General features: G+C 65.7%; 47 protein-coding genes (1 of these 47 running past the window's edge). 27 read left to right on the top strand and 20 right to left on the bottom strand.

The genetic code is table 11. The features are described 5' to 3' along the window. Positions 1-12, bottom strand: the 5' portion of a protein-coding gene (gene dgcA, locus HYH08_RS32830) for an N-acetyl-D-Glu racemase DgcA (protein ID WP_220013967.1). Its footprint begins 984 nt before the window's first position; only the first 12 of its 996 coding nucleotides appear in the window; its start codon is at positions 10-12; the stop codon falls past the left edge of the window. Positions 13-146: 134 nt separating this feature from the next. Between dgcA and HYH08_RS32825 the strand changes: the two genes are divergently transcribed. The 3 genes from HYH08_RS32825 to HYH08_RS32815 are packed head-to-tail and all read left to right on the top strand — an operon-like array spanning position 147 to position 2,949. Next, a complete protein-coding gene (locus HYH08_RS32825; protein WP_220013966.1) occupies positions 147-1,280 on the top strand; it encodes an MlaE family ABC transporter permease in 1,134 nt (377 codons plus the stop codon). Between the two features lie 2 nt (positions 1,281-1,282). After that, entirely contained in the window at positions 1,283-2,053 is a 771-nt protein-coding gene (locus tag HYH08_RS32820; protein ID WP_220013965.1) for an ABC transporter ATP-binding protein, read from the top strand. Between the two features lie 20 nt (positions 2,054-2,073). Further along, positions 2,074-2,949 carry an MlaD family protein gene (locus HYH08_RS32815; RefSeq protein ID WP_220013964.1) on the top strand — a complete coding sequence of 292 codons (876 nt, stop codon included), beginning with the start codon at positions 2,074-2,076 and terminating at the stop codon, positions 2,947-2,949. Between the two features lie 352 nt (positions 2,950-3,301). Here HYH08_RS32815 and HYH08_RS32810 read toward each other — a convergent pair whose 3' ends face one another. Next, on the bottom strand, positions 3,302-9,004 hold the full coding sequence (locus HYH08_RS32810) for an apolipoprotein A-IV repeat region-like domain-containing protein (RefSeq protein ID WP_220013963.1): 5,703 nt from the start codon (positions 9,002-9,004) through the stop codon (positions 3,302-3,304). A gap of 398 nt (positions 9,005-9,402) precedes the next feature. Between HYH08_RS32810 and HYH08_RS32805 the strand changes: the two genes are divergently transcribed. Together HYH08_RS32805 and HYH08_RS32800 are read left to right on the top strand one after the other, a co-directional pair. Further along, positions 9,403-9,777, top strand: a complete 375-nt coding sequence (locus tag HYH08_RS32805; RefSeq protein ID WP_220013962.1) for an Hpt domain-containing protein — start codon at positions 9,403-9,405, stop codon at positions 9,775-9,777. A 172-nt stretch (positions 9,778-9,949) separates the two neighbouring features. Then, complete coding sequence (locus HYH08_RS32800; protein ID WP_008143731.1) at positions 9,950-10,270, top strand: 2Fe-2S iron-sulfur cluster-binding protein; 321 nt, start codon at positions 9,950-9,952, stop codon at positions 10,268-10,270. A gap of 18 nt (positions 10,271-10,288) precedes the next feature. Here HYH08_RS32800 and HYH08_RS32795 read toward each other — a convergent pair whose 3' ends face one another. Beyond that, positions 10,289-10,756 (bottom strand): acyl-CoA thioesterase, encoded by a 468-nt coding sequence (locus HYH08_RS32795; protein WP_220013961.1) that lies wholly within the window; start codon positions 10,754-10,756, stop codon positions 10,289-10,291. Positions 10,757-10,938: 182 nt separating this feature from the next. Between HYH08_RS32795 and HYH08_RS32790 the strand changes: the two genes are divergently transcribed. Together HYH08_RS32790 and HYH08_RS32785 are read left to right on the top strand one after the other, a co-directional pair. Next, positions 10,939-11,967, top strand: coding sequence for an NAD(P)/FAD-dependent oxidoreductase (locus HYH08_RS32790; protein WP_220013960.1), 1,029 nt, complete (start codon positions 10,939-10,941; stop codon positions 11,965-11,967). A 125-nt stretch (positions 11,968-12,092) separates the two neighbouring features. Next, complete coding sequence (locus HYH08_RS32785; protein ID WP_220013959.1) at positions 12,093-12,683, top strand: DUF2147 domain-containing protein; 591 nt, start codon at positions 12,093-12,095, stop codon at positions 12,681-12,683. Between the two features lie 170 nt (positions 12,684-12,853). Here the strand turns inward: HYH08_RS32785 and HYH08_RS32780 are convergent, their stop codons facing one another. Further along, positions 12,854-14,005 carry a hypothetical protein gene (locus tag HYH08_RS32780; protein WP_220013958.1) on the bottom strand — a complete coding sequence of 384 codons (1,152 nt, stop codon included), beginning with the start codon at positions 14,003-14,005 and terminating at the stop codon, positions 12,854-12,856. Between the two features lie 358 nt (positions 14,006-14,363). On the opposite strand from HYH08_RS32780, the gene HYH08_RS32775 reads away from it, so the two are divergent. Then, entirely contained in the window at positions 14,364-14,720 is a 357-nt protein-coding gene (locus HYH08_RS32775; protein ID WP_220013957.1) for a restriction endonuclease subunit S domain-containing protein, read from the top strand. A gap of 90 nt (positions 14,721-14,810) precedes the next feature. On the opposite strand, the gene HYH08_RS32770 is transcribed toward HYH08_RS32775, so the two are convergent. The 3 genes from HYH08_RS32770 to HYH08_RS32760 form a co-directional block, all read right to left on the bottom strand. Then, entirely contained in the window at positions 14,811-15,080 is a 270-nt protein-coding gene (locus tag HYH08_RS32770) for a hypothetical protein (RefSeq protein ID WP_220013956.1), read from the bottom strand. 194 nt (positions 15,081-15,274) lie between these two features. Continuing rightward, entirely contained in the window at positions 15,275-16,639 is a 1,365-nt protein-coding gene (locus tag HYH08_RS32765; protein WP_220013955.1) for a sensor histidine kinase, read from the bottom strand. Continuing rightward, positions 16,636-17,316 carry a response regulator transcription factor gene (locus HYH08_RS32760; RefSeq protein ID WP_220013954.1) on the bottom strand — a complete coding sequence of 227 codons (681 nt, stop codon included), beginning with the start codon at positions 17,314-17,316 and terminating at the stop codon, positions 16,636-16,638. The genes HYH08_RS32765 and HYH08_RS32760 overlap by 4 nt, the downstream gene beginning before the upstream one ends. Before the next feature lie 339 nt (positions 17,317-17,655). Between HYH08_RS32760 and HYH08_RS32755 the strand changes: the two genes are divergently transcribed. Next, positions 17,656-18,543: a MipA/OmpV family protein gene (locus HYH08_RS32755; RefSeq protein ID WP_228748243.1), complete on the top strand. Its 888-nt coding sequence runs from the start codon at positions 17,656-17,658 to the stop codon at positions 18,541-18,543. A 3-nt stretch (positions 18,544-18,546) separates the two neighbouring features. Next, positions 18,547-19,287: a hypothetical protein gene (locus tag HYH08_RS32750; RefSeq protein ID WP_220013952.1), complete on the top strand. Its 741-nt coding sequence runs from the start codon at positions 18,547-18,549 to the stop codon at positions 19,285-19,287. Positions 19,288-19,290: 3 nt separating this feature from the next. Here the strand turns inward: HYH08_RS32750 and garD are convergent, their stop codons facing one another. The 8 genes from garD to HYH08_RS32710 all read right to left on the bottom strand — a co-directional run bounded on the left by garD (position 19,291) and on the right by HYH08_RS32710 (position 30,676). Further along, entirely contained in the window at positions 19,291-20,832 is a 1,542-nt protein-coding gene (gene garD / locus HYH08_RS32745) for a galactarate dehydratase (RefSeq protein ID WP_220013951.1), read from the bottom strand. 194 nt (positions 20,833-21,026) lie between these two features. Then, positions 21,027-22,475 carry an aldehyde dehydrogenase family protein gene (locus HYH08_RS32740; RefSeq protein ID WP_220013950.1) on the bottom strand — a complete coding sequence of 483 codons (1,449 nt, stop codon included), beginning with the start codon at positions 22,473-22,475 and terminating at the stop codon, positions 21,027-21,029. A 19-nt stretch (positions 22,476-22,494) separates the two neighbouring features. Next, a complete protein-coding gene (gene gudD, locus HYH08_RS32735) occupies positions 22,495-23,838 on the bottom strand; it encodes a glucarate dehydratase (RefSeq protein WP_220013949.1) in 1,344 nt (447 codons plus the stop codon). Positions 23,839-23,862: 24 nt separating this feature from the next. Continuing rightward, the gene (kdgD, locus tag HYH08_RS32730) at positions 23,863-24,807 is read right to left on the bottom strand and encodes a 5-dehydro-4-deoxyglucarate dehydratase (RefSeq protein WP_220013948.1); all 945 of its coding nucleotides are present in this window, start codon (positions 24,805-24,807) and stop codon (positions 23,863-23,865) included. 124 nt (positions 24,808-24,931) lie between these two features. Next, the gene (locus HYH08_RS32725) at positions 24,932-25,837 is read right to left on the bottom strand and encodes a LysR family transcriptional regulator (RefSeq protein WP_220013947.1); all 906 of its coding nucleotides are present in this window, start codon (positions 25,835-25,837) and stop codon (positions 24,932-24,934) included. Positions 25,838-25,959: 122 nt separating this feature from the next. Further along, a complete protein-coding gene (locus tag HYH08_RS32720; protein ID WP_220013946.1) occupies positions 25,960-27,312 on the bottom strand; it encodes an MFS transporter in 1,353 nt (450 codons plus the stop codon). A gap of 232 nt (positions 27,313-27,544) precedes the next feature. After that, a complete protein-coding gene (locus HYH08_RS32715; RefSeq protein ID WP_220013945.1) occupies positions 27,545-29,497 on the bottom strand; it encodes an SGNH/GDSL hydrolase family protein in 1,953 nt (650 codons plus the stop codon). 96 nt (positions 29,498-29,593) lie between these two features. Further along, positions 29,594-30,676, bottom strand: a complete 1,083-nt coding sequence (locus HYH08_RS32710; protein ID WP_220013944.1) for a lysylphosphatidylglycerol synthase transmembrane domain-containing protein — start codon at positions 30,674-30,676, stop codon at positions 29,594-29,596. Between the two features lie 425 nt (positions 30,677-31,101). Here HYH08_RS32710 and HYH08_RS32705 point away from each other — a divergent pair, with 425 nt between their 5' ends. The 4 genes from HYH08_RS32705 (at position 31,102) to HYH08_RS32690 (ending at position 36,968) form a co-directional block, all read left to right on the top strand. Then, positions 31,102-31,608 (top strand): YciE/YciF ferroxidase family protein, encoded by a 507-nt coding sequence (locus tag HYH08_RS32705; RefSeq protein WP_220013943.1) that lies wholly within the window; start codon positions 31,102-31,104, stop codon positions 31,606-31,608. Between the two features lie 140 nt (positions 31,609-31,748). After that, positions 31,749-33,164, top strand: a complete 1,416-nt coding sequence (locus HYH08_RS32700; RefSeq protein WP_220013942.1) for an MFS transporter — start codon at positions 31,749-31,751, stop codon at positions 33,162-33,164. Positions 33,165-33,268: 104 nt separating this feature from the next. Then, positions 33,269-35,668 carry a bifunctional diguanylate cyclase/phosphodiesterase gene (locus HYH08_RS32695; RefSeq protein WP_220013941.1) on the top strand — a complete coding sequence of 800 codons (2,400 nt, stop codon included), beginning with the start codon at positions 33,269-33,271 and terminating at the stop codon, positions 35,666-35,668. Between the two features lie 112 nt (positions 35,669-35,780). Next, positions 35,781-36,968 (top strand): IS481 family transposase, encoded by a 1,188-nt coding sequence (locus tag HYH08_RS32690; RefSeq protein ID WP_220013940.1) that lies wholly within the window; start codon positions 35,781-35,783, stop codon positions 36,966-36,968. 170 nt (positions 36,969-37,138) lie between these two features. Here the strand turns inward: HYH08_RS32690 and HYH08_RS32685 are convergent, their stop codons facing one another. Then, the gene (locus HYH08_RS32685) at positions 37,139-37,573 is read right to left on the bottom strand and encodes a hypothetical protein (protein WP_220013939.1); all 435 of its coding nucleotides are present in this window, start codon (positions 37,571-37,573) and stop codon (positions 37,139-37,141) included. A gap of 65 nt (positions 37,574-37,638) precedes the next feature. On the opposite strand from HYH08_RS32685, the gene HYH08_RS32680 reads away from it, so the two are divergent. After that, positions 37,639-38,226, top strand: coding sequence for a hypothetical protein (locus HYH08_RS32680; protein ID WP_220013938.1), 588 nt, complete (start codon positions 37,639-37,641; stop codon positions 38,224-38,226). An 81-nt stretch (positions 38,227-38,307) separates the two neighbouring features. Further along, positions 38,308-38,898 (top strand): YdcF family protein, encoded by a 591-nt coding sequence (locus HYH08_RS32675; RefSeq protein ID WP_220013937.1) that lies wholly within the window; start codon positions 38,308-38,310, stop codon positions 38,896-38,898. Positions 38,899-38,966: 68 nt separating this feature from the next. Here the strand turns inward: HYH08_RS32675 and HYH08_RS32670 are convergent, their stop codons facing one another. Then, a complete protein-coding gene (locus tag HYH08_RS32670; protein WP_220013936.1) occupies positions 38,967-40,310 on the bottom strand; it encodes an aminotransferase-like domain-containing protein in 1,344 nt (447 codons plus the stop codon). A gap of 183 nt (positions 40,311-40,493) precedes the next feature. On the opposite strand from HYH08_RS32670, the gene HYH08_RS32665 reads away from it, so the two are divergent. After that, the gene (locus HYH08_RS32665) at positions 40,494-40,727 is read left to right on the top strand and encodes a DUF1127 domain-containing protein (protein WP_220013935.1); all 234 of its coding nucleotides are present in this window, start codon (positions 40,494-40,496) and stop codon (positions 40,725-40,727) included. A gap of 1,048 nt (positions 40,728-41,775) precedes the next feature. Here the strand turns inward: HYH08_RS32665 and HYH08_RS32660 are convergent. Beyond that, a complete protein-coding gene (locus tag HYH08_RS32660; RefSeq protein WP_220013934.1) occupies positions 41,776-42,201 on the bottom strand; it encodes a universal stress protein in 426 nt (141 codons plus the stop codon). A gap of 49 nt (positions 42,202-42,250) precedes the next feature. Next, the gene (locus HYH08_RS32655) at positions 42,251-42,787 is read right to left on the bottom strand and encodes a SixA phosphatase family protein (RefSeq protein ID WP_220013933.1); all 537 of its coding nucleotides are present in this window, start codon (positions 42,785-42,787) and stop codon (positions 42,251-42,253) included. 93 nt (positions 42,788-42,880) lie between these two features. Here HYH08_RS32655 and HYH08_RS32650 point away from each other — a divergent pair, with 93 nt between their 5' ends. The 9 genes from HYH08_RS32650 to HYH08_RS32610 all read left to right on the top strand — a co-directional run bounded on the left by HYH08_RS32650 (position 42,881) and on the right by HYH08_RS32610 (position 56,513). Further along, positions 42,881-44,362 carry an NAD(P)/FAD-dependent oxidoreductase gene (locus HYH08_RS32650; RefSeq protein ID WP_220013932.1) on the top strand — a complete coding sequence of 494 codons (1,482 nt, stop codon included), beginning with the start codon at positions 42,881-42,883 and terminating at the stop codon, positions 44,360-44,362. An 86-nt stretch (positions 44,363-44,448) separates the two neighbouring features. Beyond that, positions 44,449-44,961 carry a peptide-methionine (R)-S-oxide reductase MsrB gene (msrB, locus tag HYH08_RS32645; RefSeq protein ID WP_220013931.1) on the top strand — a complete coding sequence of 171 codons (513 nt, stop codon included), beginning with the start codon at positions 44,449-44,451 and terminating at the stop codon, positions 44,959-44,961. Between the two features lie 238 nt (positions 44,962-45,199). Further along, positions 45,200-47,452, top strand: a complete 2,253-nt coding sequence (locus tag HYH08_RS32640; RefSeq protein ID WP_220013930.1) for a flagellar hook-basal body complex protein — start codon at positions 45,200-45,202, stop codon at positions 47,450-47,452. Positions 47,453-47,488: 36 nt separating this feature from the next. Beyond that, a complete protein-coding gene (flgK, locus tag HYH08_RS32635) occupies positions 47,489-49,372 on the top strand; it encodes a flagellar hook-associated protein FlgK (protein ID WP_220013929.1) in 1,884 nt (627 codons plus the stop codon). Between the two features lie 21 nt (positions 49,373-49,393). After that, on the top strand, positions 49,394-51,277 hold the full coding sequence (locus HYH08_RS32630) for a flagellar protein (RefSeq protein ID WP_220013928.1): 1,884 nt from the start codon (positions 49,394-49,396) through the stop codon (positions 51,275-51,277). Positions 51,278-51,348: 71 nt separating this feature from the next. Beyond that, positions 51,349-52,137, top strand: a complete 789-nt coding sequence (locus HYH08_RS32625) for a methylenetetrahydrofolate reductase (RefSeq protein WP_220013927.1) — start codon at positions 51,349-51,351, stop codon at positions 52,135-52,137. A gap of 10 nt (positions 52,138-52,147) precedes the next feature. Continuing rightward, on the top strand, positions 52,148-53,770 hold the full coding sequence (locus tag HYH08_RS32620; protein WP_220013926.1) for a hypothetical protein: 1,623 nt from the start codon (positions 52,148-52,150) through the stop codon (positions 53,768-53,770). A gap of 2 nt (positions 53,771-53,772) precedes the next feature. After that, positions 53,773-55,020, top strand: a complete 1,248-nt coding sequence (locus tag HYH08_RS32615; RefSeq protein WP_220013925.1) for an ATP-grasp domain-containing protein — start codon at positions 53,773-53,775, stop codon at positions 55,018-55,020. Further along, complete coding sequence (locus HYH08_RS32610; protein WP_220013924.1) at positions 55,017-56,513, top strand: pyridoxal phosphate-dependent decarboxylase family protein; 1,497 nt, start codon at positions 55,017-55,019, stop codon at positions 56,511-56,513. Before HYH08_RS32615 ends, HYH08_RS32610 begins: the two co-directional genes overlap by 4 nt. A gap of 124 nt (positions 56,514-56,637) precedes the next feature. Here the strand turns inward: HYH08_RS32610 and flbT are convergent, their stop codons facing one another. Further along, positions 56,638-57,075 carry a flagellar biosynthesis repressor FlbT gene (flbT, locus tag HYH08_RS32605; protein ID WP_220013923.1) on the bottom strand — a complete coding sequence of 146 codons (438 nt, stop codon included), beginning with the start codon at positions 57,073-57,075 and terminating at the stop codon, positions 56,638-56,640. Positions 57,076-57,394: 319 nt separating this feature from the next. On the opposite strand from flbT, the gene HYH08_RS32600 reads away from it, so the two are divergent. Then, the coding region (locus tag HYH08_RS32600) for a flagellin N-terminal helical domain-containing protein (RefSeq protein ID WP_502789277.1) at positions 57,395-57,671 on the top strand (277 nt) is incomplete at its 3' end.

The following is a 57,671-nucleotide window of genomic DNA, read 5'->3' as shown; positions in this document are numbered from 1 at the left end:
CGTGGAAGTCATTTTGAACTCTGGCGAAATCTGAACCTGCTAGTTACCTCTAGCAACTAACGTTAACCAGTTGGGGATACCTTCTCCGGGTAAGGGCGTGTGCGCAACCATCTGATTTTCTCCGCCCCGTCATGGGAGCGGACCTCTTGAGCGGCGATCCCAAGCTGGAACGGATTGCCAAAGGCAACGCGCTGGCCCTCTGTGCCACCGGAACCTGGACGGCGAGCTTCGCGCCGGTCCTGGAGCGGATGGTGGCGGACGCCGAGAAGCTGGCCGGCGGTCCCCAAAGCATCTTCATCGACGTCTCCGAGGTCGCCAAGCTCGACACCTTCGGCGCCTGGCTGATCGAGCGGCTGCGCCGCAGCCTGACCCAAGGGCAGGTCGAAGCGCAGATCGCTGGGCTCTCGGCGAACTATTCGAGCCTCGTCGACGAGGTGCGCCGGGTCCGGGCGACCCCCGTGGTGGACCGCGGGACGATCACCATCACCGGCATGCTGGAGCAGATCGGTCGCACCGTCGCCGGATTGGCCGGCACCGTGGCAGGCCTGATCGACATGCTCGGCGCCGTGCTCGCGGCGTGGTTTCGCGTCCTGATCCATCCGCGCTCGTTCCGCCTGACCTCGACCGTGCACCATATGGAGCAGGTGTGCTGGCGCGCGGTGCCGATCATCGTGCTGATCACCTTCCTGATCGGCTGCATCATCGCCCAGCAAGGCATTTTCCATTTCCGCCGCTTCGGCGCCGACATCTTCGTGGTCGACATGCTCGGCGTGCTGGTGCTGCGCGAGATCGGCGTGCTGCTGGTCGCGATCATGGTCGCGGGGCGCTCGGGCAGCGCCTACACCGCCGAGCTCGGCTCGATGAAGATGCGGGAAGAGATCGACGCGCTGCGCACCATGGGCTTTGACCCGATCGAGGTGCTGGTGCTGCCGCGCATGCTGGCGCTGGTGCTGGCGCTGCCGATCCTCGCCTTCCTCGGCGCGATGGCCGCGCTCTATGGCGGCGGGCTCGTCGCCTGGCTCTATGGTGGCGTCGATCCCGAGGCGTTCCTGCTCCGCCTGCGCGATGCCATCTCGATCGATCATTTCATCGTCGGCATAGTCAAGGCACCCGTGATGGCGGCCGTGATCGGCATCGTCGCCTGCGTCGAAGGGCTCGCGGTACAGGGCAGCGCGGAATCGCTCGGACAGCACACCACGGCTTCGGTGGTGAAAGGCATTTTCTTCGTCATCGTGATGGACGGCGTGTTCGCCATCTTCTTTGCCTCGATCGGGATGTGACGATGACGGGCGAGATTCAAAACCCGATCATCCGCGTCCGCGACATCACGGTGCAGTTCGGATCGACGCGCGTGCTCGACGGCCTCAACCTCGACGTCAAGCGCGGCGAGATCCTCGGATTCGTCGGTCCCTCGGGCGCCGGCAAGTCGGTGCTGACGCGCACCATCATCGGTCTCGTGCCGAAGATTGCCGGCTCCATCGAAGTGTTCGGCGTCGATCTCGATTCCTCCAACACCTCCCAGCGCCGCAACGTGGAGCGCCGTTGGGGCGTGCTGTTCCAGCAGGGCGCGCTGTTCTCCTCGTTGACCGTGCGGCAGAACATCCAGTTTCCGATGCGCGAATATCTTCGCGTCTCGCAGCGGTTGATGGACGAGATCACCATGGCCAAGCTCACCATGGTCGGCCTCAAGCCCGAAGTGGCCGAGCGCTTTCCGTCGGAATTGTCGGGCGGCATGATCAAGCGCGTCGCGCTGGCGCGCGCGCTCTCGCTCGACCCGGATCTGGTGTTCCTCGACGAGCCGACCTCGGGCCTCGATCCGATCGGCGCCGGCGATTTCGACGAGCTGGTGCGTACGCTCCAGCGGACTTTGGGGCTGACCGTTTTCATGGTAACCCACGATCTCGACAGCCTTTACACAGCATGTGACCGCATCGCCGTTTTAGGGAACGGTAAGATCATTGCGGCAGGGTCGATCGCCGACATGCAGGCCTCGCAGCATCCCTGGCTGAGGCAATATTTCCATGGCAAGCGCGCCCGCGCGGTCATGGGCTGAGGTAGCCGGAGTAGCAGCTGATGGAAACGCGGGCGAATTACGTACTGATCGGATCGTTCACGCTGGCGGTGATCGCAGCGGCCATCGGCTTCGTGCTCTGGTTCCAGTCGTTGCACACCACCAAGCAGCGCAGCCCCTTGCGCGTCGTGTTCGAGGGCCCGGCGGCGGGCCTGCGCAACGGCGGTAGCGTCAATTTCAACGGTATCCGGGTGGGCGAGGTGGTTTCGGTGAAGCTCGACAATCCGCGGCGGGTTGTCGCGCTCGCCATGGTCGAGAACAACGCCCCAATCCGCAAGGACACCCTGGTCGGCCTCGAATTCCAGGGCCTCACCGGCGTTGCCGCGATCTCGCTCAAGGGCGGCGAAGAAGCTGCGCCGCCGCCGCCGCTCGACGAGGACGGCATCCCGACGCTGACGGCCGATCCCAATAAGCTCCAGGACGTCACCGAAGCGATCCGCGGCACGCTGCAGAACATCAACAAGATCGTCGCCGACAATCAGGAGTCGGTGAAGAACTCGCTGAAGAATCTGGAGACCTTCACCAACTCGCTGGCGCGCAATTCCGAGAAGATCGACGGCGTGATGGCCAAGGTCGACGGCGTGATGCTCAAGGCCGACAATCTCATGCTCGGCCTCAACACGCTCGCTGGCGGCAAGGACGGCGGCGAGCTGTTCCAGGCGGTGAAGTCGATCCGCGAGCTCGCCGACGATTTCGACAAGCGCTCCGGCGCCTTGATGGCCGACGGCCGCCGCACCCTCGGCGACATCAGCCGCGCCGTGAACAATTTCGACCGCAACCCGACCCGCGTGCTGTTCGGCGCCAGCAACAGCGCGCCACCGCCGCCGCCTCCCGAGCCGCCGAAGCCGGCGGCGACGCCGGAGCGGAGGCGGCAGTAGGCGTGTAGCCCATCTCCTCGTCATTGCGAGCGTAGCGAAGCAATCCAGAATCCCTCCATGCGGGCAATTCTGGATTGCTTCGTCGCAAGAGCTCCTCGCAATGACGGCCGAGAGATTGTGCCCAGGTCTCGTGTCCCGGACGCGCTGCAGCGTGCAACGCTGCTGCGCAGAGCCGGGACCCAGAGGCTACACGGCACAACGCCGTGACATGGGCCCCGGCTCAGCAGCGCACCGCCGAAGAGGCGCTGCGCTGCGTCCGGGGCACGAGAGCCTTTCGAATGCTGCGCTCAAACAAAAAACGGAGGCCGCGAGGCCTCCGTTTTCATTCGCTATTCGTGGTGGCTATCGACGCCTACCCCAGCCGGCCCGCCGCATGCGCGAGCAGCGTGTACACCAGGCCCGTTTCCGAGGTCAGGTGGCTGCGCAGCTCCTGGGGGCCGCGGCCGTCGCGGGCGACTTCGTCGAGCAGGCGCTCGAACTCGGCGACGTAGCGGTCGACCGTGCCTTTGAAGTTGCGGTCGGCCCGATATTTGCGGGCGACCTCGTCAAAAGCCTTCTGGCCCGCGGGCGTGTAGAGGCGCTTGGTGAACGCCTTGTTCTCGCCGCGCTGGTAGCGGTCCCACATCTCGGCGGCGAGGTTGCGGTCCATCAGCCGGCCGATATCGAGCGACAGCGACTCCAGCGGATTGCTGCTGGCCTGCGGCTGCGGCGCGGGCGCCTGGCGGCCACGCGGAGCCTCACGACCGGTCGGTGCGCCCTGGTTGGCGTCGGTGCGGCTGAGCAGGTCCGACAGCCAGCCGTCGCGGCCCTGGTCGTTGCTACCAGGGGCAACCGGCGGCGCTTCGGTGCGGCGCGAGGGCGCGGGCATGCCGAGGTCCGGCGGCGGCAGCGTCGACGCGCTGCCGGTATCACGCATGCGGATCTCGGCGCCACGAACCTCCGCCGTTGCCATCACCGGCTCTTCCTGGCGCCGGACGGCGACGGAGGCGCGGCCGCCCGTCGAGACGTCGAGGCCACGGCCGTGCTGGGCCACGATGCGGTTGAGCTCGGCGAGGGCCTCGATCTGGTCGACGATCACCTTGCGCATCTGCGCGGTGCTCTCGGCGGCCTCCTGCGGCATCTCGAGCACGCCGCGACGCAGCTCGTTGCGGGTGGCTTCGAGCTCGTTGTGCATCTCGAAGGCCATCTGCTTCATGCTGGAGACGAGGTTGGTGAACTTCTCCGTCGACTGCTTGAACATCGCATCCGCCTCGTCCGTGGTCTGGCGGTAGATGTCGTGCATCGCCTCGATGGTCTGGCGGTGCTCCTCTTCGGAGGCCGCGCGCACCGCCTCGAACTGGCGGGTGATCGCGGCCGAGCCGGCGCCGGCGGTCTCGGCGACGACGCGGGCGATGTCGCGGGCACGCTCTTCGGCGGCGGCTAGCGATTCATCGAGCAGGCCGGTGAAACGCGACAGGCGCTGGTCGAGATCGGCGGTGCGCAGGTCGATGGTGGTGACCAGCGATTCCAGCGCCGCCTTGCGCTCGGCGAGGGAGGCGGTGGTGTTCTTGTTGCTCTGCTCGACGACCTGGGCAGCTTCGACGAGCGCCTTGCCGTGGGCATCGAACTGGGTCGAGAGCTCGCCGAGGTCCTGGAGCGCCTTCGTGGTCTTGCTGTTGAACACGTTGAGCTGGTCTTCCAGGTTCTGGGTGGCCGCGCCATTGCGCGAGGTGACGTCGTTCATCGCCGAGACGAAGTCGGCGACACGGGTCACCAGCGCCCGCTCCAGCGAGTTGAGATTGTCGTGCGCACCGGTCAGCACCTCCTGCAGGAGGATGTTGCCTTCGCGCAGGCGCTCGAACAGGGCGACCGTGTCGGTGCGCAGGATCTTGCTGGTCTCCTGCATCTCGGTCACCGCCGCGATCGAGACCTGGCGCGACTGGTCGATCGCCGCGCGCGAGGCCTGCTCGAGGTCCTTGAGCGACTTGCCGACCGCGCCGGTCGCCATCTCGCTCGCCGCGTTGATGGTGCGAGCGACTTCCGAGCCGTTGCCCATCATGGTCTGCGAGAAGGCATGGCCGCGCGTCTCGATCGACTTCAGCGCATCGGAGGTGACGCGGTCGATGTCGAGCGTGAGCTGGCTGGTCTTCGAGCCGATCGCGTCCACGAGAGCGCCGCGCTTGGCGTCGATCATGTTCGAGAGGCGGTCGGCCTGCTGCTGCACATAGGTGACGATCTCGTCGGTCTTGCCGGTCATGGCCTGGCCGAAGCTGGAGCTGGCGGCGAGCACCGAACGCTCGACATCGGCGGAGCTCGACTTGACGCGCGAGCTCGCCTCGTTGGAGGCAGAGATCAGCGCGTTCTGGGCGTTGAGCGCGCTGGTCTGGATCTCGCTGGTCGCGTTCGTGGTGGCCGTGCTCAGGGCGCGCTCGATCTCGGTCGAGATCGTGCGGATCTGGCTCGCGGCATCCGCCGAGGTCGAGGTCAGCGAGGTCTGGGCCTCACGCGCGCTGTTGAGGATGGTCGAGGCGGTGTCGGCGCCGACCGCGGTCAGCGTGCGCTCGATATCCGTGGTCAGCGACTTGATCTGGCTCGCCGCATCGGTCGAGGCGGAGATCAGCGTGCCCTGCGCCTCGCGCACGCCGCTGGTGAGCGCCTCGATGGTGGCGCCGCCGGCGGTCGCCAGCGCGCGCTGCATCTCGGCCGCGAGCGAACGGACCTGGCTGGTCTGCTCGGCGGAGACGGAGAGCAGGGTGCTCTGGGCGTCGCGGGCGCTGGTGGTGATCGTCTCGGCGGTGGACTGGCCGACCTGCGAGAGCGAACGATGCACTTCGGCCGCCAGCGTCTTGACCTGGCTCGCCGCATCCGAGGATGCCGTGACCAGCGTGCTCTGGGCTTCGCGGGCGCCCGTCATGATGGTCTCGGCCGTCGCGGTGCCGGCCATCGAGAGCGAGCGCTGCACGTCCGAGGACAGCGCCTTGATCTGGTTGGCGGTCTCGGTCGAGGCTGCGATCAGCGCGCTCTGCGCATCGCGGGCGCCGGCGGTGATCGATTCCGCCGTGGTCGTGCCGGCCAGCGACAGCGAGCGCTGCACGTCGGCGGTGAGCGTCTTGACGTGGTTGGCCGCGTCCGAGGAGGCCGTGACGAGCGTGGTCTGCACCTCGCGGGCGCCGGCCAAGATCGAGGCTGCGGTCGCCGAGCCCGCTGCGGAGAGCGTGCGTTCGACGTCGGCCGCGAGGCCCTTGATCTGGTTGGAGGCATCGCCGGAGGCCGCGACCAGGGTCGACTGCGCCTCGCGGGCGCTGGTCAGGATCGAGTTCGCAGCACCCGTGCCGACCGCGGTCAGCGCGCGCTCGACCTCGGCGGAGGTCATCTTGAGCTGGGCGTTGACGTCGGAGGAGACCGTCATCAGCGACTGCTGCGCGGTGCGCGCACCGGTCTGGATCGTCTCGCTGGTGTTGACGACGAGGTTGGTGAGCGAACGCTCGGCGTCCTCGACATGCGAGCGGATCGCGGTCGAGATCATCTCGGCGCGGGACATCATGTCCTCGCTGGCCTGGCGGCCGCTGCTCTCGATGCGGCCGGCGACGGCCTCGACACGCGAGCCGAGCAGGTCCTCGAACTGCGCCACGCGCACGTCGATGTCGCTGGCGACCGCGCCGACCTTGGTCTCGATGGCCTGCTGGATGTCCTGGAAGCGCGCGGTGACCGTGTCGGTCAGATGCGTGCTGCGGCCGTCGATGAGATCGGCGACGCCGGTGATGCGGCGGTCGACCGCCTCGATCGCCTGCGCGGTGCCGTCGGTCAGCGTCGAGGTCAGCAGCGTGAGGCGCGTGTCGATCGACTGCACGGCCTGCTGGGCGCCGTTGGTCACGGCGGTCGACAGGTAGGTGAGGCGGGAGTCGATGGATTCGAGCGCCTGCGTGGCGCCGCCCGTCAGCGTCGTCGTCAGGTGCGTCAGGCGGGTGTCGATCGACTGGATGCTCTGCGCGGCCCCCTCGGTCAGCGACGCCGTGAGGTTGGTCAGGCGGGAATCGATCGCTCCGAGTGCCTGCTCTGCACCGCCGGTGAGCGTCGTCGTGAGGTGGGTGAGGCGGGTGTCGATCGAGTGGATCGCCTGCGTGGCCCCGTCGGTCAGCGACGTCGAGAGCAGGTTGAGGCGACCATCGATGGTCTCGGTCACGGACTTCGCGCGGGTGTCGAACGAGGCTTCGAGCGCGGCGACGCGGCCGACGAGCCGGTCGTCGAAGGTCTTGATGTGGCCTTCGATGGTGCCGTCGAGGCTGGCGATCTTGCCGTTCAGCGAGGCGTCGAGATTGGCGACGCGTTCGCCGATCGTGGTCTCGAACTGGACGAGGCGCTGGTCGAGCACGGCCGTGATCTCGCCGCCATTGGCGGTGAAGCGGGTGTCGAAATTGTCGACATAGGTCTTCAGCGTCTCGTGGATGTCGTGGGTGCGCTGGCCCATGCGCTCGACGATCTCGCCGCCGAACGTCTTCACGGTGCGGTCGAATTCGGAGATGTGGCGGGTGATCAGCGCGCCCAGCGTGCCGGAGTCGCGGGCGAACTTCTCGACCAGCTCGGTGCCCTGGTTCTTCACCAGCTCGTCGAACGCGCTCATCTGCAAGGAGAGGGAATCGTGCGCGGTCTCGGTCTGGCTGACGACCTTGGCCACCAGCGTGTTGACGGTGGCGTCGAGGGCCTCGCTGGCCTTGTCGCCGCTCGTCATGATCTGGGTCGCCAGCCGGTTGCCGGCGTCGTCGATCTTGGCCGAGAGGTCGTTGGAGCGCAGCTCGAGCTCGAGCAGCAGCGAGTCCGACGAATTCTTCAGGCTGTCGTGCACCTGCTCGGTGCGGTCGGAGATGCCGTCGACGATCGCCGCGGAGCGTTGCTCGAATTCGCCGGTGATGCGGTCGATGCGCTCGTTCAGCATCTCGTGGACGCGGTCGGCGAGGTCGACGAACTCGTCGTGGACGTGGCCGGTCTTGAAATTGAGGCTGGTGGTCAGCCGTTCGCTGGCGTCGAGCACGGCGCGCGTGGTCTCGTTGCTGGCTTCCTCGAGGCGGTCGAGCAGGTCGCCGCCGCGCTCGCCGAGCGCCAGGATCATGTTGTCGCCGGCATTGCTCAGCGCCTGGGTGATGTGGGCGCCGCGCTCTTCGAGGGCGCCGGTGATGGATTTTGCGACCTCGTCGACGCGCGAGGCGATCGCGTCCGAGATCAGCGCGATGTCGTGGCGCAGGTCGATCTGCACGCCGGAGATGGCGCTGCGGACCTGCTCGGCCTGGCCGACCAAATTGTCGCGCTGATGGGCGATGTCCTGGAGCAGGGCGCGGATGCGCACTTCGTTGTCGCTATAGGCGCGTTCAAGCGCCGCGACCTCGTTGGCGACCAGCGTCTCGAGCTCGCCGGCGCGCGCAATCGCGCGCTCGATGCCGTCGCCCATCGCCGCGACCTCGCGGCGGATGGCCTGTCCGACGGTGACCATGGAATCGGAAGCCGAGCCTTCCGGCTCGGAGAAGCGGATCGCGACCTGCGCCATCGCCTGTGCGACCGCGCTCATCTGCTGGCCGCGCCAGACCAAGCTCGCGAGGAAGAAGAACAGCATGATCGGTGCGAAGAACATCGTGACGAGGCCGGCAATGGCCAGCACCCCGCCGCTCTCGCCCATGGCGGCCCGGATCGAGGGCAGGAAGCCGACCGTCAGCGCGGCGCAGGCCGCGAGCCAGACCACGGTGAAGATGATCGCGCCCGTGTAGATGTTGCGGGTCGGGCGTCCCGTCTGCAGTGTCTGGAGCAGCTGGCCGATCGTGGCGCGGTCGTCATTGGCGGCGCGGCGCGGGGAGCGCGGCTCCTCGATCGGGTCGAACACGGCCCGTTCATTGGCCGCCGGACGCGGCTCGAAGCTCGGCTCGTCGAAGATCGGGGGCGCCGGCGGCGCGACCGGAGGCGAGGATTCGTTGCGCATCGCGGCGTTGCGGCTGGTGTCCGCGGCCGTATCGCTGATGTTCAGGGCTTCCTGGATCGCAGAAAGCGCAACTTCTGTGGGGTCTTTGACCTTTTTGGGAGTGTTCGCCATGTTCAGTCCGAGCCCTCGTTACTTTTACGCGTCCCCCCGCGAGCCCTGCGCGCTACGCGAAGCCCACAGACCGGATCATGCCGCTTACGCGGATCTCCGAGCCGTCCCCACCCGGACGGCTTGTCCGCCAATTTCCGCAACATCCTATTGGCAGAGCGTCGCGAATGAAATGCCTGCGATTAAGACATTCTTAATCATCGTTAACAGGATCGTGGCGTAAAGCCTTAGCAATCAACGGAATTCTCCATGGGGGGAGCCCGATTGCGGCAACTTTTCGTCAAGAACCGGGCGGATTTGCGTAAATCAGCGCAAACATTTCATTAACCATTTCCATGCTTGGGTGGGCGGCACCTGACCGCCGGACCGGCGGACCATCGTGCGATGCCGGGGCCTGCGCCATGACGCCTGAACTGCAACGGATGGACTGGATGCCCTCGCCCCCGCTTGCGCCGATCGACAGCCCGCTCGACCTCGACCATCTCTCTCGCATGACCCTCGGCGATGCCGAGCTGGAGCAGGAAGTGCTGGCCATGTTCGCCGAGCAGGCGGTCCGCCTGATCGCGGCCATGGCCGCGCTGCCGGCCGATGCCGGCGCGCTCGCCCACAAGCTCAAGGGTTCGGCCCGCGGGATCGGCGCCTTTGCGGTGGCGGATGCCGCCGCCAGCATGGAGACCGCGGTCCGGACCGGCCATAACCAACTCCACGCCTTCGCCGCGCTGAAAGAGGCGGTCGCCGAGGTCCGCGCCGCGATCGCGACGATCCTGAAGCACTAGGCCGGCACCCCGCAACGAGGCGGACGGCTAGTCTTTTGTTTTGACGCGTTTTCTTCCCGGGAAGCGGGATTCACTTCGCGCGAAAACGCTATGGCGCCGGCCTGACCGACCCGTTATAGGACAGCCCAGACCCTCATTAGTCCTGATCAACATCGCGGCAGCACGAGCACACATGGCCAAGATTCACTTTGTCGACCACAAGGGCGAAACCCGCACCGTGGAAATCGAGAACGGCGCGACCGTGATGGAAGCCGCCATCCGCAACAGCATTCCCGGCATCGAAGCAGAATGCGGCGGCGCCTGTGCCTGCGCGACCTGCCACGTCTATGTCGACGAAGCCTGGCGCGAGAAGGTCGGCAGCCCGACGCCGATGGAAGAGGACATGCTCGATTTCGGCTTCGACGTGCGTCCGAACTCGCGCCTGTCCTGCCAGATCAAGGTCTCCGACGAGCTCGACGGTCTCGTCGTTGCGACGCCGGAACGTCAGGCCTGATCGGTCTTCTACACCAGGTTAGGTGCTCGGCAGCGCGACCTCGATGCCGCGCTTGTGCCAGGGTCTGAACTTCTCGAGCACCTCCGCGGTCAGCGGCGCCGGCCGCCGCGTCGCCTCGTCGAGCAGGACGCCGACGGACGTTGCCGAGGCAATGCACGTCCCGTTCGAAAACACGACCTGCTCGAAGGTCACGGATGTCCGCCCGAACTTCACGACGCCGAGGCCGAGCTCGATCGTGTTCGGCCAGTGCAGCTCGGCGCGGAAATGCATGTCGAGCCGCACCATGATCCAGGCGAAGCCCGGCGGCGTCAGCCCGTATTGGGGAAGCTTCATCAGCGTGACACGGCCGGTCTCGAAATAGGTGGCGTAGACCGCGTTGTTGACGTGCTGGTTGGGATCGAGATCGCCGAAGCGGACATTGTCGCTAAGGCGAAAAGGGAAGTCCTCCAGGCGCGGCGTCGTATCGAGGCGGCTTGGTGCGTTCACCGGTTGATCTCCGTCATATCGCTTCCCGTTACAGCCCAGTTATCCTGACCCGGCAAGTGGGTGTGCTTGCGGGGCGCGCCAGCTTTTATGCCTTCCCTGATCCATCCCCGTTGGCTAGACAGGCAGGGTCACCTCGGCCCAAAGGGCGCCGTCCAACCGATAACCATCGATAAAGAGACGACATGAGCGACGTGATCAAAACCGATGTGCTGATTATTGGCGCGGGCCCCTGCGGCCTGTTCGCCGCCTTCGAGCTTGGCCTTCTCGACATGAAGGCGCATTTCGTCGACATCCTCGACAAGGTCGGCGGGCAGTGCGCCGAGCTCTATCCGGAAAAGCCGATCTACGACATTCCCGGCATTCCGCAGGTCTCAGGGCAGGGCCTCACCGATGCACTGATGGAGCAGATCAAGCCGTTCCATCCGACTTTCCATCTCGGCGAGATGATCGAGACCGTCGAGAAGATCGGCGATCCCGCGTTCCGCTGCACCACGGATGCCGGCAAGGTGTTCGAATGCAAGGTGGTGGTGATCGCGGCCGGCGGCGGCTCGTTCCAGCCCAAGCGTCCGCCGGTGCCGGGCATCGAAGCGTATGAGGGCATCTCGGTGCACTACGCCGTGCGCAAGATGGAGAATTTCCGCGACAAGAACGTGCTGATCGTCGGCGGCGGCGATTCGGCGCTCGACTGGACGCTCAATCTGCATCCGCTGGCCAAGCGCATCACGCTCTTGCATCGTCGCGACGATTTCCGCGCCGCGCCTCACAGTGTCGAGCAGATGCGCGCGCTGGTGGCCGACGGCAAGATGGATCTGCGGCTCGGCCAGGTCACTGCGCTCACAGGCGCCGACGGCCAGCTGACCGGCGCCACCGTCAAAGGCAACGACAACAATGTCAGCGAGATCGCCTGCGATACGATGCTGCCGTTCTTCGGCCTGACCATGAAGCTCGGCCCGGTCGCGAACTGGGGCATCGCGCTGGAGAACAATCTGGTGCCGGTCGAGACATCGGCGTTCGAGACCAATGTTCCCGGCATCTTCGCCATCGGCGACATCAACACCTATCCCGGCAAGATCAAGCTGATCCTGTGCGGCTTCCACGAGGGCGCACTGATGTCGCAAAAAGCCCACCGCTACGTGTATCCGGAGAAGCGGCTCGTGTTCCAGTACACGACCTCGTCCTCCAGCCTGCAGAAGAAACTCGGTGTCAGCTGACGGCGGGTCGCCCAACGAGGCGATGCCCCATATCTCTGGCGCTGGAACCGTTCGCGAAATCGCCTTAGTCTGCAGCCATCTCAGTCGCGGCTCGGCAGGGTAATCGGCTTAGCAAGGTGATCATAATGCGGACTTTCATTTCTAGCTTTCGGCTGCTCGCGCTCCTCGCATTGTCGCTCGTGGCGGTGAGTTCCGGCGCGCAGGCGCAGCAGCCGACGGCGGCCGGCCTCTGGCAGAAGGTCGAGGACGGCAAGACGGTCGGATGGTTCCTCTTCATCGACCACAACGGCATCTTCGAAGGCGTGATCGCGAAGACCTTTCCGCGCCCCGGCGACGACCCCAACGAGGTCTGCTCCAAATGCACCGACGATCGCAAGAACCAGCCGGTGCTCGGGCTCTCCTTCATCCGCGACATGAAGCGTGACGGCCTGAAGTATGAGGGCGGTAACGTCGTCAATCCGCGCGACGGCAACATCTGGAAGGCCAAGATGACGGTGAGCCCGGATGGCCAGACCCTGACCATGCGCGGCTTTCTCGGCATCTCCCTGTTCGGCAAGGATGAGACCTGGACGCGCCTTCCCGACGCCAATATCGCCCAGGTCGATCCGGCGATCGTCGCGAAATATCTCCCGGCGCAGGCGACCGCGGCGGCCAAGCCGGCGCCGCTGCCTGCGAAGAAGGGCGGCGCGATGATGGCGCCGGCGCCGAAGCAGTAGCGCGGCTACTGTACGGTTGTTGTTAGCGCGGCTGTGGCCCACCCAACACTGTCATTCCCCGCGAAGGCGGGGAATCCAGTACGCCGCGGCGGATGTTGTAAGAGCAAGCTCTCCGACGCAGGTCTCTGGAATAGTGCGCGCGTGCTCCGATCTCGCGGGCGACGCAATCGTCAATAGGTCCGTGCGTTCTTGCACGGCGCATAGAACGTTCCGGTGGTGGTGACGACCCGCTCAAGGCACTGCCTGGGATCGGTGATCTCGCCGTTGACCTGGAAATAGTAGCTCTGCGTGCCCAGGCTCAGCACGTAATGCCCCGGCGGAAGATCGAGCTCCGCATCGCTGGCGTGGATCTCGTACATTTCGGGTGTGGCCGGAATCGGCGACACCCGGAACGGATAAGCGAAGTTGCGGATGACCCCGACGTCGTCGCCGCCACTCGGCGTCTTGCCTGAGGCGTCGTTCGAATATTCCCTGGCGACCTTCGCCACCACCCGAACCTCGGCGCGCATCGGGCCGGCGTTTGCGGCTTCCCGGCGAAACACGATGAACTTGACGCGGCCGTTGGGCAGACGGGGCCGATCGGGTTTCTTGAACGCCGCCGAAATCGCGATCCGCATGTCCGGCGCCGCGATGCCGGTTGCGCTCAACTCCATCAGCGACTGATCGTCGACCAGGGCGTAGATGCCGTAGTCGGTCGGAAGCACGCGCGCCGGTTTTGCCGGAGGCGCGACGGCGGTGACCATTTCCGGCTTGGCGACCGTGACCGTCGGCTCCGGTTTGGGCGGGGCTTGCGCGGTCTGCTGGGCCTGTGGCGTGACGAGCCGGCGAAGCACGGCGATATTGTCGCGCTGCGCGATGACGAGAGCGACGACGCCGGCGGCAAGCAGGATGGCCGCGGTCCGCTTGATGACGGGCCAGAGCGGACCCGACGTCGCGGCCGGCTTGCTGCGCGATGTCTTGATCTCCGGTCGCAGCACCGGAGTGTCGGCCGGCAGGGCATGGCCGATCGTCTCGTCGAGCCTGGACGAGGCGAGCTGCTGTTGCGGCAAGCGCTCCAGCGGCGCCTGCTCACGCGAAAACTTCTCGACCTCCGCGATCGCGACCTCGAGTGCCCGCTTGATCTGGTCGATGTTCTTGGTGTCGGCGTAGGTGAACTGTTCCTGGAGCTTGTAGCGGGCGAGGTCGTAGACCATCTGGCGCCTGGCTTCGGCGTCGTCCTTCACGGTGTCGAGCATGCGCGAAATCACCAGCGCAAACTGCACCTGGTTCGCCGGCAGGTCGGTCCCGTCCTGCTGGCCGGGGAGCAATTCTCTTGAACTCATAGCGCTGACGGTCGGATGCCTGTCACGCCCACCACCCGATTTTCCTAGTCGAAACAGCCGGTTAAGCAATGCGATGAGGTTCGCGATGACGTTCGTACACGTCCCGGCGCGCCAAGGAAAGCCTGCAAAATGACCGCGTCAAATCGCGGGCGTGCCGCAGATGCAGGGCGCGCGCGGTGGTGGGCAAATGGGTGCGGCAGTAGTTCCCCGGAATGCACGCTGGCGCCGGATTTGCATAGCTGTCGCAAAAGCTGCTGGGGGAGCCGAGTCGCCATCTCACCGCCTGCCGTCACCGCGCGGGAGGCGGACGGTGGTGCCTGTCCCTCGCGGCGCTGACCTCGATCCGCGGGAAGACGAGATGAGACTTGCAAGACCATGTGCGGCGATGCTGCTCGCCCTGACGGGGCTGCTGGGGACATCGGCGCTGGCACGCGATGACGGGCGCTACGCCAACTCGCCGCTAAAACCCTGGTTCGAGAGCCTGCACAGCGAATTCGGGCAATGCTGCTCGGATGCCGACGGCTACGTCGTCGCCGATGTCGATTGGGAATCCGACAAGGGCCGCTACCGCGTGCATCTCGACGACGAATGGGTGCTCGTACCCGAAGGCGCCGTGATCACCGAGCCGAACAAGATCGGCCGCACCATGGTGTGGAAGCACTATATCGACGGCCATCCGCGCGTGCGCTGCTTCATGCCGGGCAGCATGACGTAGAGGCGCGTGAGCGCTGGAAACCTGAAGCGGAACGTGGATGGCCGGGACTAGCCCGGCCACGATGAGATCGTTGTGGAACGACGCGAAAGCTCAGCGCGCATCGCTGTCGGAATTCACACTCGCAAGCCGCTTGACGCGTGGCGACAGCACCGACATTTGCGCCGGGGAAGCCGGCATGCCGGCGACGATCATCGCAGGCGCTGCCGACTGCTCTTCGACGCCGGCGCCGCCGAGCACCTGCACCTGTGTCGCCGAAATCGGGAACGACTTCACTTCGTAAGAGGGCAGCTCGGCAGCGAACGCCGCGGTCGAGCTCGCAATCATGGCACCGGTGATGGCGATCAATGAAAGAACGCGCATGGGAAAATCTCCGTTGAAGATAGCAATCGGAGGTTTGGTCGCGGCACTGCCGCAGCAGGTTCGCTTGTGTGCGAACATTCCACCGTCGCCGGCGGCCTATTTGATTGCGTGATGGGACGGCGACGAAGCGCGGAGGAAATTTTCCGCGTCAATGTTTCCGGACGGTTTCATGAGGAGCGTTGGTGCCGCGCTACTCAGTGCGCCTGCAAATCGAAGCGCGGCGATTCCGTCCTCGCTGCGGCTTCCGGAAAGCGCAGGCTCATCGTCGTGCCGCGGCCGGGCACGGAGGAGATGACGAGCTCGCCGCCATGGGCGGCCATGATCTCGCGCACGATCGACAGGCCGAGGCCGGCGCCGTCGCCCGCGCTGTTGCCGGTCTGGAACGGCTCGAGCAGACGGCGCTCCGTGCCGCCGGGCAGGCCTGCGCCGTCGTCATCGATCGAGACGCTGCCGCGTCTCAGCGTGGCGACGATGCGACGCGCGCCACGGGCGTGGACGAGCGCGTTGCCGACGAGATTGGCGAGCGCGCTGCGGACGGCGGCGTCGACGCCCCGCACCAGGAACGGTCCCTCCTGCGCGCTCTCCAGCGCAAGCTCGATGCCGGCATCGAGCGCCGACGGGCCGAAATCGGCGAGCACATCCAGCGTGATCTCGGCCAGATCGATCGGCTGCTTCTCGATCGCGTGGTTTTGCAGCCGCGCGAGGTCGAGCATGGCGGAGACCAGCGAGGTGAGGCGCCTGACGTCGCGCACCAGCTCCACCTTCAGCGCCGGATCGGGCACGTCATCGATCTTCGCGCGCAGCAGCGTCAGCGGCGTGCGGAGCTGATGGGCGGCATTGCCGAGGAAGCGGCGTTGCATCCGGATATAGGCGTCGATCTCGCCGAAGGCGCGGTTGAGCGCCTCGACCAGCGGTTTCAACTCGAGGGGGACTTCCGACAGAGATATCAGGCCTTGCGGGGCCGAGGGATCGATCGCAAGGGCGCGGCGCGCCACCCGCTCGATACCGCGTGAGACGAACCGGGCAGTCAGCACCGAGCCGATGGCGACGGTTGCCGCAAAGGCCAGCGCCACCAGGAGGATCGAAAAGACCCTGCGGAGGAGAAAAGTCCTTGCAATCCGGCCGAAGCGGACCTGAGGCTCGCCGACCATCATCGCGAGCCGCGACGAGCCCCGTTGCACGGAGGAGAGACAGAAGGTGCTCTTCTGGTCGAGCGTGCTGAAAACAGAGGAGCCGATGGGTCCGTGGTAGGGAAACACGAAGGGGAGAGGAGGCCGGTGTTCGTTGCCGTATTCGCTGAGCAGGTCGCCCGCGGACACGACGTACCAGAGGTTTGGGCTGTCCGCCTTCAATTCCTCGAGCGCAGGAGTCGAGCGTATTGTCAGTTTTTGCCCTTCGATCACCGTGGCGCGATCGAGAATGGAAGCCACGACCTGGCACGCCCTGAACTCGCGCTCCTCCGTCGGGTAACGCCATATGAAGAGGCCGAGCATGATCAGGAAGATTGCCGTCGCGGCGATGCCGAGCGACAGCGCGAAGGTCCGGGCGATCGACGTCATTGCTGGTTGGCCAGCCGCAGGATGTAGCCGATGCCGCGCATGCTGCGGATTTCGACGTCGCCGCCGAGTTCCGCGAGCTTCTTCCTGAGGCGCGAGACCTGCGCTTCGAGCGTGTTGGATTCGATCTCGTCGTCGAAACCGTAGATCTCCTCGATCAGCGCGGCGCGGGTGATGACGCGGTCGCGCCGCATCAGCAGCGCGGCGAGGATCAGCGCCTCGCGTCGCCGCAGCAGGATCCTGGTGTCGGCGACCACGGCCTCGTTGCTGCCGAGATGCAGCTCGACATTGCCGAGCGACAGCACGGCAGGTGCGAGCAGCCGCGGCCGCCGCAACACCGCGCGCACCCGCGCGATCAACTCCTGCGGCTCGAATGGTTTTCCGAGATAGTCGTCGGCGCCGGCGTTGAGGCCATCGACCACATCCTCCTTGGCGTCCTTGGACGTCAGCATGATGATCGCGGGGCGCTGCTGCGACTGGTTCAATGCCGTGACCACCTCGAGCGCGTCGCCGTCAGGCAGCATGCGGTCGACGATGGCGAGGTCATATTTGAAATTGTCCAGCGCCTGGCGCGCATCGGCAATCGAGCCGACGAGGTCGACGACGCCGTGCAATTGCCCGAGCAGGCGGCTGACATAGGCACCGATCTGCGGTTCGTCTTCGATCACGAGGGAGCGCAAGCGGGTCGTCCTTGACTCTGCTGGAGCATAAAGCCCCGACCTTGACGCTCTCTGGCCGAATTCCGGCGGTTCGGTTCGCGCGCGGGTTCCGTTTAAGGCAGCGAGCTTGGCGAATAAAAGGCAGGAAGGCGCGGGCTGGCCGGCATTGGCGGTCAAAGTTTCGGAGCCCGAATGCGGCCGTGCAATGTTCGGGCAATGTTGGTCCGGCGGCGCACCCTGGGCGCGGAATGTCGCAGGCACGGTTGCTCGTTGCAATCTTGGGGCAATTTTGCCGGACCACATGCAGGGCTCCAATCACACCAGTCGACTCGGCCAGGAAGGCCGGTCCGGGGCCCTGAAATGAAGCATATTGACGAAGCCGCTCTCCGCCTCACGGCGACTGCGCGGTGGACGACCGCCTGCCTTGCCGCACTCGGTGCAATCACGGCGACGACCCAATTCGCATCGGCGCAGACTGCGTTCACGCTGCCGGCTCCGCCCTTCGAGCTGCCGATGCTACCATCGCCGTCCGGCAACTGGACCGTCATGGTCGGCATCGGCGGCGAATATAAGCCCCAGTTCGTGGGATCGGACAACGGAAGGTTTCTTCCGATCCCGATCTTCTCAATCCGCCGTGCCGGATCGGTCGACCAGTTTCGCGGACCGCGCGACAGCGCCAGCATCGCGCTGCTCGACGTCGGCAATTTCCGCGCCGGGCCTGCGTTCAAATACGTCTCGTCGCGCAAGAGCGACAAATATGCCGAGCTGACCGGCCTTGGCGACGTCAAGGCCGCTTACGAGCTCGGCGGCTTCGTCGAGTACTATCCGGTCGACTGGCTCCGCCTGCGCAGCGAATTGCGCCAGGGCATGGGTGGCCACACCGGTACGGTCGCCGACGTTTCCGCCGACGTCATCGTGCCGCTGATCCAGCGGCTGACGGTCTCGGCAGGCCCGCGCTTCACCTGGAAGAGCACCAAGGCAACCGCGCCGTATTTCGGGGTCGATGCCGTGCAGGCGGCTTCGTCGGGATTGCCGGCGTACGATGCCAGGGGCGGTGCGCATTCGGTCGGCTTCGGCAGCCAGATCTCCTATCGCATCAATCCGCATTGGGAGGTTCATGCCTATGTCGAATACGAGAAGCTGCTCGGCGATGCCGCTGACAGCCCGCTGGTGAAGCTGAAGGGATCATCGAACCAGACCACGATCGGTCTTGGTGCGTCCTATTCGTTCGATTTCAGGATCAGGTAGACCATGCGCCGCAGAGTCATCCTGGGTCTCGCCTGCGCAATCGCCTGCGTTGCCCTCGGCGCCGCCGCTGCGTTCGAGACGCGCGCGACGAAGCTCCAGGCGATCAAGACCGTCGGCATCGTCTCGGCCATCGGCGAGGAGATGAGCCTGACGCAGGCCGGCTTGACCGGGCTCAACAACACCGCGCAAAGCCTTTCGATCAGCGCATGGGAGCTGGACGAGCTGATCGTCCAGCAGGCGACGAAGCTCCTGAGCGGTCGCTTTCGCGTGCAACCGGTGAGCTACCGGCGCGCTGCCTTCGCGGCTGTCAGGGACTCGGCGGTTGCGCCGGTCAATCTGCTGCGCAGCGATCCGCTCAAGGAGCTGGTTCGCAGCGATGTCAGCCCGCAGGGGCTCGACGCCTACATTGTCATCACGCGAACGAGGTCAAAACTCGGAAACGGCCGCAATGTCGAGGGCGTCGGGCTCGCGCAATACCGGACATTGCTGGCAGACTACGGTCTGATCCACGCGCTGTACGAGGTGCGCGTGATCGACGGCAAGTCGTTCGACGTGATCGAGAAGCGGGCGGCGGCGCCGCTCGATAATACCGGGACGATGCGGCTTGGCGGTCCGAGCGGGGAGGTCGACGAGACGTTCGAAAGTCCGGCGTCAAGCGAACGGCTGCACGCGGCGATTGCCGATCTCATCACGCGCAGCCTGCCAGTCACGCTTGGCGATATGCACCTGATCGACAGTCAGTGATGCTCAGGTTACCGGCGCCGGGTTGAACAGCGTCAGGTCGTTGTGGATGCCCCAGCGATCCGACCACGGCTTTGTCCGGCCGGAGGCGACGTCGAGGATCAGGCGGAACAGGTCCCAGCCGGTTTCCTCGATGGTCTTCTCGCCGGTAGCAATGCCGCCGGCGTCGAAGTCGATCAAATCCTTCCAGCGCCGGGCCAACTCGGTACGGGTCGCGACCTTGATCACGGGGGCGGCCGCAAGGCCATAGGGCGTGCCGCGGCCGGTGGTGAACACTTGCAGCGTCATGCCGGAAGCGAGCTGGAGCGTGCCGCAAATGAAGTCGCTTGCCGGCGTTGCCGCAAACAGCATGCCCTTCTGCGTCGCCTTCTGGCCGGGCGAGAGCACGCCGGTGATGGCGGACGAGCCGGACTTGACGATCGAGCCCAAAGATTTCTCGACGATGTTGGCGAGGCCGCCCTTCTTGTTGCCGGGCGTGGTATTGGCGCTGCGGTCGGCGCCGCCGCGGGCGAGATAGGAATCGTACCAGGCCATCTCGCGCACCAGCGCGCGGCCGACATCCTCGTTGATGGCGCGGCGGGTGAGGAGCTGGATCGCGTCGCGCACCTCGGTCACTTCCGAGAACATCACGGTGGCGCCGGCACGTACCAGGAGGTCAGCGGCGAAGCCGACGGCGGGGTTGGCAGTCACGCCGGAGAAGGCGTCGCTGCCACCGCATTGCAGCCCGATGACGAGATCGGCGGCCGGGCAGGTCTCGCGGGTGCGCGTGTTGAGAATCTTCAGGCGGGCTTCGGCCTGGGTCATGATGGCATCGACGATTGCGCCGAAGCCGTCAAAGGCTTCGTCCTGCATGCGCACGATGGCATCGCTGATGCCTTCCGGCACCAGCCGTTCGGGCGCGAGCTTTTCGCAGCCGAGGCTGATGACGAGGATCTCGCCGCCGAAATTCGGGTTCTGTGCGATGTTCTGCAGCGTGCGGATCGGCACCACTGCGTCCGGTGCATTGATGGCAACGCCGCACCCATAGGCATGGGTCAGCGGCACCACGTCATCGACGTTCGGGTATTTCGGCAGCAGCTCGGCGCGGATGCGCTTCACTGCATATTCCATCGTGCCTTTGACGCATTGCACGGAGGAGGAAATGCCGAGGATGTTCTTGGTGCCGACCGAGCCGTCGGAATTGCGGTAGCCCTCGAAGGTGAAGCCTTCGAGCGGCGGCAGCGGCGCAGGGACGGCGGTGGAGATTTCGAGCTTGTCCAGGGCCGGGGCCTCCGGCATGCGGATGCGGACCTCATCCACCCATTCGCCGGCGAGAATCGGCGAGAGCGCGTAGCCGATCACCTCGCCGTAGCGGATGATCGGCTGATCTCGCGCAATATCGACCAGGGCAGTCTTGTGTCCCTGCGGCACGAAGGCGCGCAGCGTCAGTCCGCAGGCGAAGCGGGAGCCGGCGGGAAGCCCGAAATCATTGACCACGATCGCGACGTTATCGCGCGCGTTGAGCTTGATGTAGCGCGGCTGTTCCTTCGCTGCGACGTCCTGGTCCATGCGCTCTCCTCAAGAACGGAAGAAGCCGTATTTCGCGATCACCTCTCCCCAACGGGGAGAGGTCGCGCCGAAGGCGCGGGTGAGGGGGCTCAGGTCCCAGGAGGGATCGTAACCCCTCACCCGGATCGCTGCGCGCTCCGACCTCTCCCGAAGGGAGAGGTGGGCATTGACGCCCGCGGTTAGATCATCAACCATCAGCCGGGATACGTATAAGCCGTCTTCACCGTGGTGTAGAACTCGCGCGCATAGGAGCCCTGCTCGCGGGCGCCGTAGCTCGAGCCCTTCCGGCCGCCGAACGGCACGTGATAGTCGACGCCGGCGGTCGGAAGGTTGACCATCACCATGCCGGACTCGCTGTTGCGCTTGTAGTGCGAGGCGTATTTCAGGCTGGTGGTGCAGATGCCCGAGGCGAGGCCGAACTCGGTGTCGTTCGAGATCGCCAGCGCCTCCTCGTAGTTCTTGGCGCGGATGACGGCGGCGACGGGGCCAAAGATCTCTTCACGCGCGATGCGCATGTTGTTGTTGGCTTCGGTGAACAGTGCCGGCTGGAGGTAGTGGCCGGGGTTCTCGCGCTTCAGCAGCTCGCCGCCGAAGGCGAGCTTTGCGCCTTCGTCCTGGCCGATCTTGATGTAGCGCAAATCCTGGTCGAGCTGGCTCTGGTCGACCACCGGGCCGATATGCACGCCGGCCTTGAGCGCATCGTCGACTGACAGGCTCGCCAGCCGCTCGGCCATTGCCGCGACGAAGCGGTCATGGATGCCTTCGGTGACGATCAGGCGCGACGACGCCGTGCAGCGCTGGCCAGTCGAGAAATAGGCGCCGTTGACGGCGACTTCGACGGCGGTCTTGAGGTCGGCATCGTCGAGCACGACCAGCGGGTTCTTGCCGCCCATCTCGAGCTGGAACTTCTTCATGGGGTTCGAGAGCACGCAGGCCTGCGCGATCTTGCGCCCGGTTTGTACCGAACCGGTGAAGGAGATCGCGGCGACGTCGGGGTGCTCGAGCAGGGTCTGGCCGACCACGGAGCCGGAGCCGACGACGAGGTTGAACACGCCGGCGGGAATGCCGGAGCGGGTGATGATCTCGGCGAGCGCGTGACCCGAGCCGGGCACCAGCTCGGCCGGCTTGAACACCACGGTGTTGCCGTAGCAGAGCGCAGGCGCGATCTTCCAGGCGGGGATCGCGATCGGGAAATTCCAGGGCGTGATCATGCCGATGACGCCGACCGGCTCGCGGGTGAGCTCGACGTCGATGCCAGGACGCACCGAGGCGCCCTTTTCGCCGATCAGGCGCAGCGCTTCACCGGCGAAGAACGCAAAAATCTGGCCGGCGCGGGCGACCTCGCCGATGCCTTCGGGGAGCGTCTTGCCTTCCTCGCGGGCGAGGAGTTTGCCGAGCTCTTCCTTGCGGGCGAGGATCTCGAGGGAAATCTTGTTCAGCGCGTCATAGCGCACCTGCGGCGTCGACTGCGCCCAGGCGGGGAAGGCGGCCTTAGCGGCGGCGATCGCCTTCTCGGTCTGCGCCTTGTCGGCCTTGGCATACTCGCCGACCAGATCGTTGGTGTTGGAGGGGTTGATGTTCTTGGTGACGCCGGAGCCGTCGACCCATTCACCGCCGATGAAGTTCTTCAGGATCGCAGTCATATCTCTTCCTCCGAATTTTCTAACGCACGAGGCAGGGGCGCTTGTCGTCAAACGTCCAGCCGGGGATCAGGTCCTGCATGGCAATAGCGTCATCGCGGGCACCGAGTCCATGCTGCTTGTAGAGCTCATGCGCGGCGTCGATAGCGGCCCTGTCGATTTCGATGCCCAGGCCCGGCCTGTCGGGGACGGCAATCTTGCCGCCCTTGATCCGCAGCGGCTCTTTAGTGAGCGCCTGGCCGTCCTGCCAGATCCAGTGGGTGTCGATCGCGGTGACCTTGCCGGGGGCGGCGGCACCGACATGGGTGAACATGGCGAGCGAGATGTCAAAGTGGTTGTTGGAGTGCGAGCCCCAGGTCAGGCCGTTGTCACGGCAGGTCTGGGCGACGCGGACCGAGCCTTGCATGGTCCAGAAATGGGGGTCGGCCAGCGGAATGTCCACCGCGCCGAGGCGCAGCGCATGGGAGAGTTGCCGCCAGTCGGTGGCGATCATATTGGTCGCGGTCGGCAGGCCCGTGGCGCGGCGGAACTCGGCCATGATCTCGCGGCCGGAGAAGCCGGCCTCGGCGCCACAGGGATCCTCGGCATAGGCGAGGATGCCATGCATGTCCTTGCAGAGGCTGATCGCTTCATCCAGCGACCAGGCGCCGTTGGGGTCCAGCGTCACGCGGGCGTTCGGGAAGCGTCTCGCGATCGCGGTGACGGCCTCGATCTCCTGCTCGCCGCACAGCACGCCGCCCTTGAGCTTGAAATCGGCGAAGCCGTAATGATCGTGGGTGGCCTCCGCGAGCCGCACTACCGTTTCGGGCGTCATCGCCTCCTGGTGGCGGAGGTTGAACCATTCCGGCTTGCCGGTCTCGCCCGCGATGTAATCGAGCTTGGACTTGCGCCGGTCGCCGACGAAGAAGAGGTAGCCGAGCGTCTCGACGCTCTTGCGCTGCTGGCCTTCGCCGAGCAGGGCTGCGACCGGCAAATCAAGATGCTGGCCCAGCAAGTCGAGCAGGGCGGATTCGATGGCCGTGACCGCGTGGATCATCACCCGAAGATCGAACGTCTGCTTGCCGCGGCCGCCGGCGTCGCGGTCTGCGAATGTCGTTCTGACATCGGCGAGGATGTTGTTCATCGCGCCGACGGTCTTGCCGATCACGAGGTCGCGGGCGTCCTGGAGCGTCTGCCATATCTTTTGCCCGCCCGGCACCTCGCCGACGCCGGTGTGACCGGCATTGTCGGTGAGGATGACGATGTTGCGGGTGAAGAACGGCGCGTGCGCGCCGCTCAAATTGAGGAGCATGCTGTCGCGGCCCGCGACCGGGATCACCTGCATCGCCGTGACGACCGGTGCGCCAGAAATATCCGTCTGGGCCATCGCGCGCTCCTCCCTGTTGTCTTGTTATTCTGCAGCCTGTTGTGACGATCGGATGGCGGGCAGATCCTTCACCAGCGCGGTCAGTTCCGCAATCTCCTGCTCGGTGAGATCGGTCAACGGCGGGCGGACCGGGCCGGAATCGCGGCCGATGACCTTCATGCCGGCCTTGATGATCGAGACCGCATAGCCCTTCTTGCGGTTGCGGATCGCGATCAGCGGCAGGATGAAGTTCTTCAGGCCGGCGTGGATCGTGGCATGGTCGCGCTTGCGCACGGCAGCATAGAAATGGGTGGCGAACTCCGGCACGAAGTTGAACACGGCCGAGGAATAGGTGGTCACGCCCATGTCGAGATAGGGCAGGGCGAAGGTCTCCGCGGTCGGCAGGCCGCCGACATAGGTGAGGCGATCGCCGAGCTTGGTGTAGACGCGGGTCATCAGCTCGATGTCGCCGATGCCGTCCTTGTAGCCGACGAGGTTCGGGCAGCGTTCGGCAAGGCGCGCGAGCGTGTCGGGCTGGAGGATGGCGTTGTCGCGGTTGTAGACGATGACGCCGATCTTCACGGCGGCGCAGACCGCCTCGACATGGGCGGCAAGGCCGTCCTGCTCGGAATGGGTGAGATAGGGCGGCAGCAGCAAGAGGCCGTCGGCGCCGGCCTTCTCGGCGCCAACAGCGATCTCGCGGGCGATCGCGGTGCCATAGCCGGTGCCGGCGAGCACGGGCACGCGGCCCTTGGTCTCGTCGACGGCGACCTTCACCACTTGCGGGACTTCAGTCGGGGTCAGAGAGAAGAACTCGCCGGTGCCGCCGGCGGCGAACAGGCCTGCGACATCATAGCCGCACAGCCAGTCCATGTTGGCGCGGTAGGTCGCCTCGTCGAAGGAGTAGTCCGCCTTGAAGGGCGTGACGGGGAAGGACAGGAGGCCCGATCCGATCTTCTGGGCCATTTCCTGCGGGGTCATCTTGCTCATGGGCGCGGCTCCCTTGTCCGGTGTTGTGGAGGACGCAAAGCCTGCGCGTCCATGCGCCGTGGTTTAGGCAACCGTTCGATGCGCGTCCAAGCCAAAGCCTATATCGACCGATGCGGATTGAGCATCAATCCTCCGACACCTCCGCGGAGGCCAGTTCACCGGCGATCTTGACCAGCGCCGAGAGCAGCGGGTTCTCATCGTCGCGGCGCCAGACCATGAACAGCTCGACCGGCACGCGCGTGCGCAGCTTCAGCGGCCGCAGGCGGACGTCGGAGATTTTCAGGCCGGCGGCCGCGGCCGGCACGATGGCAAGGCCAAGGCCGGCGCGGACCATGGCGAGGATCGAATGGATCTGGCTGAGATGCTGGACGTAGCGCGGCAGCACGTCGGCGCGGGTGAACATCGCCACCAGCAGGTCGTGGAAGTAACGGCTTTCATAGGGCGAATACATCACGAAGGGCTGGTCGTCGAAATCCTTGATGGTGATGCTCTCCGCGTTCGCCAGCGGGTGCTTCTTCGGGATCGCGGCGAGCAGGGGCTCGGCAACGACGCGGCGGCTGGCGAGCTCAGGCCGCGCGATCGGCGGCCGCAGCAAGCCAGCATCGATCTGGCCTGACGTGAGGGCCTCGAACTGGTCGCCCGACACCATCTCCTTCAGCGAGAAATCGACCTCGGGCAGCTTTGCGCGGCAGGCCGCGATCAGCTCGGGCAGGAAGCCGTAGGCGGCGGCGGCCGTGAAGCCGATCTTCAGCGAGCCGGTCTTGCCGAGCGCGATGCGGCGGGCGACTTGGGAGGCGCTTTCTGCAAGCTTGAGGATGCGCCGTGCCTCCGGCAGGAAGCTGCGCCCCGCCGGCGTCAGGCGCACCGAGCGGCTGGTGCGCTCCAGCAGCGGGGCGTCGATGATGTGCTCGAGCACCTGGATCTGCCGCGACAGCGGCGGCTGCGTCATGTTCAGCCGCGCGGCGGCGCGGCCGAAATGCAGTTCCTCCGCCACCGTGACGAAACAGCGGAGCTGGTTGAGGTCGAACATCGATACATGCCTTAGATGAATAAGGCGTTTCCCCGGCACTTCTAGCATCGATCATCCCCGAAACAAAGACGGCGGCTGTGAAGCCGCCGTTGAGTTGCCTGGTCAAGCTCCATTGGGAGCCCTCAGGAGGAACGTTTGAGCACCACCCGCTCGATCTTGCCGACGATCACGAGATAGGCGAAGGCGGCGACCAGCGCATTGAGGCCGACGAACACCAGCGCGCCGTTGAAGGAGCCAGTCGCAGCCAGGATGTAGCCGATCACGATCGGGGTGGTGATCGAGGAGAGGTTGCCGAAGGTGTTGAACAGACCGCCGGAGACGCCGCCGGCTTCCTTCGGCGAGGTGTCGGAGACGACGGCCCAACCGAGCGCGCCGATGCCCTTGCCGAAGAAGGCGAGCGCCATGAAGCCGACCACCAGCGCCTGTCCCTCGACATAGTTGCAGGCGATGATCGACATCGACAGCAGCATGCCGCCGACGATCGGGATCTTGCGGGCCATGGTCAGCGAGCCCGTGCCGCGCAGGATCGCATCCGAGATGATGCCGCCGAGCACGCCGCCGATGAAGCCGCACAGCGCCGGCAGCGTCGCGACGAAGCCGGCTTGCAGGATCGACAGGCCGCGCTCCTTGACGAGGTAGACGGGGAACCAGGTCAGGAAGAAATAGGTCAGCGTGTTGATGCAGTACTGGCCGAGATAGACGCCGAGCATCATGCGGTTGGAGAGCAGCTGGCGGATGTGGTCCCAGCCCGAGCCGGCCTCCGGCGCGCGCGCCTGCATCAGATCGTTTTTGGGCGCATCGAGATCGACGAGGGCGCCGCCTTCCTTGATGTAGTCGAACTCGGCCTCGTTGATTCCAGGATGCTCCTTCGGGCCGTACACGGTCTTGATCCAGACGAGGCCCATGACGACGCCGAGGGCGCCCATCACGAAGAACACGTAGCGCCAGCCATAGGTGTGCGCGATCCAGCCCATCAGCGGCGCGAAGATCACGGTGGCGAAATACTGCCCGGAATTGAAGAAGGCCGACGCGGTGCCGCGCTCATTGCCGGGAAACCAGGCGGCGACAATGCGGGCGTTGGCCGGGAAGGACGGTGCTTCCGCAACTCCGACCAGCAGGCGCAGCGCGAACAGCACGACGACGGCGGCACCGGCGCTGAGGAAGCCGACCCAGCCCTGCATCAGCGTGAACAGCGACCAGACGATGATGCTGAAGGCGTAGACGAGGCGCGAGCCGTAACGATCGAGCAGCCAGCCGCCCGGCACCTGCGCGACGACATAGGACCAGCCGAAGGCCGAGAAGATCCAGCCCATGGCAACGGGATCGAGATGGAGCTCCTTGGAGAGCGCGGGGCCCGCGATCGACAGCGTGGCGCGGTCGGCATAATTGACGGTCGTGACCAGGAACAGCATGGTCACGATGAACAGCCTGACGCGAGACCTCCTCACGTCCGCTGCGGACACCACTGCGCTCATCAGGCGCCTCCTTAGAACTCGAAATGTTTCCTCGCTGCGAGTCCTAGAGGCGCGCGCGGCAGAGTGTCCAAGTTGAAGGGAGTATCGATCGATGCCGTTTTTGGATTGATGGAGCGGGCGCCGTCATTGCGAGGAGCTCTTGCGACGAAGCAATCCAGAGTCCTTCCGCGGAAAGATTCTGGATTGCTTCGCTGCGCTCGCAATGACGGCGAGGAGAAGGCTCGTCTTGGTGCTACTGCCGCGCGCCCGGCAGCAGCGGCGCCAACAGTCCGCGCGTCACATTCGGCGGCACCGCGTCCAGCCCGAGCACCGCACTCGCGGCGGGCAGTGCGGCATCCGCCATCGCGGCATGGCCCTCGGCGCTCGGATGCACGGCGCCGCCATATACGGCCGAGAGCACACCCCAGGTCGCATCATGGATGTCGGTCGGCTGGCTCGCGGCCGGCAGGCCTTGCGGATAGGTCATCGCGGCGAAGTAGCTGTCATTGGCGTCGCGGATCCAGCGCGCGCGGGGGAGATAGGCGCGATACTCGGAGGCGCCGCGGCCGCACAGCATCGGCTGGCTCGCCGCGCTGACGATGTCAGGATTGAAGCTCTGGCCGTTCTCGGCAAAGCACGTCCGGTCGAATTCGGGATCGTTGCCGGAATGCGCGCAAAAGCCGTGGTCGGCGAACGCGGCCTGATGCGAATCCACGAAGGTCATGCGGTCGGCTTCGGGATCACGGCACAGGGCGCCGCGGGTGCAGGTGGCGAGGCCCTTCAACTGCGGCAGGAATTCAGTGTCCACGAAGGTCGAGACGCGGGCGAGGCGCTGCGGATCGGCATTGAAGGACGGGTGGATGTCGAAGCCGGCGCGGCCGCCGCGGCAGGGTACGCCGCCGTCGGCGAGCGCGGGATTGGCATAGGAGACGTAGACCACATGCGAGAGGTCGCCGCCGACCAGCGGCTTCAAGGCCTCGCGCAGCTTGACGAAGTTTTGCGGCAGCTCGCGCGCCAGCGCGTCGCGGGAATCGTCGACGCTTGCCATCACGCCGGAGCGGCGGAACAGCGCGCGCTCGGTCGCGGTGTCGACGATGACGTCGGCGACGAGGCCGGAGAAGTAGACGTCGTTGGCGCCGACCGAGAGCAGCACGAGGTCGAGCGTGCGGTCCGGCTGGCGCTTTTTCGCCGCCGTGAGCGCCTCGCGCAGCTCGGCGACCTGCGCGTTGACGCTGGTGTTGCACACGCCGGTCTTGCCGGGCGGGCATTCACGGGCGCGCTGCGAGCCCAAGAGGCCGTCGCCGATGCTGGCGCCGGTGCAGGCGAGCGGCAGGAAGGTCACCGCGATGTGGGTGTAGCGCACCGCAAGCGCCAGCGCCGTGCGGGCCTGGTAGCTGTAGAGCGAGCGATGGCAGGGCGAGTTGAACCAGAGCGCGCTGTAGTGCTGCCAGTTGGCGAGCGTATCCGGCGCCTCACAGGCGCGGCCGCCTTTGTAGCCGGCGCGGCTCGGCCGGTAATACTGTGCACCGGCGGTGCCCAGATAGGAGCGGAAGCAGAAGCCTTCGTCCGACAGCGGCAGCGGCCGGTCCGGATTGCCTTCGCCCGAAGCGATGCTGTCTCCTAAGCCGGCGATGAAGATATCGCGGACCTGGATCTCGGCCTGGACGCGCTGGGTCGGATCGGAGCCGGAGGAGACGTCGACGCTCGCGACCGTCTGCTTGCCGTAACGGACGCGTAGATTGATCGGCTCGGCGCAGTCGAAGGTGGAAGTCTGTGGCCCGTCGCCGTCGTCGAACGACCAGGCGCAGGTGGCGCCGACCGGCACCGCGCCGGTCAGGCGCACCGTGACCGGGTGGTCGATGGGGGTGATGTAGTTCTCCTTGACGTTATCGCGGGTGCAGGGCTGGTTGACCCGGCCCTGGAGGTCGATGCAGAGCCGGTTGACCATGTTGCGGGCCCAACCGCGACCTTCGCTCTGGAGCTCCAGCGATTGCTCGGCGGCGAGGATGCTGCGGTTACGCGCATTCTCGACATGGAGCAGGAAGTCGCGCTCCTCGCGGAACAGGCGGAAGCGGTTGCGTACCTCCCAGGATATTTGCATCCCGCCCGCGTCCTGCGCAGCGGCATGCTCGGGCGGCATAGACGTCAGAATCCCGGCAAGCAGCAGGGTGCCTGCGACAAAGGTACGAAGAGGTGATCGGATCATGGCCCGCGTGTTCAACGGCAAAGTTGAGGCGGAAATAAGAGAGGATTGTTCTCCCGCCTGCAACCTTTTGTCCGAGCGCGTTCACGCCCCGCCGTTCTAGCGCTTGCTGGCCTGCCGCAGCGCCCGCTCGCGCTCCATCGCTGCCACCTGCTTGGGCAGATTGCTTTGGGCGCAGGCCTCGGCCAGCCGTCGCCGCTCCTGCCAGGGCTCGACCACGTTCATCCAGAGCTCGCGCGCACCCATGATGGAGATGGCGAGGCCGAACGGGATCACGAAATAGAGGATGCGGAAGACCAGTAGCGTCGCCAGCAGCTGCTCGCGGCCGAATTCGGGCAGCGCCACCAGCATGGCGACATCGAACACCCCGATCGAGCCGGGTGCGTGGCTGGCGAAGCCGATCAGCGTTGCCAGGATGAACACCACCGCCAGCGACAGGAAGTCGATCGGCGGATTGGCCGGCATCAAGAGGTACATCGCCGTGGCGCAGAAGCCGAGGTCGACCACGCCGATCAGGATCTGCACCAAGGTCAGCGGCGCTGACGGCAGCGCCACCTTCCAGCCCTTCTGGCCGAGCTCGCGGCGCTTCTCGCCCATCGAGAGCCAGACGAGATAGGCGCCGATCGAGGCGAGGCCGCCAAGCCCGATCAGCCGATTGATCGACGAGGGCAGCTGGTCCATCGACGAGGCGGCATCCGGATGGATGACCATGCCGATCGAGAGCACGAAGATGTTACCGAGCCAGAAGGTCAGGCCCGACAGGAAACAGATTTTGGCGACGTCGATCGCGTTCAGCCCGTAATCCGAATAGATCCGGAAACGGATCGCGCCACCGGTGAAAACCGTGGCGCCGATATTGTGACCGATCGAATAGGACGTGAAGCTGGAGAGTGCTGCGATGCGATAGGGCACGTGTTTCTTGCCGATCGTTCGCAGTGCAAAAAAATCGTAGAAGGTCAGCGTGCAGAACGCCAGGACGACGCAGATCGCCGCCAGCCCGATATTGGCGCGGGGAATCTCGGTCAGCGCGGTCAGGATGACGCCGGTGTCGATGTGCTTGAGCGTACGCACAAGCGTCGTGATCGCGAAGGCGATGATGAAGACGCTCGCGGCAATGCCGAGCCGTCGCCAGCCGACCCATCTCTTGAAGCCGCGTTTCAGCGCGGGCAGTAGTCCGTGCATTCATCCTCCCGGCGGGGGGCAAGACCGAACGGGCCAGACATTGGCCGGTCGGGTGCGATCGCGGCCCGAACCGGGCGTCGATCGCTAGGCATGATGTAGCTCATTTAAGGCAAAAACTGCGGCTTGTGCAGTCCTTGACAAGGATTGGTTCTGCGCCAGAGCCGCTACTTTGTCATACGTCGTTCACATCGGCGGCGCGTTAAGCATACGAGTCGCAAGTCCGGCCTGGAGCGCGCGTTCATCCGTCGGCATGGTTTCAGCTTCCGCTCCCGCCAGCATTGTTCCAGCGCAAGCCTGCCCGCTTTTTTGGAACGTCGATGCCGTAGGCTCGTTAGCGCCCCATCAGCAACCGAACATGACGGAATCAACGGCTTTTCGTGCAAGCCGGTGCCTGCGTGTTCCCGAAACCAATGAGGATCGGAACGATGGGACTGTTCACAAAAGACATCAAAACCATGAACGACCTGTTCGTGCATCAGCTCCAGGACATCTATTACGCCGAGCAGCAGCTCACCAAGGCGCTTCCGAAAATGGCAGAAAAGGCCACCGATCCGCAGCTGAAGCAGGGCTTTTTGACGCACCTCGAAGAAACCAGGCAGCACGTCGCCCGGCTCGAGGAAGTGTTCAAGATGCACGGCGCGCAGGTGAAGGCGGTCGATTGTCCGGCGATCGACGGTATCATCGAGGAAGCCGACGAGACCGCAGGCGAGGTCGCCGACAAGGCGGTGCTCGACGCTGCCCTGATCAACGCGGCGCAGGCCGCCGAGCATTACGAGATCGTCCGCTACGGCAGCCTGATCGCCTGGGCCAAGCAGCTCGGCCGCAGCGATTGCGCTGCCGTGCTCGCCAAGACGCTCGAGGAGGAAAAGGCGACCGACAAGAAACTGACGACGCTCGCCGAGAGCAAGGTGAATTTGCGGGCGGCGAGCTAAAGGGCAGGGCTCGCTGCAGGAGCGCCGCGCGGTGAGTCCGCGCGGCGCTCGCATATCGGATAACCATCATTCGGTCGGTGTCGAAGCATTATGACGGGATGAGCGCCTATCTTCGCATGGGGCTGCAATCGAGGTGCAGCATGCGAGCCAACACCATCAAATATGAAATCTTCAACGGCGCAGCCGGCCTCCGCACGCCCTCGCGCCTTGCAACCTCGCTGACGCTCGCCGCGATGAGCCTTGGTTATGGCGTGGTGCAGCTCGACGTCACCATCGTCAACACCGCGCTCGACGCGATGGGCAGATCGCTCGGCGGCGGCGTTGCCGAGCTGCAATGGGTCGTCAGCGCCTACACCATCGCCTTTGCCGCCTTCATCCTGACATCAGGCGCGCTCGGCGACCGCATCGGCGCCAAGCGCATCTTCCTGGCAGGGTTCGCGATCTTCACCGCGGCCTCGCTCGCCTGTGCGCTGTCGCCCAATGCCATCGTGCTGATCGCAGCGCGGCTGGTCCAGGGGCTGGCGGCGGCGATCCTGGTGCCGAATTCCCTCGCGCTGCTCAACCATGCCTATGCGGACGACCGCGCACGGGGCCGCGCCGTTGCGGTCTGGGCTGCCGGCGCGAGCCTTGCGCTCACCGCCGGCCCGTTTGTCGGCGGCGCCCTGATCACGCTGGTCGGCTGGCGTGCGATCTTTCTCGTCAACCTGCCGATCGGCCTCATCGGCCTTTGGCTGAGCTGGCGCTATGCGACCGAGACCACGCGGACGCCGTCGCGCGAGATCGATCTGCCCGGCCAGCTCACCGCGATCGGCGCGCTGGGGGCGCTCGCCGGCGCGATCATCGAAGGCGGCGCGCTTGGCTGGGAGCATCCTGCCGTGCTCTCGGCCTTTGCCTCAGCCCTCATTCTCTCTGTTCTGTTCGTCTGGCGCGAAAGCCGCGCGGCGCAGCCGATGCTGCCGCTGTCCCTGTTCGGTCACCGGCTGTTTACCTTGACGACGATCGTCGGCCTGCTGGTGAACGTTGCGATCTACGGCCTGATCTTCGTGCTCAGCCTGTACTTCCAGCGGATCAACGGGCTGTCGGCATGGTGGACCGGGCTCGCCTTCGTGCCGATGATGGGCGCCGTGCTGCCGGTCAATCTGCTGGCGCCACGCCTTGCCGAGCGCATCGGTCCGTGCCCGACCATCGTGGTCGGCGCCCTGATCTCGGCGCTCGGCTGTTTCGGTCTGCTGTGGATCGCGCCTGGCACGCACTATTGGGCGATCTGCGCGCAGATGATCGCGATCAGCGGCGGACTCGGGCTGTTGGTGCCGCCGTTGACCTCGACCCTGCTCGGCAGCGTCGAGAAGGAGCGCTCCGGCATCGCGGCGGGCGTGCTCAATGCGACGCGGCAGACCGGCAGCGTGCTTGGCGTCGCGCTGTTCGGTTCGCTGGTCGCGACGGAGGGGGCGTTCATGGCGGGCCTGCACGCCTCGTTGGTCGTATCGGCCACCGTCCTGCTGCTCGCAGCCGCCGTGATCGGGTTTGGCGCACCTGTGCGAGGCCAGACAATGTGAGCAAATGTACACATCTTCCGTTCACCACCCGGGAAACGAGTACATAGCCGGTTACCGACTATCCATCTCTGCCGTCTCAAGTGCAGGCTGGATAGGGGCCGGCAATGTATCAAGTTCTTGACTGTCTCACGGACCAGCATGATTGGCGCCTGGTCGCGCTCGGCGGCGCGGTATGTCTGCTCGCAAGCGCGGCGGCGATCAGCCTGTTTCACCGCGCGCGTGCGGCAAGCGGAGGGGCCCGGGTCTCGTGGATCGCGCTTGATGCCGTAGTCGCCGGCTGCGGTATCTGGGCAACCCATTTCATCGCGATGCAGGCCTACGGGCCCGGTGCTAACGGCGCCTACAATATTCCGGTGACGGTGCTGTCGCTGATCTTTGCGATCGCCGTGACCTTCATCGGGCTCGGTATCTCGGTGTCGGCGACGCGGACGATCTCGGTTGCGCTCGGTGGCGCTGTCGTCGGCAGCGGTGTTGCGGCCATGCACTACACCGGCATGATGGCGCTCGAAATCCCGGCGCATATCGGCTGGGTCACCGGCACCGTGGCGGTCTCAATCGTCCTCGGCATCGTCTTCGCATCGCTGGCCCTGGTCGTCGCGGTGCGACGCGACAGCCTGGCGGGTGCGCTCAGCGCGACGGTGCTGCTGACCGTTGCCATCGTCTCGCATCATTTCACCGCGATGGGCGCCGTGGACCTGACGGCTGATCCTGCGATCGTCATCAGCGGCCTGTCGATCCCGCCGGCCTCATTGTCCCTGCTCACCGCCAGTGCGGCGGTGGCGATCATCGCGATCGCGCTCGCGGCGGCGCTGCTCGACCGCCGCGCCAAGGGCGAACTGGGACGCCAGCAGGTCGTGCTCGACACCGCGCTCGAGAACATGTCACAGGGACTTTGCATGTTCGACGCGGACGGCAAGATCCTGCTGTTCAACGACCGCTATGCGGCAATGCTTGGCCGGACCGATATCCTGCTCACGGGCCGCCTGCTCGTCGACGTGCTCAGGGAAGAGCAGGGCAAGGGCCAGTGGAACGGCGATCCCGCGGAATTCTTCGCGCGCCTGGTTGCCGATGCGCGGGAGGGCCGCACCACGACCGACGTCGTGAGCCGGTTCGGCCGCTCGATCCGCGTCGTCAACCAGCCGATGCAGGGCGGCGGCTGGGTCGCAACCTTCGAGGACATCACTGAATGGCTGGAGGCCCAGGCGAAGATCTCGCACATGGCGCGCCATGACGCGCTGACCGGTCTGCCGAACCGCGTCCTGTTCCACGAACAGCTCGAGCAGGGGTTGCACCGGGCGAAGTCGGGCGACCAACTCGCGGTGCTTTGCCTCGATCTCGACCATTTCAAGGACATCAACGATTCGCTGGGGCATCCGATCGGCGATGCGTTGCTGAAGGAAGTCGGTCGCAGGCTGAAGGCCACCGTCGGCGAACACGACACCGTGGCGCGGCTTGGCGGCGACGAGTTCGCCGTGGTCCAGATCGGACGTTCGGAGGAGGCGGCGGCCAGAGTCCTCGCCGGCCGCCTCGTCGAAATGATCTCGGCGCCTTATCAGATCGACGAGCATCAGATCGTGATCGGCGTCTCGATCGGCATCTCGCTGTCGCCGCAGGACGGCAGCAATCCGGACGAGCTGCTGAAAAACGCCGACCTTGCGCTGTACCGCGCCAAGGCCGACGGCCGCGGCACCTATCGCTTCTTCGAGACCGGCATGGATGCGCGCGCGCAGGCGCGGCGCCTGCTGGAGATGGACCTGCGCGCGGCGCTGCAACGCGACGAGTTCGAGGCGTACTATCAGCCGATCCGGGACGTCGCCAGCGGTCGCGTCGTCGCCTTCGAGGCGCTGCTGCGCTGGAACCATCCGCAGCGCGGCCTGATCGCCCCCATCAACTTCATTCCGCTGGCCGAGGAGACCGGCCTGATCGTCCAGCTCGGCGAGTTCGTGCTGCGCAGCGCCTGCGCGCATGCGGCCACCTGGCCCGACGATGTCGATGTTGCGGTCAATCTGTCGCCGATCCAGTTCAAAAGCCCGAACCTGATCGCGACGGTCACCGGGGCGCTGGCCACGTCGGGGCTTCCCGCACGTCGCCTCGAGCTCGAGATCACCGAATCCGTGCTGCTCCAGAATAGCGAGGCGACGCTGACCACCCTGCACGAGCTGCGCGCCATGGGCGTGCGGATCTCGCTCGACGATTTCGGCACCGGCTATTCGTCGTTGAGCTATCTGCGCAGCTTCCCGTTCGACAAGATCAAGATCGACCGGTCGTTCGTGTCGGAGCTGGCGACGCGCGAGGATTCCATGGCGATCATCCGCGCCGTGACCGGCCTTGGCCGCAGCCTCGGCATCGTCACCACCGCCGAAGGCGTCGAGAACGACGCGCAGCTCGAGCTGCTCCGGCGCGAGGGCTGCACCCAGGCGCAGGGCTATCTGTTCAGCAAGCCGCGGCCGGCTTCCGATGTCGCATTGATGCTGGACCGGCCGCGGCTGCGCGCTTCGGCGTGATCGCGGTCTGTCGCTCTTGCTTCACCTCTCCCCATGTTCAGACCGGGGAGATGGTGGACGGGTGTTCGGAGACATCGTGGACACTTCGACAGCTCAGCAAGGAGGCTGTCGGATGCCGTTCCGCGAGGTGTCTCGGATGGATGCAAGATCGGAGTTTGTGATGCTGGCCTCGGAAGAGGGAGCCAACGTTCGGCAATTGTGCCGTCGCTTCGGGATCAGCCCGACGACGGGCTACAAGTGGCTGGAGCGTTGGCGGGGCGGCGGGATGGCCAGCCTTCGGGACCAGCCAAGGCGACCACAGACATCGCCCACGCGCAGTATCGCGGCGATCGAGGAGGCCGTGCTTTCGGTGCGCGCCCAGCATCCGGCCTGGGGCGGGCGCAAGATCGCCAGGCGTCTGAAGGATATGGGGCGGGAAGCCGTTCCGGCGCCCTCGACGGTGACGGCGATCCTGAAGCGACATGGTGTGGAACTGGGCAAGTTCGGTGGCGGCTCGCCGGGCTTTACTCGTTTCGAACGATCGCGGCCGAACGAGTTGTGGCAGATGGACTTCAAGGGCCACGTGGCCCTTCACGTCGGTCGGCTTCATCCTCTGACCGTGCTCGACGATCACTCGCGCTTCTCGGTGACGCTGGCGGCGTGTGCCGACGAGCAGACCGAGACGGTCAGGCAGCATCTCATCGCAGCTTTCCGCCGCTACGGTCTGCCCGAGAGGCTGATCACCGACAACGGTTCGCCCTGGGGCGACGGACCAGGCAGCCCGTTCACCCCACTCGGGGTCTGGCTGATCGAGCGCGGCATCAAGGTCAGCCATTCGCGGCCCTATCATCCGCAGACCATGGGCAAGGACGAACGCTTCCACCGCAGCCTCAAGGCCGAAGTGTTGTCCGCTCCTCCCTTCGCCGATATCGCCTCCGCCCAGCGTGCTTTCGAGCGATGGCGCACTGTCTACAACACGGAACGGCCCCACGACGCGCTCGAGCTTGCCGTGCCGGCAAGCCGCTATCAGCCAAGTCCGCGCGACTACGTCGAGACCGTCCCGCCCTTCGAATACGCACCAGGCGACGAGGTCCGCCGGGTCCAGCAAGGCGGCCACGTCAGCTTCCGTGGCCGCAACCTCAAAGTCCCGAAGGCCTTCCGCGGCAAAGCCGTCGCGTTCCGGCCAACCACTCACGATGGGGTCTTCGACGTCGTGTTCAGAACCCAGACGATTGCAACCGTCGACATTCGGCCTCTCGACGGAAGCCCAGAAAGTGTCCACGATGTCTCCGAACACCCGTCCACCATCTCCCCGGTCTGAACACCCCAGCGGGGAGAGGTCGGATTGCTATGGCGCGCAATTGCGCGCCATAGCAATCCGGGTGAGGGGCCGCAGCGTTCAGTGTCACCGTAACCCCTCACCCGGATCGCATCTTGCGATGCGATCCGACCTCTCCCTACGGGAGAGGTGAAGCGAGGGCGGCAATCGTGTCAGCTGCGGCGCAGTGCGAAATGCGCGCCGCAGAATGCCATCACCGCGCCGAGGCACAGCGCGGCAAGCGCGGCCAGCATGCCTGAGATGGTCGGGACCGCGCTCGGCGCCGAGGCCACCTGGCCGGCGCCTGCCAGCAGGAGCACGCCGACCGCGATCAGGAATTGCCGCATGCGGTGCGGGATCTGGCCGTCGACGGCGCTCTGCATCAGGGTCGCGGTGAAATAGCCGCCGGAAAAGCCAACCGTCGCGATCAGCCACCAGGCGATCGCCGCGCCCGCCGGCATGAACTCGTGCGTGTCGGAGCGCCACAGGCCGCCGAGATCGAGCCCATAGCGCGCGCCCAGCATGTGCACCGCGAGCGCGAGCAGCACGCCGGAGATCATCGCGGCACCAAGAATCAGACGGCGCGGAAAAAAGGTCGTCTCAGCCATGCCTCGCTTGTAGGATGGGCGAGGGCGGTCGCGCAAGGCGATTGCGGACGGGATTGATGGAGACGATGCAGGTTTCGAACGCGAAGGCCGCCTCGGGCACAAGCTACGCCTACAAGGCGTCGCTGATCGGTTCGGCGCATCGCTTCGAGCTGACCGACGAGGGGCTGTCCTGGCACATCGCGGGACGGTCGGGCCTGTGGCGCTATGACGAGATCAGTGCCGTCAGGCTGTCGTTCCGCCCGGTGTCGATGCAGCAGCACCGCTTTCGCGCCGATGTCAGCCGCGCGGGCGGCGGCCGCATCGCGATCCTGTCGACGAGCTGGCAGACCGCAGCCCTGATGGCGCCGCAGGACAACGGCTTTCGCGATTTCATCGTCGCATTGCACGCGCGGATGGCGAAGGCGGGCAGCCGCGCGACGCTGACCGCGGGTCTCGGCGCTAAGACCTATGCGGCGGTGCTGGCGTTCCTGGCGGTGCTGACGGTGGCGATGACAGGCCTCTTGATCCGCGCGCTTCTGATCGGCGAGCTCGCCGGCGCGCTGTTCATCCTCGGCTTTGCCGCGCTGTTCGCCTGGCAGGTCGGCGGCTTCGTCCGGCGCAACCGGCCGCAGAGCTACAGTTTTGATGATGTGCCCAAGGCCTTGCTGCCCTGAAGGCCTCTTGCTGCCCTAGCTGCAATCCGCCGCAATCAAACGTGACTTCGCGCAGCCGCCCCGCTGTCGCATCGTGCGGCCATGCATCATACGACGCGCCCGCTCAGCGCGGATGAGATCGCCGAGATCAACCGCATCCATCTGATCGACACGCCGCTCCGCCCGGCCGACCTGCTGTTCGTGTTCGGCACCCGCGAGGACGAGGCCTTGCGCGCCGACACCGCCGCGCGGCTGTGGCGCGAGGGCCTGTTCCGCTGGTCGATTGTCAGCGGCGGTGTCACGCCGGGCTCGGAGCAATCCGAGTGCACCATCATCAAGGCGGCGATGGTGGCTGCGGGCATTCCGGCCGACCGAATCCTCGAGGAGCATCGCGCCATGAACACCGGCGAGAACGTGATCTTCTCGCTGCCCGTCATTGATGCGGCGCTGGGACTGCACAACATTCGCAGCGTGATCTGCCTCGGCAACACCTGGACCGCGCGACGCTATCCGATGACGCTGCACCGGCACTGGCCGGAGGTCGAGAAGATACTGCTCACCGTCGACAGCTTTGCGACGCCGCGCGCGCTCTGGCACACCGACGCCGAGTTTCGCCGGCGTGTCCTGCACGAATGGAACAAGATCGAGCCTTACAAGGCGAGCGGCTTCATCGCGGACTGGCCGGAGGTCTGAAGGCGACTTTAATTTTGACGCGTTTTCTTGACGCGAACCGGTGCCCACTTCGCTCGAAAACGCTTTGATTACTCCGTCGAGTCGAAATCCTCTTCCTTGGTGCCGAGCAGCGAGACCAGCGTGCGCAGGCCGGAATCGAGCTGCTCGAAGGTGGGCGGAGCGAGCGCGAGCCGTACCGCATTCGGCGCGTGGCCGTGCGCGACCGCGAAAGTCGATGATGGCGTCAGCGCGATGCCGCGCCGGGCGGCGGCGGCGACGAAGGTCTGCGAGCGCCAGTGCTGCGGAAGCGTCAGCCAGAGATGATACGAGCGCGGGTCGGCAGCGAGCTGGTAGCCGGCGAGCAGCCGCGCCGCGGTCTGCTGACGGCGCGCGGCGTCGATGCGTTTCAGCCGCGTCAGCTCGGCGACGGTGCCGTCGGCCATCAGCCGCTGCCCGGCGGCAAGCGCATGGCCGGATGCGATCCAGCCGCCGGTGCGCACCGCGCTCATCACGCTCTCGCGCAGATGCGGCGGCGCGACGAGGATGCCGAGCGCAAGGCCCGGCGCGACCTTCTTGGACAGGCTGTCGAGCACGATGCAGCGGTCCGACCCGAGCGCGGCGAGCGGCGTGTCGTCGGCGAGGAAGCCGTAGACGGTATCCTCGATGATGGTGAGGTCGAGCTTCTCGGCGACGCGCATGATGTCGGCGCGCCGCGCAGAGTTCATGGTGACGCCGAGCGGGTTCTGGATGATCGGTTGCAGATACAGCGCCGACAGATGCGCCTCGCGATGCGCCTTCTGGATCGCATCGGGACGCGCGCCGAACTCGTCCATCGGGATCGGCACCAGCGTGACGCCGAGCCGCGCCGCGATGCTCTTGACGTAAGGATAGGTCAGCGCCTCGACGCCACAGCGGCCGCCGGTGGGGACGAGCGCTGCGATCGCGGCCGCGAGCGACTGCTTGCCGTTGGCGGTGAACACGATCTGCTCGGCCTGCGGCGCAAAGTCCTTGCGCGCGAGATAGGCGGCGGCCGCGTTGCGCGCGCTCTTGGTGCCGATGCTGGTCGAGACGCGCAGCGCCGACTCCAGCGCGTCGACGCGCTCGAGGCCGGCAAGGCTCTTGGCGATCATCGCCCATTGCTGCGGCAATAACGGATAATTGACCTCGAAATCGATCCGCGCGTCGCGCGGCTCGCTGAGCGGCTCGACCGGGCGCCTGATATCGCCTGAGATGAAGGTGCCGCGGCCGACTTCGCCGACGACGAGGCCGCGGCGGAGCAATTCCGTATAAACCCGGCTGGCCGTAGAAACGGCAATGCCGCGATCATAGGCAAAATTGCGCTGCGGCGGCAGCCGGTCGCCGGGCCTTAACGTGCCGTTAGAGATATCCGAGGCAATGGCATCGGCAAGCTTCACGTACTCGAACTTGGACATTATTGCACCGAGAGCAATGTTTCACTTGCTCCGAGCAATGTACTGGAGCATCTAAGTTCCATCAAGGTCCGCGTTGCGCCGAGGAAAGCGAGAGCAATCCCACGGCAAATGAGGTGCAAGCGCTCAGGCGCTTGCGCCAACGGCATCCGCTTCGCCGCGTGGACGACAGGCCGGAGAAGAAACATGACCACGATCTCGCAAACTGCCGGGCGGAGTTTACGCCCATCCTCGAGCGGATTTTTTGGCGCGCTCGTCACCGCAGCCTACGCGCTGTTCGACCGCATGGAGCGCCGCTCCGCCGTCAAGACGCTGAACGAGCTCGACGACCGCGCTTTGCGCGACATCGGCATCAACCGCAGCCAGATCGAGGACGCGGTGTACGGCCAGTTCAAGGACGAGCTGTCGCGGTATCTGTGAGCTTGCTCTGTGTCCCGGACGCGCTGCAGCGTTCTTACGCTGCTGCGCAGAGCCGGGACCCAGGAAGCCATACGGCGCGCCGTGACATGGACCCCGGCTCTGCAGCGCATCGTCGAAGAGACGCTGCGCTGCGTCCGGGGCACGAGACCTGAGTTATCGCGCAACTCCCTCCGCCGTCGTTGCGAGCGCAGCGACTTGTCCGCCGAAGCCTTAGCGAAGGCGGAAGCAATCCAGAATGCCTCTGCGGTAAGACTCTGGATTGCTTCGTCGCAAGGGCTCCTCGCAATGACGGTGCTTGGAGCGCGAGCGCCGCTCCATCAATTCGCATCTTCATTGCAGACACACTTTCGCGCTCTCGCGGCGCATCTCGCCCGAGCTTTGCTTCATTGCTCCGCCCTCGATTGGAAAAGGGCGCAGGGAAGACCGAGTGCCGGCCGGGCACCCACGGTCCACTGTGCGGTAGGTAGCAACGAGAATTTGCACAGCGGCATACAGGTGTGGCCTCAACATCCGGCCTTCCCTGCGCAGTGGTTTTACGGCTTATGTCGTGCTCTCCCCGGGGAGCGTTGCACTATTGCCCCCGTCGCCTTGCCGATGACTGATGCGCGTGCCCGGTAGGGCCGCCGCATCACCACAAGACTTGGCGCACAGACCCCGGGCGCCAGGACCACACGATTTTGCCGTACGCGAGATCGCACCGGTCGTGTGCGCGAGGTATCCTGCTCACGGTTGCCCGCCCTGCAAAACCCTTTGCGCCGATGTGACCCACGTCCACCGCCCCCCAGCCCGCGTTCGTGACGATCGCGATACGCCCTCTTCCATGGGCCGGGTTGCGGCGATGTCTACGTCATTTCCGAATTTCGGTAAAGTGGAATATTTTTGGCGCGGTGGATTGACGTCCATGTTGGGTGTTTTGCCCTGTCGGGCAACGCAAGATCTCGTAGCCCGGATGGAGCGAAGCGTAATCCGGGAATCCATCCACGCGGATATAGCGGCCCCGGATTGCGCTGCGCTCCATCCGGGCTACGGACTGCGTTCGGAGCTGCCTTCAATGCCTCACCACCAGCACCGAGCACTTCGCGTAACGCACGACATGTCCGGCGTTGGAGCCGAGGAAGTAGGTGCGCATCGCCGGCCGGTGCGAGGTCATCACGATCAAATCGGCCTTCATATGCACGGCTTCCTCCAGGATCTCGTGGTAGATGCCGCCCTGGCGCACCACGCTGGAGATGTGGCCCGCCTCGATGCCCGACTCGCGCGCGACGATGGCGAGCGCTTCCTCCGAGGTCTGGCGCTGCTGTTCGTCGAAATCGGCCGGGACGTATTCGGCCAGCATCACCGGGGTCATCGGCAGCACGTTGAGCAGGCGGATCGATCCGCCCCAGGTCTGCGACAGCGTGGCCGCGGTCGCGATCGCGGGCTTGGCGAGATCGGTGTCGGCGAGGTCGATCGGCACGAGGATGGACTTGAACATCTGCGCCTCCAGTCTTCCGGTCAGGACGTCTTGCCGGCCCGTCGCGCGATCAACCTGATCGAAGCAATTTGGGGCTGACGAACAGCACCAGTTTGCCGCGGCGGTAGGCCACGTCCCCCCAATCCTTGACGTCAAAGTCGAGGATCGCAAGCCCCGCCGTGGGCAGATTGTCGGCGAGCGCCTTGGCGCCGGCGGGATCGCCGCTGCCCATCAGCATCAAGACGGCCTCGTGCATGCCGGGATTGTGGGCGACCAGCAGCAGCTGCTTCGGGTCGCGCGGGGCGGTTGCAGTGCGAATGGTCTCCAGGATCTGGGCGGGATCGGCGCCATAGAGTTCCGGCAGCACCTCGACCTCAGGCGCCGGGACGCGGTCCTTCATCGTCTCCCAGGCCATGTCCCAGGTCTGCCGGGCACGGACGGCGTGCGACACCAGCACGGCCTCGGGAAAGGGCGGATGGGTGGCGATCCAGTCGCCGATCACGGCCGCGTCCTTGTGGCCGCGGTCGTCGAGGCGGCGGTCCTGGTCACGGCCGCTCGGCGCGTCAGTCTCGGTCTTGGCGTGACGCAGCAGCATCAAACGGCGCATGGCATTCTCGAATCGTTCCACATCCAGGATAATCTACAGCTGCGGCCTGAGCATAAGGTGACAAGCGCCTGACCGGTCCTTTAAGAAAAGGGCATGAGCGAGACTTTCACAAGCGTGTCCCAAGAAGAAGCCGGCTTTCGCGAGCGTGCGCGGCTGTCGTTCGATCTCGACGCCGACATTTGCGTGATCGGGGCAGGGCTCGCGGGGCTCTCGATCGCGCTGGAGGCGGCCCGGCTCGGGGCCAGCGTCGCGGTGCTCGAGGGGCGTCATATCGGCTGGAATGCCTCCGGCAACCAGCTCGGCACCGTGATGCCGGGCTTTGCGCTGCCGCTCGCCGACCTGATCGAGCGGATCGGTTTCGAGGACGCGCGCGAATTGTGGACGCTGTCGAAGGAGGGGGCCGAGTTCGTCCGCGCCAACGCCAGCGAAGAGAACATGCCCGGCATCGGGCTCAGCGACGGCGTGCTGGAAGTCTCCAACGTCGATGCCGGCGACCGGCTGATCAGCCGGCTCCAGATGTTGAACGAGGATTTCGACACCGAGGTCGAGGGCTGGCAGGTCGATCGCGTCCGCGAGGCGCTCAAGACCGATCATTACTTCCACGGCGTCTACTATCCCAAGGCGTTCCAGGTCGACGGCCGCAAATATGTGCATGGCCTTGCGGCGCTGGCGCGGCGGGCGGGAGCCCGCATCTTCGAGGATACGCCGGTCGTCAGCATCGATCATTCCGGCATCCGCAAGCGCATCGTCACGCCCTCCGCGCGGCTGCGCGCCACCCATATCGTGCTGGCGGGAAATATCCATCTCGGCGCGCCCCTGCGGCGCCTGTCGGAGACATTGCTGCCGGTGTGGCGCTATGCCGGCATCACCGCACCGCTCGGCGAGCGCGTGCGCGAGATCATCGCCTTCAAGGGATCGGTGATGGATTCCGACGGGGTCGACCATTTCCGCGTCGTCGACGGCGACCGCTTGATGTGGGAGAGCCCGGAGACCACCTGGGCCGCCCGTCCGCAGCGTTTCGCGGGCAGCATCAAGCGGCGGATCCGGTCGATTTTCCCCGAACTCGGCAATGTCGAGATCGCCGAGACCTTCGGCGGCGCCACCGGCCAGACCGTGCACGGCATGCCGCAGATCGGCCAGCTGCGCAAAGGCCTGTGGGTGGCGAGCGGGTTTGGCCGTCAGGGCATGAACACCTCCGCCATGGCCGGGCAGATGATCGCGCGCAGCATCTTGTGGGGCGACGACCGCTGGAAGCTGTTCTCGCCGTTCGAACTGGTCTGGGCGGGCGGCGCCACCGGGCGGGTCGCGGGCCAGCTGGTCGGGATCTGGAGCAGGGCGAGCTCGGCCGCCGCGGGCTCGCTCGCCCGCTACCGCGAGCGTGCCAGGATCAAGGACCGGGAGCGCGAGGCGCGCCTCGCCGAAGCCAACCGGGCCGCCGGCACCGGCCCGCGCCGGCCGCCGCCAGATGTCCGGTCAAGTGTCAGGCCGCGGCCGGCCCCGCCGGAACCGGCGGCGCGGGGAGCACAGGCACAGGCACCGGAACCGGTCACGCCGGACCACACTGTCTCGCAATAAGTGGAGAAAAACTCCGCCCGGACGTGTAACGTCGGCCGTTAGAACCCGTATCTCAGGGCGTGGATTTCCCGCGCACGGAGAATGAGATGTTAGACCGCCGCATCCTGCTGACCACCGTCGCCGGCCTGTTCGGCCTTTCGGCCTTCCGCTGGCTGAACGGGACACCTGCCGAGGCTGGCGAGAAGGCCGCGGAGACGTTCGAGATCACGAAGACGGAGGCCGAGTGGCGCGCCCAGCTGACGCCGCAGCAATATGAGATCCTGCGCAATCACGGCACCGAGCGGCCGGGCTCCAGCCCGCTGCTGAAGGAACACCGCAAGGGCATTTTCGCCTGCGCCGGCTGCGACCTGCCGCTGTTTGCGTCCGACACCAAGTTCGAGAGCGGCACCGGCTGGCCGAGCTTCTACCAGCCGATCGAGGGCAATGTCGGCAAGACCGAGGACCGCACCTACGGCATGCTGCGTACCGAGGTGCATTGCCGGCGCTGCGGCGGCCATCTCGGCCACGTCTTCGACGATGGTCCCAAGCCGACCGGCCTGCGCTACTGCATCGACGGTTTTGGGCTGGTGTTCCACCCGGCGGCGGCGTCGGCAACGTAAGGCTCTTTATGTGACGCGTTTTCTTCACGCGACCCGGGCCCCACTTCGCTCGAAAACGCTATGGTTTCCCGGCAATTGTTGCCGGCCCGGCAATTGTGCCCCGGTCATCGGACCGGGGCATTCCTATTTAAGTCATTGATTTCATGAGAATACCCGCATTGGCATAGCCCTTGCGACTGTCTCCTTCGACTGCGGCCATGGTCGACCGGCCGCCGAGATCGGATTTGGAGACAAAGTTATGGGTATCTTCGATGCAATGAACACCTCGGTGGGTGGCCTGCAGGCGCAGTCCTACGCGCTGCAGAACATTTCCGGCAACATCGCGAACTCATCCACCACCGGTTACAAGGGCATCGGCACCAGCTTCGTCGATCTCATTCCCGACGCCTCGGTGCCGAGCAAGCAGGTCGCGGGCGGCGTCACGGCCAACGCCAAGGCTACCATCACCACGCAGGGCACGATCTCGTCCTCTACGGTCGCCACCAACATGGCGATCACCGGCGACGGCTTCTTCTCGATCCAGAAGGCGACCGGCGTCGTCGATAACGTGCCGGTGTTCAGCGGCGTCACCTACTACACCCGCCGCGGCGACTTCCAGCTCAATGCCAACGGCAATCTGGTCAACGGCGCCGGCTACTACCTGATGGGCACCACGGTCGACCCCAAGACCGGCAATCCGACCGGTAACGTCGCCACTGTCCTGAAATTCCAGAACAACTTCATCCCGGCGCAGGCGACCACCTCGATCCAGTATGCGGCAAACCTGCCGAGCGTGCCGAACACGGCGGCGAGCTCGACCGCGGCGAGCGGTACGCTGCTGGCGGCCGGCGGCCTCAACCCGTCGGACTTCACCGCCAACCCGCTGCCGGTCGGCACACCGCCAGCGCCCTACACCAATGCGACCGTGTCCGGTGCGGCCGCGACCGGCAATCTGCGCTCGGCCTATTCGTCGACGACGGGAACGGGCACGGTTGCGCTCCAGAACAACTCGTCCGCGGTGGCCTCGACCAGCACCTCCCTCGACAACACCGTCGGCACGCATCTGGCCTCCAGCATCCTCACCGCATTGAGCGGCCAGACCCTGACCATCAACGGCAACACGATCACTTTCAACGGCGGCACGACCGTCACGACGACCGGCAGCAACACCACGATCGGTCTCGGCGCGGGCACGACGGCGACGGTGGCCAGCATCCTGAACGCGATCCAGACCGCGGGCGGCGCGGGCGTCACGGCGTCGCTCTCCGCCAGCGGCAACATCCAGATCTCGACCGGTACCGGCGTCGACGTGGCGGTCAACAGCGGCACGGCGGCAACGGCGCTGGGCATCAGCAGCGTGACGCGCGGCGGCAACGTGCTGTCCTCGCCCGCGATCACCGGCGCCACGGTGCTGAGCGGTTCGGCGACTGCCGGCGGCGCCGAGGTGCTCTCCTCGGGTTTCGCCGCAGGTGACACCATCACCGTCGACGGTCAGACGCTGACCTTCATGGCCTCGGGCGCGTCCGGCGCGAACCAGATCAACATCACCGACAACATCACGACCTTGCTCGGCAAGATCGATGCGCTGTCCGGCGCGTCGGGATCGTCGGTCAGCAGCGGCGGCGTGATCACGCTGAACACCGGCACCGTCTCCAACCTGTCGGTGTCGAGCTCCAACAGTGCGGCCTTCGCGGCGCTCGGCTTCACCTCGACCATCACCAAGAACCGCGACGGCGGCGGCACCGCCGGCACCGGCGGCGTGATCGGCAACGACATCGCGACCTTCACCAAGGAATCGATCAGCGGCGGCGCGGTGACCGCGTACAACGCAGCCGGCACCCCGGTGAACATGCAATTGCGCTGGGCCAAGACCGACAGCGCCTCGCTGGGCACCGGCCATTCCGATACCTGGAACCTGTTCTACCAGACCGACCCGAATGCCACCGGCACCACGGTCGGCTGGGTCAATACCGGACAGGCCTTCACCTTCGCCGCGGACGGCTCGCTGACTTCGCCGAGCGGATCAGGCATCACCATCAACAATGTCAGCGTCAGCGGCCAGTCGCTCGGCTCGGTCGCCTTCAACATTTCTTCGGGCGGGCTGACGCAATACGCCTCGACCAGCGGCGCGGTGACCATCAACACCATCACCCAGAACGGCTACGCCGCGGGTCAGCTTCGCTCGGTCGCCGTCAACAACAACGGCCTCGTGGTCGGCACCTTCTCCAACGGCCAGAACCTCGATCTTGCGCAGGTGTCCTTGTCGCACTTCAACGGCACCAACTACCTGAAGGCGCTCGACGGCGGCGCTTATGCCGCGACCGAGCAGTCGGGACCTGCGATCGACGGCGCCTCGGGCTCCATCAGCGGCTCGTCGCTGGAAGGCTCGAACACCGACATCGCCGACGAATTCACCAAGCTGATCGTGACCCAGCAGGCCTATTCGGCCAATACCAAGGTGATCACGACGGCGAATTCGATGGTGCAGGACCTCCTGAACGTGTTGCGCTGATCGGCGCGCGACGTAACCAAAGGCGGGTAAGTCCACATGGGTTTGAGTTCAGCCCTTGCCAGCGCGATGAGCGGTCTGCGTGCCAACCAGGCCGCGCTCTCGATCGTCTCTTCGAACGTCGCCAATTCGCAGACGCCGGGTTACGTCGTCCAGACGCCGAACCAGATCGAGGTCACCACCGGCGACTTCGGCTCGACGGCGATGACGACCGGCGTCAGCCGCGAGCTCGATACTTACGTGCTGAACCAGCTGCGCACCGAGACCGGCGGCAGCGGCTACGCCGACCAGATGGCCAACATCCTGAAGCAGCTTCAGAATGTCTATGGCACGCCCGGCAACAGCGGCACGCTCGAAACCGCGCTGAACAATTTCACCACTTCGCTTCAGGCGCTGTCGACCAGCGCCGGCGCGTCGTCCGCGCAGACCGTTGCCCTCGGCGCGGCGCAGGCGCTGGCGACGCAACTCAACGTCACCACCAGGGGCATCCAGTCGCTGCGCTCCAATGTCGAGCAGGATCTCGGCACCTCGGCGCAGCAGGCCAACGCTGCGATGCAGAAGGTCGCCGACATCAACACCAAGCTCCAGGGCCTGTCGGCGAACGATCCCTCGGCCGCAACGCTGATGGACCAGCGCGACCAGGCCATCAACACACTGTCGAAATATGTCGACGTCCGCGTCACCACCGACGGCTCGAACCAGGCCAACATCTACACCACGACCGGCATCCAGCTGGTCGGCGCCGGCCTGGCCTCGCAATTCACCTTTGCTTCTGCCGGCGCGCTCTCGGCGACCTCGCTCTACAATATCGATCCTGCCAAGTCCGGCGTCGGTGCGCTCAACATCACGCTGCCGAACGGATCGTCGGTCGACGTCGTCGCCAACAACGTGGTCTCCTCGGGCCAGATCGCGGCCGATCTGAAGCTGCGCGACCAGACGCTGGTGCAGGCGCAGAACCAGATCGACCAGCTCGCGGCGACGATGTCGAGCGCGTTGTCCGACAAGACCACGGCGGGCAGCACGGTCTCCGGCCCGCCGGCCGGTTTCGACATCGATCTGGCCGGCGCGCAACCGGGCAACACCGTCAACCTCACCTACACCGACACGACGACCAACACCCAGCGCCAGGTCACGCTCGTCAACGTGACCGATCCGGCGGCGCTGCCGCTGCAGAACGCGACCGGCGCCAATCCGATGCGGATCGGCGTGAACTTCTCCGGCGGCATGGGCGCGATCGCCTCGGCACTCAACACGGCGCTGCCGGGCTCCCACCTGACATTCTCCGCCGCACCGTCGCCGGCCACCGCCACGACGCTGCGCATCACCGATGACAACAGCGGCCTTGCCAAGCTCAATTCGGCCTCGAGCACCAAGACGATCTCGTCGCTGACCTCGGGCAATCCGCAACTGCCGCTGTTCACCGACGGCGGGCAGGCGCTCTATACCGGCGCCATCACCGCATCGGGCTCGCAGATGACCGGCCTTGCCGGGCGCATCGCGGTCAACACGCAGCTCGTGGCCGATCCGACCAGGCTGTCGGTCTACAACACCTCGCCGGTGACGCCCGCGGGCGACACCACGCGCTCGGACTATCTCTACTCGCAGCTCACCAGCACGGTGTTCTCCTATTCGCCGACGACCGGCCTCGGCTCGGCGAACCAGCCCTTCACCGGCAGCGTCTCGAACTACCTGCAGCAGTTCCTCAGCGTTCAGGGCAATGCGGCGACGCAGGCGACCCAGCTCCAGCAGGGCCAGAGCGTCGTGGTCTCGACGCTGCAGGCCAAGTTCGACTCGACTGCCAAGGTCAATCTGGACTCGGAGATGTCGAACCTGATCCAGCTCCAGAATGCCTATGCCGCCAACGCGCATGTGATGTCGGTGGTGCAGAGCATGATGAACACGTTGATCCAGGCTCAAGTGTAACAAGTAGCAGGGCTCTGAAACATGTCGATCAGCAGCATCAATTATTCCTCGTCGATCCTCGGCGCGCAGATCCGCAACATCAATCAGCAGCTCACCGATTTGTCGACGCAGCTCTCGACCGGCAAGCTGTCGCAGAACTATTCCGGCATGGGCACCAACGAGGGCTTCGCGATCGCCGGGCGCTCGCAGCTGTCGAACATCGCCGCCTATACCGACACGATCACCAACGTCAACGTCAACATCAACCTCGCCAACACCGCGCTGCAGTCGCTGACGACGATCCGCAACACGGTGCAGACCGGCTCCGCCAGCACCGCGCAGGATCTCAACGTCAACGGCCAGACGATCGCTCAGAACACGGCCGCGGCACAGTTCGGCTCGATGGTCGGCGTCCTCAACACGCAGTCGGGCAACCGCTATCTGTTTTCGGGAACGGCCTTCAACACGCAATCGGTCGCCAATGCCGGCGACATCATCAACGGCACCACCACGCAGGCTGGCTTCAAGACCGTCATGGCGGAGCGCCAGGCTGCCGACCTGGGGGCCAACGGCATGGGACGGCTGGTGCAGACGCAGCCGACGCCGAGCTCGGTCAAGGTGTCGGAAGACGTCGCGGGATCGCCGTTCGGGCTCAAGCTCAAGGCGGTGTCCTCGACGCTGACGGGCGCGACCGTCACCGGCCCGAGCGGCTCGCCGGTGTCGTTCTCCGTCGATCTCAACGGCGTCAATCCCAACAACGGCGACAAGCTGAGCGTCCAGTTCACGCTGCCGGACGGGTCGACCGAGCAGATCGACCTGACCGCGTCGTCGGCGATTCCAACACCGCTCGGCAGCTTTGCGATCGATGCGAGCACGCCGGTCAACCCGAACAACACCGCGGCGAACCTCAACACCGCCCTGAACACCGCGATCACCAAGCTCGCCAACACCTCGCTGGTTGCGGCCTCCGCGATCACGGCCGGGGATAATTTCTTCAACACCGCAAGCTCGGCGATCGGCACGCCGGTCAACAACCAGGCGGCGACGCCCGCGCCCATCACCGGCGCGACGGCGCTGTCCGGCGCGAGCCCCTCGGACTCGATCTCGCCGGGCTTTGTTGCCGGCGACACCATTACCGTCAACGGCACCACGCTGACCTTTGTCGCCTCGGGCGCGACCGGCAACCAGCTCAATGTCGGCGACAGCATTCAGACGCTGATGAGCAAGATCGACGCGATCACCGGCACGACGAAGCCGTCGACCGTGCATGGCGGTTCGATCACGATCAATACGGATGATGCGGCGAGCCTCAACATCACGACCTCGAACACCGGCGCGCTGGGCGCGCTCGGATTTGGCTCGACGCCGGTCACTGCCACGCAGCCGCCGCTGCGGGTCGGCTCCTCGCCGGCGAGTTCGGCGACGACGCTGGTCAACGGTTCGGCCAACACGGTGAAATGGTATACCGGCAATGACGGTCCCGGTTCGCCGCGCTCCACCGCGATGGCGCGGGTCGACGATTCCGTCACGGTGCAATACGGCGCGCAGGCCGACGAGGACGCGATCCGTCAGCAATTGCAGGCGATCGCCGTGTTCGGGACGTTCTCGACCTCGGCGACCAGTCAGTATGCGGGCGGCCAGGTGGCGGCGCTGAGCCTGCGCACGACCCAGGCGCTGACGAAGCAGCCCGGCCAGCAGCACCTCGAGGACATCCAGACCGACCTCGCGATGGCCCAGAACACGATGAAGGACGCCGGCACGCGCCAGACCCAGGCCAAGGCGCAGCTACAGTCCATCATCGACCAGGCCGAGTCGGCCTCGCCCGACCAGGTCGCGAGCGAGATACTGTCGCTTCAGAACGCGCTCCAGGCGTCCTACCAGGTCACCTCGAACCTCGCGCAGCTCTCGCTCGTCAAGTTCCTGTAAGGATGCGTTAAGGCGCCGTTAACCATGCCTCTTTACCTCTTGGTGAGGATTTGAGCGGGGCGGAGCTGGCGATGTCGGACAAGATGCAGTTGGTGGTGGCGACGCCCTGCTTCGGCGGGCAGGTGTCGAGCATCTATGCGAGCTCGATCTTCGCGCTTCAGCGGGCTGTGCACGGCATGTCCAATCTCGGGCTCAAGGTGCTGCTGCGGGACGGCGATGCGCTGATCACGCGGGCACGGGCCAATCTGGTCGCGATGTTTCTGGACGACCCCGACGCGACGCATTTCCTGTTCATCGACGCCGATATCGGCTTCAAGCCGGAGCAGGTGTTCCGGCTGATCGAATGCGGCGCGGACGTCGTCGCCGGCTGCTACCCGATCAAGCGGGTGAACTGGGACAAGGCGAAGCGGGCGATCCAGTCCGGCCGCACCGACGTGCCGGCGGCCTCGCTCGACTATGTGCTCGAGATCGAGGATCCCGACCGCATCGTCGTGGTCAATGGTTTTACCCGCGTGCGCTATGCCGGCACCGGCTTCCTGATGATCCGCCGCCACGTGCTGGAGGCGATGTGCCGCCATCCGGATTACGCGGCCTTGCAATTCTTCCGCGAGCATTCGCACGATACGCTTGCTGCCAGCCAGAACCGGTTCGCGCTGTTCGAATGCATGATCGATCCGGCGACCGGTACCTATCTGTCCGAGGACTTCGCCTTCTGCAAGCGCTGGACCGATATCGGCGGCGAGATCTGGGCCGACATCCAGAGCTCGCTCGATCATGTCGGCCCGTCGGTGTTTCACGGCGATATCGCCTCGCAATTCGCGGCTGCCCCTGCGGCGGCGGCCACCGCCGACGCGGCGTGAGGCTTTCGGGATGAGCACCGGCGCATCCCTCCCATCGATCCCCGAGCGTGTGTCCGACCAAGGCTCGCGCTACCGTCTGCGCGATCTGTTCACGCCGCTGGATACGCTGCTGGTGTCCGGCGGAGACCTCCGGCTCGCGCTCGATCCGGCGGACCGCGTCAATGCCTATGGCTGTGCGGCCTCGCCGGAGCCCGAGATCTGGAATTTCGCCTCTTCGACCGCGTCCACGATCTCGCAGGCAGCTTACGACCGCGCCGCACTGGCGCGCGAAGAGCTGATGCACAGATGCCTGTTCGACGAGGTCGAGATCGCCTTCGATGCGCGCTGCGAGGACATGCGCGAGGAGCTGCGCGGCCATCTCCAGCTCTCGCCGCGCGTCGACATCGTGTTCTCGCCATCCGGCACGGATTCTCAGCTGCACGCCCTGTTCCTGGCGCGCGCGGCGCTCGGCGAGCCGCCGGTGACGATCGTGGTGGGCGCCGATCAGACCGGGAGCGGCACGGCCCATACCGCGCGCGGTCATCATTTCAGCACGATGACGGCGAGCGGCGTTGCGGTGCGCAAGGACGGTGCGGTGGCGGGGCTCGCCGGCGACAGCATTTTGGTGCCGTTGCTCGATACGACGGCCGGCATCGCGATGCGTGCGGACGCAGATGCGGCGGTCATGCGCGCAGTCGAGGACAGCCTGACGCAAGGTCGCTGCGTTCTCCTCCAGATCATGGATTCGTCAAAGCTCGGCTGGCGTGCGCCGAGCGCTGCCTGCCTCGATGAGATCGCGCGGCGCTGGCCGCGCAAGGTTCAGGTGGTCGTCGATGCCTGCCAAGCGCGGCTCGGCCGCCGCCGGCTGCGCGCCTATCTCGATCGCGGCTACATGGTGCTGATGACCGGCTCCAAGTTCTTCGGCGGCCCGGCCTTCAGCGGCGCGCTGCTGGTGCCGAAAGGGCTGTCACGATCGTTCGACCGGATCGGCGCGGTCGCGCCCGGAATCCTCGACTACGCCGGCCGCTGCGACTGGCCGATGGCCTGGACGGCGCTGCGCTCGCGCTTCGGGCGCCGGCCGAACTTCGGCCAATGGTTGCGCTGGGAAGCCGCTCTTGCCGAGATCGGCAGCTATTATGCCGTGCCCGGCGCGTTTCGCGCCAAGGCGCTGGCCGCGCTCGCGGCCGGCATCGACAGCATGATTGCATTGTCGCCGTCGCTTCGTCCCATTCCGCGCATGTGCGAGACGACGAGCGCGGACGACGAGGAATTCGCAGCAACCACGATCTTTCCATTCACGCTGCTGCGCGACGGCAAGCCGGTCTCGGTCGCCGAGACCACCGCCGTTCATCGGGCGCTGGCGCGTGACATGAATGAGGAGATCAGCGGCAGCGCGGCCGACCGTCAGCTTGCCGCGCAATGCTGTCTCGTCGGCCAGCCGGTCCGGCTGGAGCGGCCTGACGATGCGCCGCAAGCCGTGCTGCGCCTCTGTGTCGGCGGCCGGCTCGTCACCGAAGCCTGGTCGGCCGACGCCGCACAGGCGCAACGCAATTTGCAGCATATCCTCGATCGCATCGCCCATGTCGTGGTGAAGATCGAGCTGCTGCTGGACCGTGCCACCACGGCGCCAGGGAAGTTTGTGCTCGAGGCCTGAAGATGTTGAATCCCGTTTCCACGCCGAACTATTCCGACCGCATCGGCTTTGCGCAATTGACGCGCCGCGCCTTCGAGGGCGGCGATCTGCATCCGTTGCGCGAGCACCTGCTGGCACGGATCGCGGAGGGGACGGCGGAGGCGGGCGAGGGCCTCGACCTGTCGCTGATCGCGCAGCTGCTCGGCGAGAAGGAGGCGGGGCTGGTGATCCAGACCGAGGTGCTCGCCTTCCATCAATTGTTTCGCACGCCTTGCGGGCTTCCGAAACCGCGCCTGCGTGTGCTCGCGCTCGCGGCCGATATTGACATGGGCGGCAACACCCCGATCGAATTCCTGCTCGAAGGCTCCGATATCGAGCTGCTGACGCTGTACGTGGTGAAGGGCGTCGGCTTGCCCGAGACATTGCCCGATCACGATGTCGCCATCGTGGTCGCCTCCGATTCCGAGGAGTGCCGCGAGACGCTTGCGGTGATTGAAAAGGCTGCGCCCACCTGGCCGCGGCCGCTGCTCAATCGTCCGGAGCTGATCGGCAATCTCGATCGCGACAAGCTGTTCCGCCTGCTGGCTGGTATCTCCGGTCTCGACATTCCCGTGACCGTCCACACGACGCGCACGCAACTGTCCGAGCTTCTGGACGGCAAGATCGCCTGCGCGGACATCACTGGCGAGTTGCGCTTTCCGATGATCATCCGGCCGCGCGGCACGCATGCCGGCGTCGGGCTCGCGAAGGTCGACGACGCGGCGGCGCTCCAAGCCTATCTCGCCGAGCGGCAGGAGCAGGATTTCTTCGTCGCGCGCTTCGTCGACTATGCGAGCCCCGACGGGCTCTACCGCAAATATCGTCTCACCATGGTCGACGGCAAGCCTTACGCCTGCCACATGGCGATCGCCGACCGCTGGGACATCTGGTATCTCAACGCCTACATGGCGTTCAGCGAAGAGAAGCGCGCCGAAGAAGCCACCTGGATGCAGGACTTCGATACCGCATTCGCCGCGCGTCATCGCCATGCGCTCGACGAGATGAGCAAGCGCGTCGGTCTCGACTATTTCATCGTCGATTGCGCCGAGAACCAGGACGGTGAGCTCTTGGTGTTCGAGGCCGACAACACCGCCGTCGTGCACAACATGGATCCGCCGGCCGTGTTTCCCTACAAGCCGCCGCAGATGCGCAAGATCTTCGCCGCGTTCACGGCGATGCTGTCGCGGCACGCCGAGACAGCTGACAAGGCCAGCAAGGAGAGTGCGGCATGAACGAGATCATCCGCAACACGCAAAGCGCCGCCACCAGCACCTCGCTCGATCCGCAGGACTGGAGCGCGTTTCGCGCGCTGGCCCATCGCATGCTGGACGAGGCCATCGACGGCATCGCCAACGTCCGCGCGCGTCCGGTGTGGCAGCCGATTCCCGATCAGGTTCGCGCGGCCATCAAATCCGAGGTGCCGCGAGAGGCGAGCGATCTCGCCGACGTCTACCGCGAATTCGCAGAGCATGTCGCGCCTTATGCCACCGGCAACGTCCATCCCGGCTTCATGGGCTGGGTGCATGGCGGCGGCACCGCCGTCGGCATGCTCGCAGACATGCTCGCTGCGGGCCTCAACGCCAATCTCGGCGGACGCGATCACATGCCGATCGAGGTCGAGCGCCAGATCGTCGCGTGGATGCGCGACCTGTTCGCCTTCCCGGACAGCGCGAGCGGCATCTTCGTCACGGGCACGTCGATGGCCAATCTGATGGCGGTGCTGGTGGCGCGCACGGCCGCGCTCGGCACGCTGGCGCGGCAGTATGGCGTCGGCAACGACGGCGCGCTGCTCACCGCTTACACGTCGCGGGCCGCACATGGCTGTGTCTCCCGGGCGATGGACATTGCCGGGCTCGGCACCGATGCGCTGCGCAAGATCGACGTCGATGCCGATCATCGCGTCGACGTTGCCGCGCTGCGGGCGCAGATCGCTGTCGACCGCGAGGTCGGCTTCAAGCCGTTCCTCGTCGTCGCCTCTGCCGGCACGGTCGATATCGGTGCGATCGACGATCTCAAGGCCATCGCCGCGCTGTGCCGCGAGGAAGGCATCTGGTTTCACGTCGACGGCGCGTTCGGTGCGCTCGCCATCCTCTCGCCCGAGCTCGCGCCGCAGCTCGACGGCATCGAGCTTGCGGATTCCATCGCGCTCGACTTCCACAAATGGGGGCAGGTGCCTTACGACGCCGGCTTCCTGCTGGTGCGCGACGGCGAGCAGCACCGGCAGGCCTTTGCCCAGCCGGCAGCGTATCTCAGCCGCGAGGCCAGGGGGCTTGCCGCGGGCGCGGTCTGGCCCTGCGATCTCGGTCCCGACCTGTCGCGCGGTTTCCGCGCGCTGAAGACCTGGTTCACGCTGAAGACATTCGGTACCGACCGGCTGGGTGCGGTGATCGCGCGAAGCTGCGCGCTGGCGAAATATCTGGAAGCGCGCGTGCTGGCCGAGCCGCGGCTGGAATTGCTGTCGCCTGTCAATCTCAACATCGTCTGCTTCCGCTATCGCGCCGGTGATGCCGTCAATCGCGAGATCGTCGCCGATGTTCAGGAGTCCGGTCTCGCGGCGCCATCGAGCACCACGCTGGACGGCAAGCTCGCGATCCGCGCCGCCATCGTCAATCACCGCACCGAGGAGAGGGACATCGATGCGCTGGTTGCGGCCGTGCTGACGTTCGGCGACCGGCGCAGCGGCGGCATGATCGAGGTCGAGGCGCCGCCGCTCGCCGCGCAGTGACATCGCGAACCTTTTGACGCGTTTTCGTCACGCGAACCGATACCCACTTCGCTTGAAAACGCCCTGAAAACAAAACGCCCCGGACCAGGTCCGGGGCGTTTTGCTGTCAGATGTTGCGATGTGCTCAGGCGGCCGAGCTGACCTCGCCCTTGACCTCATCCTTGGGATGGGTCGCCTCGAACTGCTCACGCAGCTTGTCTTCGTAGGCGATCAGCTTGCGGGCGTCCTTGAGGGCCCGATAGAGATCGCCGCTCATGATGTTGTTGTTGATGCTCTCGATGATCGGCCAGGCGCTCGGCACGGCGGTGATGATATCGCGCACCAGGTTGAAATAGGTGCCGTGCTGGCTCTGCGGATCCGGCGAGATGTACATCAGCTGGACCGCCAGATAGACGAGCTTGGCGGGCGAGTCGGCGGTCTCCGGCGTGAGGATGTCGCGCTCGCGCAGGATCGGCACGTTGTCGCCGTCGATCAGAAGGCGGGCGCGCTGGTCGGTGTTGGTTATCACGCAGTTACCGACGATGATGCGTTCGTGCGGTCTGAGCTCGACCTTGAGGGCCATGCCTGTTCTCCATCAACGCTTTCGTAACCGAGCGTGTGTTGCGGCGGATCAGGGTGCAATACTCCCTCAAGACTAGTTAACGAGTTGTGAATCCGCATCCCTCACGCGAAAAATCCTAATCCTTTCAATGGCGAAATCCTGCGGCAGCGCAGCGGCGGACGGCGCTCGCCCTTCCGAATCATCCCGCGACTCAGCAAAAGCGCCGGTTTCATTTCATGCTTCGTTAGATTCTCGGCGCCACGGTCCGCCGGTCGCTGGATCAATCGCGATCCATGCAGACGCGTAACAGTAGCGTCGTTTACCAGAAAGGTAACAGAGTATGTCAGGCATCGTCCTCTCCGCATCGGTTCGTCAGAACCTGCTCTCCCTCCAGTCCACCGCTGATCTTCTCGCCACCACGCAGAACCGTCTGTCGACCGGCAAGAGCGTCAACTCGGCCCTGGACAATCCCACCAACTTCTTCACCGCCCAGTCGCTCGACAACCGCGCCAGCGACATCAACAACCTGCTCGATGGCATTGCCAACGGCGTGCAGGTGCTGCAGGCCGCCAACACCGGCATCACCTCGCTGCAGAAGCTGATCGACAGCGCCAAGT

This window comes from Bradyrhizobium sp. BR 10289 (genome assembly GCF_019455385.1).
Lineage (GTDB): Bacteria > Pseudomonadota > Alphaproteobacteria > Rhizobiales > Xanthobacteraceae > Bradyrhizobium.
Note: the sequence above shows the minus strand (reverse complement) of the source record. Positions and strands in the feature narration are given on the sequence as shown.

Bases quoted from the DNA above. Each gene is read 5' to 3' on its own strand.
- HYH08_RS32820 (WP_220013965.1), top strand. From the start codon at position 1,283: ATGACGGGCGAGATTCAAAACCCGATCATCCGCGTCCGCGACATCACG.
- HYH08_RS32815 (WP_220013964.1), top strand. From the start codon at position 2,074: ATGGAAACGCGGGCGAATTACGTACTGATCGGATCGTTCACGCTGGCG.
- HYH08_RS32810 (WP_220013963.1), bottom strand. From the start codon at position 9,004: ATGGCGAACACTCCCAAAAAGGTCAAAGACCCCACAGAAGTTGCGCTT.
- HYH08_RS32805 (WP_220013962.1), top strand. From the start codon at position 9,403: ATGACGCCTGAACTGCAACGGATGGACTGGATGCCCTCGCCCCCGCTT.
- HYH08_RS32800 (WP_008143731.1), top strand. From the start codon at position 9,950: ATGGCCAAGATTCACTTTGTCGACCACAAGGGCGAAACCCGCACCGTG.
- HYH08_RS32790 (WP_220013960.1), top strand. From the start codon at position 10,939: ATGAGCGACGTGATCAAAACCGATGTGCTGATTATTGGCGCGGGCCCC.
- HYH08_RS32785 (WP_220013959.1), top strand. From the start codon at position 12,093: ATGCGGACTTTCATTTCTAGCTTTCGGCTGCTCGCGCTCCTCGCATTG.
- HYH08_RS32780 (WP_220013958.1), bottom strand. From the start codon at position 14,005: ATGAGTTCAAGAGAATTGCTCCCCGGCCAGCAGGACGGGACCGACCTG.
- HYH08_RS32775 (WP_220013957.1), top strand. From the start codon at position 14,364: ATGAGACTTGCAAGACCATGTGCGGCGATGCTGCTCGCCCTGACGGGG.
- HYH08_RS32770 (WP_220013956.1), bottom strand. From the start codon at position 15,080: ATGCGCGTTCTTTCATTGATCGCCATCACCGGTGCCATGATTGCGAGC.
- HYH08_RS32765 (WP_220013955.1), bottom strand. From the start codon at position 16,639: ATGACGTCGATCGCCCGGACCTTCGCGCTGTCGCTCGGCATCGCCGCG.
- HYH08_RS32755 (WP_228748243.1), top strand. From the start codon at position 17,656: ATGAAGCATATTGACGAAGCCGCTCTCCGCCTCACGGCGACTGCGCGG.
- HYH08_RS32750 (WP_220013952.1), top strand. From the start codon at position 18,547: ATGCGCCGCAGAGTCATCCTGGGTCTCGCCTGCGCAATCGCCTGCGTT.
- garD (WP_220013951.1), bottom strand. From the start codon at position 20,832: ATGGACCAGGACGTCGCAGCGAAGGAACAGCCGCGCTACATCAAGCTC.
- HYH08_RS32740 (WP_220013950.1), bottom strand. From the start codon at position 22,475: ATGACTGCGATCCTGAAGAACTTCATCGGCGGTGAATGGGTCGACGGC.
- gudD (WP_220013949.1), bottom strand. From the start codon at position 23,838: ATGGCCCAGACGGATATTTCTGGCGCACCGGTCGTCACGGCGATGCAG.
- kdgD (WP_220013948.1), bottom strand. From the start codon at position 24,807: ATGAGCAAGATGACCCCGCAGGAAATGGCCCAGAAGATCGGATCGGGC.
- HYH08_RS32725 (WP_220013947.1), bottom strand. From the start codon at position 25,837: ATGTTCGACCTCAACCAGCTCCGCTGTTTCGTCACGGTGGCGGAGGAA.
- HYH08_RS32720 (WP_220013946.1), bottom strand. From the start codon at position 27,312: ATGAGCGCAGTGGTGTCCGCAGCGGACGTGAGGAGGTCTCGCGTCAGG.
- HYH08_RS32715 (WP_220013945.1), bottom strand. From the start codon at position 29,497: ATGATCCGATCACCTCTTCGTACCTTTGTCGCAGGCACCCTGCTGCTT.
- HYH08_RS32710 (WP_220013944.1), bottom strand. From the start codon at position 30,676: ATGCACGGACTACTGCCCGCGCTGAAACGCGGCTTCAAGAGATGGGTC.
- HYH08_RS32705 (WP_220013943.1), top strand. From the start codon at position 31,102: ATGGGACTGTTCACAAAAGACATCAAAACCATGAACGACCTGTTCGTG.
- HYH08_RS32700 (WP_220013942.1), top strand. From the start codon at position 31,749: ATGCGAGCCAACACCATCAAATATGAAATCTTCAACGGCGCAGCCGGC.
- HYH08_RS32695 (WP_220013941.1), top strand. From the start codon at position 33,269: ATGTATCAAGTTCTTGACTGTCTCACGGACCAGCATGATTGGCGCCTG.
- HYH08_RS32690 (WP_220013940.1), top strand. From the start codon at position 35,781: ATGCCGTTCCGCGAGGTGTCTCGGATGGATGCAAGATCGGAGTTTGTG.
- HYH08_RS32685 (WP_220013939.1), bottom strand. From the start codon at position 37,573: ATGGCTGAGACGACCTTTTTTCCGCGCCGTCTGATTCTTGGTGCCGCG.
- HYH08_RS32680 (WP_220013938.1), top strand. From the start codon at position 37,639: ATGCAGGTTTCGAACGCGAAGGCCGCCTCGGGCACAAGCTACGCCTAC.
- HYH08_RS32675 (WP_220013937.1), top strand. From the start codon at position 38,308: ATGCATCATACGACGCGCCCGCTCAGCGCGGATGAGATCGCCGAGATC.
- HYH08_RS32670 (WP_220013936.1), bottom strand. From the start codon at position 40,310: ATGTCCAAGTTCGAGTACGTGAAGCTTGCCGATGCCATTGCCTCGGAT.
- HYH08_RS32665 (WP_220013935.1), top strand. From the start codon at position 40,494: ATGACCACGATCTCGCAAACTGCCGGGCGGAGTTTACGCCCATCCTCG.
- HYH08_RS32660 (WP_220013934.1), bottom strand. From the start codon at position 42,201: ATGTTCAAGTCCATCCTCGTGCCGATCGACCTCGCCGACACCGATCTC.
- HYH08_RS32655 (WP_220013933.1), bottom strand. From the start codon at position 42,787: ATGCGCCGTTTGATGCTGCTGCGTCACGCCAAGACCGAGACTGACGCG.
- HYH08_RS32650 (WP_220013932.1), top strand. From the start codon at position 42,881: ATGAGCGAGACTTTCACAAGCGTGTCCCAAGAAGAAGCCGGCTTTCGC.
- msrB (WP_220013931.1), top strand. From the start codon at position 44,449: ATGTTAGACCGCCGCATCCTGCTGACCACCGTCGCCGGCCTGTTCGGC.
- HYH08_RS32640 (WP_220013930.1), top strand. From the start codon at position 45,200: ATGGGTATCTTCGATGCAATGAACACCTCGGTGGGTGGCCTGCAGGCG.
- flgK (WP_220013929.1), top strand. From the start codon at position 47,489: ATGGGTTTGAGTTCAGCCCTTGCCAGCGCGATGAGCGGTCTGCGTGCC.
- HYH08_RS32630 (WP_220013928.1), top strand. From the start codon at position 49,394: ATGTCGATCAGCAGCATCAATTATTCCTCGTCGATCCTCGGCGCGCAG.
- HYH08_RS32625 (WP_220013927.1), top strand. From the start codon at position 51,349: ATGTCGGACAAGATGCAGTTGGTGGTGGCGACGCCCTGCTTCGGCGGG.
- HYH08_RS32620 (WP_220013926.1), top strand. From the start codon at position 52,148: ATGAGCACCGGCGCATCCCTCCCATCGATCCCCGAGCGTGTGTCCGAC.
- HYH08_RS32615 (WP_220013925.1), top strand. From the start codon at position 53,773: ATGTTGAATCCCGTTTCCACGCCGAACTATTCCGACCGCATCGGCTTT.
- HYH08_RS32610 (WP_220013924.1), top strand. From the start codon at position 55,017: ATGAACGAGATCATCCGCAACACGCAAAGCGCCGCCACCAGCACCTCG.
- flbT (WP_220013923.1), bottom strand. From the start codon at position 57,075: ATGGCCCTCAAGGTCGAGCTCAGACCGCACGAACGCATCATCGTCGGT.